At 72.3% G+C, this 55,237-nt stretch carries 57 protein-coding genes and 1 pseudogene (1 of these 58 cut by a window edge); 28 read left to right on the forward strand and 30 right to left on the reverse strand.

From position 1 onward, the window contains the following. Positions 1-75: 75 nt before the first annotated feature. Positions 76-555, reverse strand: a complete 480-nt coding sequence (locus AB0B35_RS36475; RefSeq protein WP_361054792.1) for a nucleoside deaminase — start codon at positions 553-555, stop codon at positions 76-78. A gap of 117 nt (positions 556-672) precedes the next feature. On the opposite strand from AB0B35_RS36475, the gene AB0B35_RS36480 reads away from it, so the two are divergent. Further along, positions 673-1,317: a nitroreductase family protein gene (locus tag AB0B35_RS36480; protein ID WP_361054796.1), complete on the forward strand. Its 645-nt coding sequence runs from the start codon at positions 673-675 to the stop codon at positions 1,315-1,317. Between the two features lie 6 nt (positions 1,318-1,323). On the opposite strand, the gene AB0B35_RS36485 is transcribed toward AB0B35_RS36480, so the two are convergent. Continuing rightward, positions 1,324-2,673 (reverse strand): methyltransferase, encoded by a 1,350-nt coding sequence (locus AB0B35_RS36485; protein WP_361054799.1) that lies wholly within the window; start codon positions 2,671-2,673, stop codon positions 1,324-1,326. A gap of 135 nt (positions 2,674-2,808) precedes the next feature. On the opposite strand from AB0B35_RS36485, the gene AB0B35_RS36490 reads away from it, so the two are divergent. Then, positions 2,809-4,068: a sensor domain-containing protein gene (locus AB0B35_RS36490; protein ID WP_361054801.1), complete on the forward strand. Its 1,260-nt coding sequence runs from the start codon at positions 2,809-2,811 to the stop codon at positions 4,066-4,068. Positions 4,069-4,073: 5 nt separating this feature from the next. Next, positions 4,074-4,715: a response regulator transcription factor gene (locus AB0B35_RS36495; protein WP_360535445.1), complete on the forward strand. Its 642-nt coding sequence runs from the start codon at positions 4,074-4,076 to the stop codon at positions 4,713-4,715. A gap of 27 nt (positions 4,716-4,742) precedes the next feature. Here the strand turns inward: AB0B35_RS36495 and AB0B35_RS36500 are convergent, their stop codons facing one another. Together AB0B35_RS36500 and AB0B35_RS36505 are read right to left on the reverse strand one after the other, a co-directional pair. Then, on the reverse strand, positions 4,743-5,045 hold the full coding sequence (locus AB0B35_RS36500) for an antibiotic biosynthesis monooxygenase (RefSeq protein ID WP_360535447.1): 303 nt from the start codon (positions 5,043-5,045) through the stop codon (positions 4,743-4,745). A gap of 25 nt (positions 5,046-5,070) precedes the next feature. Next, complete coding sequence (locus tag AB0B35_RS36505; protein ID WP_361054804.1) at positions 5,071-5,331, reverse strand: hexameric tyrosine-coordinated heme protein; 261 nt, start codon at positions 5,329-5,331, stop codon at positions 5,071-5,073. Between the two features lie 148 nt (positions 5,332-5,479). On the opposite strand from AB0B35_RS36505, the gene AB0B35_RS36510 reads away from it, so the two are divergent. Then, positions 5,480-6,958 carry an SDR family oxidoreductase gene (locus tag AB0B35_RS36510; RefSeq protein WP_361054807.1) on the forward strand — a complete coding sequence of 493 codons (1,479 nt, stop codon included), beginning with the start codon at positions 5,480-5,482 and terminating at the stop codon, positions 6,956-6,958. 1 nt (position 6,959) lies between these two features. Here AB0B35_RS36510 and AB0B35_RS36515 read toward each other — a convergent pair whose 3' ends face one another. Both AB0B35_RS36515 and AB0B35_RS36520 read right to left on the reverse strand, forming a co-directional pair. Then, entirely contained in the window at positions 6,960-7,853 is an 894-nt protein-coding gene (locus AB0B35_RS36515) for an arginase family protein (protein WP_361054810.1), read from the reverse strand. Positions 7,854-7,938: 85 nt separating this feature from the next. Then, the gene (locus AB0B35_RS36520) at positions 7,939-8,628 is read right to left on the reverse strand and encodes a YoaK family protein (RefSeq protein WP_361054813.1); all 690 of its coding nucleotides are present in this window, start codon (positions 8,626-8,628) and stop codon (positions 7,939-7,941) included. Positions 8,629-8,754: 126 nt separating this feature from the next. Between AB0B35_RS36520 and AB0B35_RS36525 the strand changes: the two genes are divergently transcribed. Together AB0B35_RS36525 and AB0B35_RS36530 are read left to right on the forward strand one after the other, a co-directional pair. After that, positions 8,755-9,147: a hypothetical protein gene (locus AB0B35_RS36525; RefSeq protein ID WP_361054816.1), complete on the forward strand. Its 393-nt coding sequence runs from the start codon at positions 8,755-8,757 to the stop codon at positions 9,145-9,147. After that, positions 9,147-11,543, forward strand: a complete 2,397-nt coding sequence (locus tag AB0B35_RS36530) for a DUF4132 domain-containing protein (RefSeq protein ID WP_361054818.1) — start codon at positions 9,147-9,149, stop codon at positions 11,541-11,543. The genes AB0B35_RS36525 and AB0B35_RS36530 overlap by 1 nt, the downstream gene beginning before the upstream one ends. Here AB0B35_RS36530 and AB0B35_RS36535 read toward each other — a convergent pair. Beyond that, positions 11,489-12,025 (reverse strand): GNAT family N-acetyltransferase, encoded by a 537-nt coding sequence (locus tag AB0B35_RS36535; protein ID WP_361054821.1) that lies wholly within the window; start codon positions 12,023-12,025, stop codon positions 11,489-11,491. The genes AB0B35_RS36530 and AB0B35_RS36535 overlap by 55 nt on opposite strands. A gap of 351 nt (positions 12,026-12,376) precedes the next feature. On the opposite strand from AB0B35_RS36535, the gene AB0B35_RS36540 reads away from it, so the two are divergent. Continuing rightward, entirely contained in the window at positions 12,377-12,604 is a 228-nt protein-coding gene (locus AB0B35_RS36540; RefSeq protein ID WP_361054824.1) for a hypothetical protein, read from the forward strand. Between the two features lie 4 nt (positions 12,605-12,608). On the opposite strand, the gene AB0B35_RS36545 is transcribed toward AB0B35_RS36540, so the two are convergent. Next, a complete protein-coding gene (locus AB0B35_RS36545; protein WP_361054827.1) occupies positions 12,609-13,082 on the reverse strand; it encodes a hypothetical protein in 474 nt (157 codons plus the stop codon). Between the two features lie 82 nt (positions 13,083-13,164). Here AB0B35_RS36545 and AB0B35_RS36550 point away from each other — a divergent pair, with 82 nt between their 5' ends. Next, complete coding sequence (locus AB0B35_RS36550; protein WP_361054829.1) at positions 13,165-13,815, forward strand: TMEM175 family protein; 651 nt, start codon at positions 13,165-13,167, stop codon at positions 13,813-13,815. 1 nt (position 13,816) lies between these two features. Here AB0B35_RS36550 and AB0B35_RS36555 read toward each other — a convergent pair whose 3' ends face one another. Beyond that, complete coding sequence (locus tag AB0B35_RS36555; protein ID WP_361054832.1) at positions 13,817-14,155, reverse strand: DUF3817 domain-containing protein; 339 nt, start codon at positions 14,153-14,155, stop codon at positions 13,817-13,819. 270 nt (positions 14,156-14,425) lie between these two features. Here AB0B35_RS36555 and AB0B35_RS36560 point away from each other — a divergent pair, with 270 nt between their 5' ends. The 7 genes from AB0B35_RS36560 to AB0B35_RS36590 all read left to right on the forward strand — a co-directional run bounded on the left by AB0B35_RS36560 (position 14,426) and on the right by AB0B35_RS36590 (position 21,307). After that, entirely contained in the window at positions 14,426-16,012 is a 1,587-nt protein-coding gene (locus AB0B35_RS36560; protein WP_361054835.1) for an NAD(P)/FAD-dependent oxidoreductase, read from the forward strand. Further along, positions 16,009-16,812 carry a fatty acid desaturase gene (locus tag AB0B35_RS36565; RefSeq protein WP_361054838.1) on the forward strand — a complete coding sequence of 268 codons (804 nt, stop codon included), beginning with the start codon at positions 16,009-16,011 and terminating at the stop codon, positions 16,810-16,812. Before AB0B35_RS36560 ends, AB0B35_RS36565 begins: the two co-directional genes overlap by 4 nt. After that, positions 16,812-17,426 (forward strand): helix-turn-helix domain-containing protein, encoded by a 615-nt coding sequence (locus tag AB0B35_RS36570; protein WP_361054841.1) that lies wholly within the window; start codon positions 16,812-16,814, stop codon positions 17,424-17,426. Before AB0B35_RS36565 ends, AB0B35_RS36570 begins: the two co-directional genes overlap by 1 nt. A gap of 92 nt (positions 17,427-17,518) precedes the next feature. Beyond that, entirely contained in the window at positions 17,519-18,091 is a 573-nt protein-coding gene (locus AB0B35_RS36575; protein WP_361054844.1) for a sigma-70 family RNA polymerase sigma factor, read from the forward strand. Then, entirely contained in the window at positions 18,088-18,735 is a 648-nt protein-coding gene (locus tag AB0B35_RS36580) for a hypothetical protein (protein ID WP_361054847.1), read from the forward strand. The genes AB0B35_RS36575 and AB0B35_RS36580 overlap by 4 nt, the downstream gene beginning before the upstream one ends. A gap of 126 nt (positions 18,736-18,861) precedes the next feature. Next, complete coding sequence (locus AB0B35_RS36585) at positions 18,862-20,055, forward strand: MFS transporter (protein WP_361054850.1); 1,194 nt, start codon at positions 18,862-18,864, stop codon at positions 20,053-20,055. Between the two features lie 244 nt (positions 20,056-20,299). Next, a complete protein-coding gene (locus tag AB0B35_RS36590) occupies positions 20,300-21,307 on the forward strand; it encodes a hypothetical protein (protein WP_361054853.1) in 1,008 nt (335 codons plus the stop codon). Between the two features lie 53 nt (positions 21,308-21,360). Here AB0B35_RS36590 and AB0B35_RS36595 read toward each other — a convergent pair whose 3' ends face one another. Next, positions 21,361-22,275, reverse strand: coding sequence for a GntR family transcriptional regulator (locus tag AB0B35_RS36595; protein WP_361054856.1), 915 nt, complete (start codon positions 22,273-22,275; stop codon positions 21,361-21,363). Positions 22,276-22,444: 169 nt separating this feature from the next. Between AB0B35_RS36595 and AB0B35_RS36600 the strand changes: the two genes are divergently transcribed. Next, on the forward strand, positions 22,445-23,635 hold the full coding sequence (locus AB0B35_RS36600) for an FAD-dependent monooxygenase (RefSeq protein WP_361054858.1): 1,191 nt from the start codon (positions 22,445-22,447) through the stop codon (positions 23,633-23,635). A 73-nt stretch (positions 23,636-23,708) separates the two neighbouring features. On the opposite strand, the gene AB0B35_RS36605 is transcribed toward AB0B35_RS36600, so the two are convergent. The 6 genes from AB0B35_RS36605 to AB0B35_RS36630 form a co-directional block, all read right to left on the reverse strand. After that, positions 23,709-23,933: a hypothetical protein gene (locus AB0B35_RS36605; RefSeq protein WP_361054861.1), complete on the reverse strand. Its 225-nt coding sequence runs from the start codon at positions 23,931-23,933 to the stop codon at positions 23,709-23,711. A 94-nt stretch (positions 23,934-24,027) separates the two neighbouring features. Beyond that, positions 24,028-24,249, reverse strand: coding sequence for a hypothetical protein (locus tag AB0B35_RS36610; protein WP_361054864.1), 222 nt, complete (start codon positions 24,247-24,249; stop codon positions 24,028-24,030). Between the two features lie 38 nt (positions 24,250-24,287). Next, complete coding sequence (locus tag AB0B35_RS36615; RefSeq protein WP_361054867.1) at positions 24,288-24,869, reverse strand: antibiotic biosynthesis monooxygenase; 582 nt, start codon at positions 24,867-24,869, stop codon at positions 24,288-24,290. A gap of 13 nt (positions 24,870-24,882) precedes the next feature. Then, on the reverse strand, positions 24,883-27,114 hold the full coding sequence (locus tag AB0B35_RS36620; RefSeq protein ID WP_361054870.1) for a xanthine dehydrogenase family protein molybdopterin-binding subunit: 2,232 nt from the start codon (positions 27,112-27,114) through the stop codon (positions 24,883-24,885). Continuing rightward, positions 27,111-28,106, reverse strand: coding sequence for a xanthine dehydrogenase family protein subunit M (locus AB0B35_RS36625; protein ID WP_361054873.1), 996 nt, complete (start codon positions 28,104-28,106; stop codon positions 27,111-27,113). Before AB0B35_RS36625 ends, AB0B35_RS36620 begins: the two co-directional genes overlap by 4 nt. Further along, entirely contained in the window at positions 28,093-28,620 is a 528-nt protein-coding gene (locus AB0B35_RS36630) for a (2Fe-2S)-binding protein (RefSeq protein WP_361054876.1), read from the reverse strand. Before AB0B35_RS36630 ends, AB0B35_RS36625 begins: the two co-directional genes overlap by 14 nt. 192 nt (positions 28,621-28,812) lie before the next feature. Between AB0B35_RS36630 and AB0B35_RS36635 the strand changes: the two genes are divergently transcribed. Both AB0B35_RS36635 and AB0B35_RS36640 read left to right on the forward strand, forming a co-directional pair. After that, the gene (locus tag AB0B35_RS36635; RefSeq protein ID WP_361054879.1) at positions 28,813-31,212 is read left to right on the forward strand and encodes a phosphoketolase family protein; all 2,400 of its coding nucleotides are present in this window, start codon (positions 28,813-28,815) and stop codon (positions 31,210-31,212) included. A gap of 4 nt (positions 31,213-31,216) precedes the next feature. Beyond that, positions 31,217-32,140 carry a universal stress protein gene (locus tag AB0B35_RS36640; RefSeq protein ID WP_361054882.1) on the forward strand — a complete coding sequence of 308 codons (924 nt, stop codon included), beginning with the start codon at positions 31,217-31,219 and terminating at the stop codon, positions 32,138-32,140. A gap of 144 nt (positions 32,141-32,284) precedes the next feature. On the opposite strand, the gene AB0B35_RS36645 is transcribed toward AB0B35_RS36640, so the two are convergent. Together AB0B35_RS36645 and AB0B35_RS36650 are read right to left on the reverse strand one after the other, a co-directional pair. Then, positions 32,285-32,539, reverse strand: a complete 255-nt coding sequence (locus AB0B35_RS36645; RefSeq protein ID WP_361054885.1) for a hypothetical protein — start codon at positions 32,537-32,539, stop codon at positions 32,285-32,287. A 450-nt stretch (positions 32,540-32,989) separates the two neighbouring features. Continuing rightward, the gene (locus AB0B35_RS36650; RefSeq protein ID WP_361054888.1) at positions 32,990-33,634 is read right to left on the reverse strand and encodes a hypothetical protein; all 645 of its coding nucleotides are present in this window, start codon (positions 33,632-33,634) and stop codon (positions 32,990-32,992) included. A gap of 101 nt (positions 33,635-33,735) precedes the next feature. Here AB0B35_RS36650 and sulP point away from each other — a divergent pair, with 101 nt between their 5' ends. From sulP to AB0B35_RS36685, 7 genes are all read left to right on the forward strand, one after another. Then, complete coding sequence (gene sulP / locus AB0B35_RS36655; RefSeq protein ID WP_361054891.1) at positions 33,736-35,427, forward strand: sulfate permease; 1,692 nt, start codon at positions 33,736-33,738, stop codon at positions 35,425-35,427. Positions 35,428-35,489: 62 nt separating this feature from the next. Beyond that, positions 35,490-36,146 (forward strand): phosphoribosyltransferase family protein, encoded by a 657-nt coding sequence (locus AB0B35_RS36660; protein ID WP_361054894.1) that lies wholly within the window; start codon positions 35,490-35,492, stop codon positions 36,144-36,146. Further along, a complete protein-coding gene (locus AB0B35_RS36665) occupies positions 36,143-36,415 on the forward strand; it encodes a DUF1876 domain-containing protein (protein ID WP_361054897.1) in 273 nt (90 codons plus the stop codon). The genes AB0B35_RS36660 and AB0B35_RS36665 overlap by 4 nt, the downstream gene beginning before the upstream one ends. Positions 36,416-36,463: 48 nt before the next feature. After that, positions 36,464-36,928, forward strand: coding sequence for a universal stress protein (locus tag AB0B35_RS36670; RefSeq protein ID WP_361054900.1), 465 nt, complete (start codon positions 36,464-36,466; stop codon positions 36,926-36,928). Positions 36,929-37,071: 143 nt separating this feature from the next. Further along, the gene (locus AB0B35_RS36675; protein ID WP_361054902.1) at positions 37,072-37,701 is read left to right on the forward strand and encodes a DUF899 family protein; all 630 of its coding nucleotides are present in this window, start codon (positions 37,072-37,074) and stop codon (positions 37,699-37,701) included. 232 nt (positions 37,702-37,933) lie between these two features. Continuing rightward, positions 37,934-39,046, forward strand: a complete 1,113-nt coding sequence (locus tag AB0B35_RS36680) for an acyltransferase (RefSeq protein ID WP_361054905.1) — start codon at positions 37,934-37,936, stop codon at positions 39,044-39,046. Positions 39,047-39,140: 94 nt separating this feature from the next. Continuing rightward, complete coding sequence (locus AB0B35_RS36685) at positions 39,141-40,361, forward strand: cation:proton antiporter (protein ID WP_361054908.1); 1,221 nt, start codon at positions 39,141-39,143, stop codon at positions 40,359-40,361. Positions 40,362-40,452: 91 nt separating this feature from the next. Here AB0B35_RS36685 and AB0B35_RS36690 read toward each other — a convergent pair whose 3' ends face one another. From AB0B35_RS36690 to AB0B35_RS36735, 10 genes and pseudogenes are all read right to left on the reverse strand, one after another. Continuing rightward, entirely contained in the window at positions 40,453-40,809 is a 357-nt protein-coding gene (locus tag AB0B35_RS36690; RefSeq protein WP_361054911.1) for an SHOCT domain-containing protein, read from the reverse strand. A 22-nt stretch (positions 40,810-40,831) separates the two neighbouring features. Continuing rightward, the gene (locus AB0B35_RS36695; RefSeq protein ID WP_361054914.1) at positions 40,832-41,281 is read right to left on the reverse strand and encodes a DUF6325 family protein; all 450 of its coding nucleotides are present in this window, start codon (positions 41,279-41,281) and stop codon (positions 40,832-40,834) included. Between the two features lie 195 nt (positions 41,282-41,476). Further along, positions 41,477-43,495 (reverse strand): annotated as a pseudogene (locus AB0B35_RS36700) (glycogen debranching N-terminal domain-containing protein); the annotation flags it as partial. Beyond that, positions 43,488-43,850 carry an SCP2 sterol-binding domain-containing protein gene (locus AB0B35_RS36705; protein ID WP_360539992.1) on the reverse strand — a complete coding sequence of 121 codons (363 nt, stop codon included), beginning with the start codon at positions 43,848-43,850 and terminating at the stop codon, positions 43,488-43,490. The pseudogene AB0B35_RS36700 and the gene AB0B35_RS36705, both read right to left, overlap by 8 nt. Positions 43,851-43,989: 139 nt before the next feature. Then, the gene (locus tag AB0B35_RS36710; RefSeq protein WP_361054917.1) at positions 43,990-45,222 is read right to left on the reverse strand and encodes a NarK/NasA family nitrate transporter; all 1,233 of its coding nucleotides are present in this window, start codon (positions 45,220-45,222) and stop codon (positions 43,990-43,992) included. After that, a complete protein-coding gene (locus AB0B35_RS36715; protein WP_361054920.1) occupies positions 45,219-45,521 on the reverse strand; it encodes a DUF6755 family protein in 303 nt (100 codons plus the stop codon). Before AB0B35_RS36715 ends, AB0B35_RS36710 begins: the two co-directional genes overlap by 4 nt. Beyond that, on the reverse strand, positions 45,518-46,027 hold the full coding sequence (locus tag AB0B35_RS36720; RefSeq protein ID WP_360539998.1) for a Rieske (2Fe-2S) protein: 510 nt from the start codon (positions 46,025-46,027) through the stop codon (positions 45,518-45,520). Before AB0B35_RS36720 ends, AB0B35_RS36715 begins: the two co-directional genes overlap by 4 nt. Further along, positions 46,024-46,677 (reverse strand): 4Fe-4S dicluster domain-containing protein, encoded by a 654-nt coding sequence (locus AB0B35_RS36725; RefSeq protein ID WP_360540000.1) that lies wholly within the window; start codon positions 46,675-46,677, stop codon positions 46,024-46,026. The genes AB0B35_RS36720 and AB0B35_RS36725 overlap by 4 nt, the downstream gene beginning before the upstream one ends. Beyond that, positions 46,674-48,959, reverse strand: a complete 2,286-nt coding sequence (locus tag AB0B35_RS36730; RefSeq protein ID WP_361054923.1) for a molybdopterin oxidoreductase family protein — start codon at positions 48,957-48,959, stop codon at positions 46,674-46,676. Before AB0B35_RS36730 ends, AB0B35_RS36725 begins: the two co-directional genes overlap by 4 nt. Position 48,960: 1 nt before the next feature. Further along, a complete protein-coding gene (locus AB0B35_RS36735; protein ID WP_361054926.1) occupies positions 48,961-49,962 on the reverse strand; it encodes a hypothetical protein in 1,002 nt (333 codons plus the stop codon). Positions 49,963-50,225: 263 nt separating this feature from the next. Here AB0B35_RS36735 and AB0B35_RS36740 point away from each other — a divergent pair, with 263 nt between their 5' ends. Next, positions 50,226-51,182: an endonuclease/exonuclease/phosphatase family protein gene (locus tag AB0B35_RS36740; RefSeq protein ID WP_361054929.1), complete on the forward strand. Its 957-nt coding sequence runs from the start codon at positions 50,226-50,228 to the stop codon at positions 51,180-51,182. Positions 51,183-51,231: 49 nt separating this feature from the next. Here AB0B35_RS36740 and AB0B35_RS36745 read toward each other — a convergent pair whose 3' ends face one another. After that, positions 51,232-53,532 carry an isoamylase gene (locus AB0B35_RS36745; protein ID WP_361054932.1) on the reverse strand — a complete coding sequence of 767 codons (2,301 nt, stop codon included), beginning with the start codon at positions 53,530-53,532 and terminating at the stop codon, positions 51,232-51,234. Between the two features lie 157 nt (positions 53,533-53,689). On the opposite strand from AB0B35_RS36745, the gene AB0B35_RS36750 reads away from it, so the two are divergent. Next, positions 53,690-54,349 (forward strand): dienelactone hydrolase family protein, encoded by a 660-nt coding sequence (locus AB0B35_RS36750; RefSeq protein ID WP_360540010.1) that lies wholly within the window; start codon positions 53,690-53,692, stop codon positions 54,347-54,349. 4 nt (positions 54,350-54,353) lie between these two features. Here the strand turns inward: AB0B35_RS36750 and AB0B35_RS36755 are convergent, their stop codons facing one another. Further along, positions 54,354-54,911: a hypothetical protein gene (locus AB0B35_RS36755; protein ID WP_361054935.1), complete on the reverse strand. Its 558-nt coding sequence runs from the start codon at positions 54,909-54,911 to the stop codon at positions 54,354-54,356. Positions 54,912-55,046: 135 nt separating this feature from the next. On the opposite strand from AB0B35_RS36755, the gene AB0B35_RS36760 reads away from it, so the two are divergent. After that, positions 55,047-55,237, forward strand: partial view of an NRDE family protein gene (locus tag AB0B35_RS36760; protein WP_361054938.1) — the start only. Its footprint extends 523 nt past the window's final position; only the first 191 of its 714 coding nucleotides appear in the window; its start codon is at positions 55,047-55,049; its stop codon lies beyond the right edge, outside the window.

The following is a 55,237-nucleotide window of genomic DNA, read 5'->3' on the forward strand; positions in this document are numbered from 1 at the left end:
CCCCTTGTCACATTCCTAACAAACCACGCCAATATAGCACACCGATGGCTTCGCCCTTGGGCCCCTTCCCAACGCTCAGGCGGCTCCGTGCTGCCGTCGGTGCAGCTCGCGGACCGTGTCGGCGAGTTCGGGGGCCGGGCCGTCGACCGGCACGCCCGGCGCGACGTGCTGGATCGGCAGCGGCAGCACCGGGCCCGGGGCCAGGCCCAGCTCCTGCCGCCACGCGGTCAGCTGCGCGGACGAGGCGGCGTACACGATGCGCCCCAACCCGACCCAGGCATGCGCCGCCGCGCACATCGGGCAGTGCTCCCCGGAGGTGTACACGGTCGCGGCAGCCCGCTGCCCGGGGGTCAGGTGCTCGGCGGCCCACCGGGCGATCTCGAACTCCGGGTGCCGGGTCTCGTCGCCGGAGGCGACGTGGTTGTGATCCTCGAACAGCACCTCGCCGTCGGCGTCGACCAGCACCGACCCGAACGGCTCGTCGCCGACTGTCAGCGCCAGCTCCGCCAGCTCGACACAGCGCCGCAGGAACATCAGATCCGTCTCGTCGACCACGACCACTCCCGACTGCTCGACGTCATCGCGCAGCAGCCTACCGACCCGCCGGCCCCGCAACCGTCCCGGTGATCATGGTACGGACGACGCCGCAGGTCGCGTGGCACAATCCGGCCCATGGAATTCAAAGACGTGATCCGTCGCCGGAGGATGGTCCGCCACTACACGGACCGGCCCATCGCCCCCGAGACCGTCGAGCGCATCCTCGCCAGCGCGCTGCGCGCGCCCTCGGCCGGGTTCTCGCAGGGCTGGGCGTTCCTGGCGCTGACCGACGCGGCCGACCGGGCGCGTTTCTGGCCGTTCGTGCCGACCCGGATGGCGCAGACCCCGACCATGCGGCTCGCCCCGCTCGTGGTGATCCCGTTGGCCCACAAGGCCGCCTACCTCGCCCGCTACGCCCAGCCCGACAAGGGCTGGGAGGACCAGGCCGAAGCCCGCTGGCCGGTGCCTTACTGGCACATCGACACCGGGATGGCCTCGCTGATGATGCTGCTGTCCGCCGTGGACGAAGGGCTCAGCGCCTGCTTCTTCGGCATCATGCCGCAGCAGGGCCCCGACTTCGACGCGGTCACCGAGGTCCCGAAGCACACCGACGCGCTGCGCGCCGAGTTCGGCATCCCCGCCGAGTACGTGCCGATCGGCGGCATCTGCATCGGCTACCGCGCCCCGGACACCCCGGCCCAGGGCGCGAACGTCGCCGACCGCCGCCGCGGCACCGCCGACGTCATCCACCGCGGACAGTGGGGCGTGCACGCCGCGTAGCGGCGGTCACCCGCCGGTGCGGGCCGCGGTGTACACGACCGTCAGGCGCGGGTCGTCGACCTGCCCGCCCAGGTCGTCGATGATCGCGGCGAGCCGGGACAGGAAGCTCTCGCGGTCGTCCGGGGCGAGTTCGGCGATGTTCGGGAACGTCGACCACAGGTCGCGTGCCGTGGCCGGGGTCAGCGTCTGCTGCCACGAGACGACCTCGACCTCGACGTCGCCGAACCAGCCTCCGGCGCTCAGCTGCCGCCGCCAGCGGTCGGTGTCGAGCACGTGCGACCGGCCCTGCAGGTAGCCCGGCTCGGCGGGCAGCAGGTCGCGGTACACCTCGTCGAGCCGGTCGCGGAACTCGGTCGGCCGGTCGCGGTCGCCGAACTCGGTCCACCAGGCGGCCAGCCACCCGCCCGGCCGGACCAGCCCGCCGATCTTCTCGGTCGAGGTGGCCGGGTCCAGCCAGTGCAGTGCCATGGCCGCCACCGCCAGGTCGTACCCGCCGGGCAGTTCGGCGGTCTCGAAGTCGGCGACGGCGACCTCCAGCCGGTCGCCGCCGTGGACGGCGGTCAGGACCCGGGCGAGGTTCCCGCCCGGCTCGACCGCCGTGACGTGCGCCCCGGCTGCCAGCAGCGGCCCGGTGGCCAGCCCGGTGCCCGCGCCGATCTCCAGGACCCGCGCACCCGGCCGCAGCCCGCAGCGTCCGGTCAGCAGCTCGAACACCGCATCCGGGTACGGCGGCCGGCCCCGCTGATAGCCGCTCGCATCCCCGTCGAACGACATCCTGCGCTTCGGCCGCACCGCCTCCCGGTCGAGGCCGTCGCCGCTGCTCAGAGCCGACCAGCCGGTCGCGGCGACCACGTCGGCGGCGATGTCGACCACCGACCGGCCGTCGGTGCCGATCCGCACCACGTCGGCCGGGGCGTCCCGGTCCAGCCGCGCGGCGGCGCGGGCGCTGCGGGCGACGTGCACGTCCAGCCCGCTGCCCAGCTCACGTGTGGCCAGCCGTTCGTTGGCGACGGCGTCCGAGGCGGTGAGCAGCACCCGGGCGATCTTCACCGGCGCGTCCAGCGCCTCGGCCAGGCCGTCGGCGTACAGCACGCTCACGGTGTTGGTGTAGACCAGCCGCCGGTAGCCGAGCGCCGCGAAGTTGCGCCACAGCGCGGCCAGGTTGTCCAGCACTATCCGGGACCGGTCGGGGTCGCCGGGCGGCGGCGGGAAGACCTGCCCAAGGAAGTCGCCCTCCAGCTGCACGTGGGCGATCCCGGCCGCCTCCAGCTGTGCGCACACCTCCGCGGCGACGGTCGACTTGCCCACGCCCGAGCGACCGCCGATGAACAGCACCTCGACCTGATCCACACCCATCGCCCCATGATGTCCGCAACGCGGTCCGATGTCGTGCGGGTTTCGGCCGGGTGCGGACGGTGGGGTTGTCCCTACCGCCACCTCGGCGGGCAGCGGGATGGGAACGGGCCGGCCGGGCGCATAACGTCATGCGGCATGACGATCCTTCGCCGCCTCGGGCACGACGCCGCGTACAACCTGCTCGGCCTGCCGCTCGCGGTCGCCTCGTTCGCGCTGTGCATCAGCCTGTTCGCCGCGGGTGTCGGCACGCTGGTGACCTTCTTCATCGGGGTCGCCGTGCTCGGCGCCGCGCTGCTGGTCGCGCGCGGGTTCGCCGACATCGAGCGGCTGCGCCTGCAGAAGCTGTACGGCCGCCCGGTGTCCCGCCCCCGCTACCAGCCCGCGCCCGAGGGCGCCGGCTGGATCCGCCGCCTGACCAACCCGCTGCGCCAGGGCCAGAGCTGGCTCGACCTGCTCCACGGCATCCTGAACCTCCCCGTGGCGATCATCGCGTTCGTGTTCACGGTGACGTGGTGGGCGATGGCGCTCGGCGGCCTGACGTACTGGATCTGGGGCCGGTTCGTGCCGGAGGAGGACGGCCAGAACATCGTCATCGAGAAGCTGCTCGGCTCGGACACCGAAGCCACCCGCACCCTGTTCAACACCCTCGTCGGCGTGTTCGCCCTGCTCACCGTGTACGCGGTGCAGCGCGGGGTGGCGGCGCTGCACGCCGGGTTCGCCTCGATGCTGCTGACCCGGCTCGCCCAGCTGCAGGGCCGCATCGACGACCTGACCGAGGGCCGCGCGGCGGCGGTGTCGGCGGAGGCGGTGGCGCTGCGCAAGCTGGAGCGCGACATCCACGACGGCCCGCAGCAGCGGCTGATCCGGCTGGCCATGGAGCTGTCCCGGGCCCGCCGCCAGCTCGCCGACGACCCGGACGCCGCCGGCCACACCATCGAGGACGCGCTCGGGCAGGCCAAGGAGACCCTCGACGAGCTGCGGGCGCTGTCGCGGGGCATCGCGCCGCCGATCCTGGCCGACCGCGGCCTGGCCGCCGCGCTGACCTCGCTCGCCGAGCGCTCGACGGTGCCGGTGACGCTGGACCTGGCCGTCGAGGACCGGCTGCCCGCGGCGACGGAGAACGCCCTGTACTTCGCCGCCGCCGAGGCGCTGTCCAACATCGCCAAGCACAGCGGGGCCGCCGCCGCCCGCATGGAGGTCACCGAGCAGGATGGTCGCGTGTACCTGATGGTGACCGACGACGGCGTGGGCGGCGCGCACCTGGCCAAGGGCCACGGCCTGGCCGGGCTGGCCGACCGGCTGCGCGCGGTGGACGGCGAGTTCGCCGTGGACTCCCCGGCGGGCGGCCCGACGATCCTGGTCGCGCAGGCCCCGTCGACCGTCCCGGTGGCGTGAGACGGATGCGCGTCGTCGTCGCCGAGGACAGCGTGCTGCTGCGCGAGGGCATCGTCCGGCTGCTGATCGAGGCAGGTCACGAGGTCGCCGCCGCGGTGGGGGACGGGCCGGCCCTGGTCGAGGCCGTCGCCGCGCACGCGCCCGACGTCGCGGTGGTCGACGTGCGCATGCCGCCCAGCCACACCGACGAGGGCCTGCGCGCCGCGGTGCAGGCCCGGCGGTCGGCGCCGGGCACCCGGGTGCTGGTGCTGTCGCAGTACGTCGAGCTGGCGTACGCCGACGAGCTGCTCGCCGACGGGCGGGGCGGCGTCGGCTACCTGCTCAAGGATGCCGTCGTCGACGTCGACGGCTTCCTGGACGCGCTGGACCGGGTCGGCTCGGGCGCGACGGTGCTCGACCCGCAGGTCATCGCCCAGCTGATGCTGCGCGGCAGGAGGGACCCGGTGCAGACCCTGACTCCCCGCGAGCGCGAGGTCCTCGAACTGATGGCGCAGGGCTACTCCAACACCGCCATCGGCCGGGCCCTGGTCATCGGGGACGGCGCGGTCGAGAAGCACATCGGCAACATCTTCGCCAAACTCGACCTGGCCCCCGACGCCGACCAGCACCGCCGCGTCCTCGCCGTCCTGGCCTACCTACGGTCCTGATCCCTGACCTGGCGCCGCCGACGGGCCTCAGGCGGGGAGTTTTGCGGCGAGGAGTTGGACCTTGCGGATCTCCGGTGGCTTGCTGAGGAGTTCACCGGCGCGGCCCATCAGGGCGCCGGCGAGGTCGCCGTCGAGGTGGGCCTGCAGCGCGGTCTCGTCGGTGAACGCGTCGAGCAGGCCGAACGTCGAGGCGTCGATCCGGTAGGCGAACCACGCCACGGTGCCCTTCTCGGCCTGGACCAGGGGCAGCCCGTCGGTGAGGAACGAGGCGACCTCGTCCTCCATGCCGGGGGCGGCGTGCAGTGTCGCGATGAGGCCGATCGTGGCCATGTGGGCTCCTGTCGCGGGGGAGTGGTCAGTTGCCGGGCCGCCAGTGGCCGTTGGCCGCGGCGATCGTCGCGAACTCGATCGCGACGACGTGCGCGGCGGCGATGATGCTCTCCGGCGTCGTGGCATAGTTGGGCCGGCCGCCCTTGAGCACGTCCAGGTCGGGCTGGATGTTGTGGACGGTGTGCCGGGCGATCATGAGGGCGAGGGCACGGCCCTCCTCGGGCGTCGCCGTGATCAGGCTCCCGCCCGGCACGAGCACGAGACCTTCGTCCGGCACACGGTTCATCCGCCCCACACCTCTCTCGGCCACGTCGTCCACGCGAGAGTATCGAGATCGGCGGTCCGATATAGCCGATTACCCCGTATCGCGCACGATCGTGCCCGGCCGAGCCGAACCGCCCTGCGCACCGCCGTGATCGCCCTACGCTGGGCGTATGGTCGGGCGGGCCGGGAGCGGCCGGCGGGTGCTGGTCACCGGGGCGACCGGGTACATCGGCGGACGGCTCGCCCCGCGGCTCATCGAGGCGGGGCACCGGGTGCGCTGCCTGACCCGGTCGGCGGTGCGGCTGCGTGACGTGCCGTGGGCCGCGCAGGCCGAGATCGTCGAGGCCGACGTCCTGGACCACGCCGCGACCCGGCGGGCGCTGCGCGGCATCGAGGTGGCGTACTACCTGGTCCACTCGCTCGGCTCGCCCGGGTTCGAGGACACCGACCGGCGGGCCGCGCAGACCTTCGCCGACGCGGCCCGGCAGGAGGGCGTACGCCGCATCGTCTACCTGGGCGGTCCCGCCCCGGACCGGGCCGACGGGGCGTCGGCGCACCTGCGCTCACGGGACGAGGTCGCCCGGATCCTCACCACCTCGGGCGTGCCCACGGTGACGCTGCGGGCCGCCGTGATCATCGGCTCCGGCTCGGCGTCGTTCGAGATGCTGCGGCACCTGACCGAGCGGCTGCCGGTGATGGTGACGCCGCGCTGGGTCGGCAACCGCATCCAGCCCATCGCGGTCCGCGACGTGCTGCACTACCTGGTCGGCTGGGCGAGCGTGCCCGGCGACGTGAACCGCTCCTTCGACATCGGCGGCCCGGACGTGCTCACCTACCGGGAGATGATGAGCCGCTACGCCCGCGTGGCCGGGCTCAACCGCCGGGTCGTCGTGCCGGTGCGCACCCTGTCGCCGTGGCTGTCGTCGCTGTGGGTGGGCCTGGTGACACCGGTGCCCGGCGCGATCGCGACCCCGCTGGTGGAGAGCCTGGTGCACGAGGCGGTCTGCCACGAGCACGACATCGTCAAGTACGTCACCGACCCGACGGGCGGGCTGAAGCCGTTCGACGAGGCGGTCCGGCTGGCGCTGCTGCGCATCCGCGACGCGGAGGTGGAGACGCACTGGTCGACGGCGTCGTGGACGCGGGCCCCGGCCGAGCCGCTGCCCACCGACCCGGACTGGTCCGGCGGCGACCTCTACGTCGACGAGCACACCGAGCGGGTCAAGGCCCCGCCGTCGGCGCTGTGGGAGGTCGTCTCCGGTATCGGCGGCGACAACGGCTGGTACTCCTCCGACCTGGCCTGGACCGCCCGTGGGCTGCTCGACCAGGCGTTCGGTGGGATCGGCCTGCGGCGCGGCCGCCGCGACCCCGCCGCGCTGCGGGCCGGCGAGACGGTGGACTTCTGGCGGGTCGAGGAGGTCGAGCCGGGACGGCTGCTGCGGCTGCGGGCCGAGATGCGGCTGCCGGGCCGCGCCTGGCTGGAGATGCGGGTCTGCGACGACCCGCGGGGCAGCCGGTACGAGCAGCGCAGCGTGTTCGTGCCCCGCGGCCTGGCCGGGCACCTCTACTGGCGGACCACCGCGCCGCTGCACTCGCTGGTCTTCGCCGACATGGCCCGCAACATCGCCCGCGCCGCCGAACGCGTCTGATTCACCTGTGTGCGAGGAGGTCGGCGAACAGGTCGACCAGGGCGGTCGCGCACGATCCGTCGGGGTCCTTCGCGCCGTTGTAGCAGCCGACCGATACTCCAACCAGGGAGTCGGACGCGGTCAGCGGCCGCATCAGCTCCCGCAGTTCGGCCAGCCGCAGCCCGCCCGGCATCAGGTAGTCCGTGGCGGGAAAAGCCTGCTCGTCGAGCACGTCGACGTCCAGGTGCACCCAGTACCGCCCGCCCCGGACCAGCGCGTCGCGGGCCGCCGCACCGGCCTCGGCCATGCCCTGTCCCTGCAGGTCGGCGGGGGTGGATTCGGGCGGGTAACCGAGCTGTTCGGGCAGCACCGAGCCGTACTCGACCGCCTCGGCGCGATCGCGCGGCCCGAGCAGGCGCAGCCGGTCGGGCGCGACCAGCGGGCCGCCGACCAGGTCCACCCAGTCCACCGGGCCGTGCCCGGTGACCACGGAGATCGGCATGTCGGCCGGCTCGCCGGTGGGGGAGGTGCGCCCGTCGTAGAGGTCCAGGTGCCCGTCGAGGTAGGCCAGGCCGGTGCCGCCCAGCGCGTCGCGCGCCCCGGCCAGCGCGGCGGGCAGCAGCGTGCAGCAGCCGCCGACCACCAGCGGCAGGTGACCGGCCGTGACCAGCTGGTGCACGTGGCGGCGTACCACGTCGGTCATGGCGCGCACCGAGGGCCAGGCGAGCACGCCGGTGCGGTCGTCGCGGACCCGGCCGACCAGGCGCACCGGCAGGTCCCCGCCGTCGCGGCCGCCCACCGCCGCGACGAGGCCCGCCTCGCGCATCGCCCCGGGCGCCAGCTCGGTCCCGAACGGCGGGTCGCCCGCCTCGGGCACGCCGACGCAGTCGATCGGCACGCCCACCACCGTGATCACGGGTCGAGTCTCACCGCCGCCGACGGCACCCGCAAGGCGGCACGCCGCCGGTGGGGGCCGGGCACCCGGCGAACGGCAGCCGTCCTCACGACCGGCCGCGGCGGCGGTCGTCGGCGAGGAACAGGGCCAGGCCGGCGACCAGCAGCACGACCGCCACCCATACCGCGCGATCCCCGATCCTTGCCGTGACCAGGCCGCCGAGCAACGCGCCCGCCGCGAACGAGCCGATGGCGGGCCACAGGCTGCGGGCCTGCGCGGCCGCGTCGCGGTCGTGGCGCACCACCGCGCCGTACACGGCCTGGGCGGCGTTGCGCAGATTGGTGGTGGTGACCGTGGTGTTGAACGTCCACCGGCCGATCAGCCCGAACGACGTGATCTGCACGGACGCCACAAAGGCGATCATGACGGCCACCAGTTCGTCGGAGCCGCCCGACGGCATCAGTCCGACCAGGACCAGCACCAGGATCTCCAGCCCGAGCGCGGCGCGCACCGGCCAGCGCAGCACCGCCGCGACCCGGGGCAGCCGGATCGTCTCCGCCGTCCACACCCCGATCACGAACGCGACGATCGGCGGCAGGTGCCGCAGCGCGTCGGCCCACTGTGCCTGCGCCGCCTGCACCCCCAGCAGCACGACGTTGCCGGTCTGCGCGGTCGCGAACACCCCGCCGCGGCCGAGGAAGGTGTACGCGTCGAGGAACCCGGCGGCCATCGTGAGCAGCACGATCAGGCGCAGCGACCGTGACGTCCGGTACGGGACGTCGCCCGGTTCCGTCATATTCACCCCTCCCGACGCACCCTGCCCACGATGTTTCCGGGTCACCGCCCCGCACGTGCCGGGAATGGGCAGCCTCGTCGCCGTCGCGCCCGGCGATGTCGGCGCGACGCCCTAGACTGCGCGGCCATGGCGATGGTGACCTTTGTCGACGAGACGACCGCGGGCGACCGCGGCGCGGCCTGGCAGCTGGAGATGTCCGAGGAGCAGCTGACGCTGCGGGAGATCATCCGGCGGCGGGTGTTCCGGGAGGTCGCGGAGCACAACGCGGCCGGCGGCGACCACTTCCGCGGCCTGGTGCAGCCCGGCGGCACCGAGCTCACACGCGACGGGTTCCGGATGGGCAAGCACCGGCAGGTCGACGCCGAGGAGCAGTTCAGCCGGGCGGTGGAGGCGTTCTCCCGCAACGGGTTCGTGGTCCTCGTCGACGACCGGCAGGTCGAGGACCTCGACGCGGCGGTGCCGGTGCACCGCGCGGTCGAGGTCGTGTTCCTGAAGCTCGTGCCGCTGGTGGGTGGCTGATGACCGAGCTGGCCGCATACCCGGCCCGGGTCGCCGCGCTGCGGGCGGCCGTCGAGGGCGGCGGCGTGGACGAGGTCGTGGCCCAGCTCGTCGAGCTGGCCGAGGTGAACAACTGGGGCTTCGCCAACCCTTCGGCGGAGGAGGTGCTGCAGCCGATGGGCGTGCGGGCCCACAAGGACCTGCTGCTCGCCCTGATCGAACGCATGCGCGCCGAGTCCCGGCCGGCCGTGACCGAGAACCTGTACGAACTCGTCACCCGCCTGATGCGGCTGCTGTGGCGGCCCGAGCTGGACGACCGGATCGAGCTGTCCCTGCACATCGCGGGCACCCGCTGGACCAGCCACGACGCGGGACACGTGACCTGGGCCCGTCGCCTGGTCGCGCTGGGCCGGCCCGTGCCGGTCCCGTACGTGGCGACCCTGCGCCGCACCAGCCAGATGAGCTACCACAGCTTGCGCGAACTCGACGACGCGCTGGCCGAGATCGACGCGCCGCTGCTCAACCCCGGGGAGGCGTGGACGGACCGGGTCCTGGCCGACCTGCCCGGCCTGGGCGCGCCCTGGCCGGCCCTGGTCACCCACGCGGGAACCGCCACCAGCTCGAAGCCGTCCGCGAAGTTCGAACGGACCGGTCGGCAGTTGCTGGCCGCGGTCGGCGACGAGGCCGCCCGTCCGGTCCTGACGGGGTGGTTGTCGCTGGTCGGAAAGCCGCGCACGCAGCGGCTCATCCGCCGCGGGTACGAGCCCGACGTCAACGAGGCCTTCGACTCCTACAACAGCACGACGCTGCGCGGCCTGATCTGGCTGGTCGGCCTGCTGCCCGCGCACGACGACACCGCCCGCCTGCTCGGCGCGCTGGTGGAGACGTCGCTGCGCAAGGCGGCCGGGCTCGGCCCGCGCAACCCGAAGACCGCCAACACGGCGGTGCAGATGCTCGCGCGAAACGCCTCCGAGGCCGCGCTGGCGCAGCTCGCCCGGCTGGCCACCCGGGTCACCTACAAGGGCACGCTCAAGGAGCTGACCGCCGCCCTCGACACGCGGGCGGCGGCGCTGGGCCTGACCCGCGACGAGGTGGAGGAGCTGGCCGTGCCCGCGTACGGGCTGACCGAGGTCGGTCGCCGCGTCGACGACTTCGGCGACGTGCGCGCCGAGACGACCGTCGACGCCGACGGCGTGCGCACCGCCTGGCGCAACGCCGCGGGGCGGCCCGTGAAGTCGCCGCCCGCCGCGGTGCGCCGCGATCACGCCGAGGCCTTCAACGAGCTGAAAGCGGCGGTCAAGGACCTGGAGAAGATGCTGTCCGCGCAGGCCGACCGCCTGGACCGGCAGTTCCTCACGCAGCGGGTCTGGAAGTTCGGCGCGTGGCGGGAGCGCTATCTCGACCACCCGCTGCTGGGCACGATCGCGCGCCGCGTGATCTGGACCGTCGGCGAGCAGCCCTGCGCCTGGTCAGGTCAGGAACTGACCACCTTGCAGGGCGCGCCGGTGGACGCGGCCACGGACGCGGCGGTGCGGCTGTGGCATCCGATCGGCCGCCCGGTCGAGGAGGTGCTGGCGTGGCGCGAGCGCCTGGAACACGACCTGGTGGTGCAGCCGTTCAAGCAGGCCCACCGCGAGGTGTATGTGCTCACCGCCGCGGAGGAGCGCACCGCCACCTATTCGAACCGGTACGCCGCGCACATCCTGCGCCAGCATCAGTTCCACGCCCTCGCGGCGGCCCGGGGCTGGCGGGACAGGCTGCGGCTGATGGTCGACGACGACTACCCGCCGACGACCCGGGACCTGCCCGAGTGGGGCCTGCGTGCCGAGTACTGGGTGGAGGGCGTCGGCGACGGCGACAGCTATCTCGACGACGTCACCGACAGTGGGGCTTACCTGCGGCTGGCCACCGATCAGGTGCGCTTCTACGCGGTCGGCGCGCCCGAGCACACGGCGCACGCCTCCGGCGGCGGCTACAGCTACGGCGTGGACCGGCCCGCCGACGGGCTGCCGCTGAGCGAGATCCCGCCGCTGGTGTTCAGTGAGATCATGCGCGACGTGGACCTGTTCGTCGGCGTGGCCAGCGTCGGCAACGACCCGACCTGGCAGGACGGCGGCCCGCAGGGGCGGTTCCAGGAGTACTGGAACTCGTACAGCTTCGGCGACCTGTCCGGCACCGCCCAGACCCGCCGCGACATGCTGACCAGGATCGTGCCCCGGCTGGCCATCGCCGACCGGGCCACGGTCGAGGACCGCTGCCCGCTCTCGGCCGGCAGTTCCGCCATGGCCTGCCGGTGCGGTGTACCTGACGCGGGACTATCGCACGGTGCTCCGACAAACGGGTCACCGCTTCGGCGCGCGGGTCAGCGTTCGGTGAGCGCGCTGAGGGTCTCCGGCGGCAGTGGCCGATCGCTGTAGAGCAGCCGGATCGCGGTGGTGTCGGGATTGCCCGCGTCCGGGCCGCGCCACACGTGGCGCAGGCCGGTCCGCTCGACGGCACGGGACGACCGGTCGTTGCCTTCGAGCAGGTACGCGGTGACGGCGAGGTCGGGGCGAAGCTCGCCTGCGGCGTGGATCGCGGCCGCGCTGACCTCCTGGGCGAACCCGCGTCCCCAGTACGGCGGGCGCAGCCGGAAGCCGAGGTTCCAGGCGACGCCGTACCGGACGAAGCAGCCGCCGATCCCCACGAACTCGTCACCGGCCCACGCGGTCCACATGCCGAGGCCGTCGCGGTCCCAGGCCGCCCGCCAGCTCCCGATCATGCGCTCGGTCTGCGCCGGGTCGTCATGCCGGGACAGCGGGTCCGGACCCCAGACCAGCGGGTCCGCGTAGAGGCTGAACACCCGCTCCAGGTCGGCCTGTTCGGGTGCCCGCAATGTCAGACGCGCGGTCGAACTCACCCGAGGCTCATATGGATCGCTCACGAAGACGATGATGGGCGACTGCCGCGGCCCGCGGCACGCGGTTTTCGCGGCCGGCCAACCGTCCCGTCGCGCCCCTCGGGCAAGATCGCCTGACTTGCCTGGCACATGGGCGAAAGTGGGCTCAAGATACGCACACGTGCCAGGCAAGTCCGATGCTCTTGGTGCGGTCCGCGCCCCGCATGGCGGCCTGACCCGGCGGCGAGCGCTCGCAGGGCGGTCGCGGCGAATCAGTCAGGAATCGAGAAGCGTCGGCGGGGTGGCCGCGAATAGCGTGCCCCTACCGCACGTCGCGAGGGGCCAGAGTCCCGTCCTGCTCAGGAGGTCACCATGAACTGGAACAAGGGGATCCGCCAGGTCCACCGTTGGCTGTCCATCATCTTCACGGTGAGCGTCATCGCCACGTTCGTCGCCCTGGCCCAGCAGGAGCCGATCGTCTGGGTCTCCTACGTCCCGCTGCTCCCGCTCGCCTTGCTCCTGCTCAGCGGCCTCTACCTGTTCGCGCTGCCGTACCTGGCCAGGTGGCGCGGGGGACGTCGGCCCGCTCCGGAGGCGTGACCGCCTAGGTCAACGCTTCGCCGCCGAAATACCGGTCCCGGTGGTCCTGGCAGAGCTTGCGGACGAGCTGCTCCTGCACGTCGGTGGGGGAGTCGTAGCGGACGTTGAACTGGTATTCGAACTCCGCCAGCTCGTCGAACGGCCAGACGCCGCGCACCTCGTGGGTGAAATTGCGCATGTCGGATACCTTCCAGCAGAGTTCGCCCTCGCTCAGCGTGCCGTCGAGCACACCGGTGTACAGGTGGTCGAGGTACGCGCGGGCACCCGACTCCTTGGTCGGCGGTGCCAGACCGGTCTCTGCCAGCGCCGCCGGCAGCAGTTCGGCGGCTTCCCGGTAGTCGTTCGCGCTCAGACCGGCCAGTTCGCGCAGCGCGGGACCGTCGTGGCCCGCGGTCAGCCAGTCGGCGGCGATCCACGGCAGTCGCTCGGAGGGCAGCTGGCCGTTGGCGTGGAGCGCGGCGGCGACGAAGGGAGACACGCGCGACAGGCTAGCCCTCGATGATCGTGGGCGCATGCCGGTTTCGGCCGCCCACGGCACGTTCGCGACCTAGAGTGATCATGTGGTACGAGGCTCCGCGCGGGTCTGGGCGCGCGACTCGGTGGAGTTCGGCCGGGTGACCGCGTTCAGCGACGGCCTGTTCGGGATCGCGATGACCCTGCTCATCGTCGAGGTCGGCGTGCCCCGCCTGAGCGACGTCGGCAGCGTTCGTGAATTGTTGGTCAAACTCGCCGACCTGCTGCCGGAGTTCGCCGGCTTCTTCCTGTCGTTCGCGCTGATCGGCCGGTACTGGCTGGCCCACCACAAGATGTTCAGCGTGATGCGCGGCGTCGACTACGGCCTCATCGCCCGCAACATGCTCTACCTGGCGTTCATCGCGTTCATGCCGTTCCCGACCGCGCTGCTGGGCGACTACTTCGGCAACCCGCTGGCGGTCAGCGCGTACGCGGTGACCGGTGCGATCGTCAGCGGTCTGGAGGTGGTGCTGCTGCGGTACGCCTGGAAGGCCGGCCTGCTGCGGGTGAAGGTGACCCCGGCGATCATGCGCTGGGGTTCGATCATGGCGCTGTCGCCGGTCGTGGCGTTCCTGCTGTCGATCCCGGTGGCGTTCTTCGTCGGCACGGCCCTGGCCGCGGCGATGTGGCTACTGTCGATCCCGTTCGGGATCTTCATGAGCCACCACGCCCCGGCGGGCTCGGACGTGCTGGAGTAGCTCAGCGGGCCGGGGTGAGCGCGGGCTCGGTCTCGGCGGGCGCGGCGGCCGGGGTGCGCTTGGCGACCCAGCGCTCGAACAGCAGGCCGAGGAACGGCGGGATCGACGCCGCGCCGCCCACGACGAGGCGGCCGAAGCTCCAGCGGTGCACGCGGGCCGCCCACACCAGGGTCACCAGGTAGAAGACGAACATCGCGCCGTGCACCCGGCCGAAGACGAACACGCCGATGTCGTTCTTGACCACGATGTACTTGAAGAACATGCCGATGAGCAGGCCGACCCAGGAGAAGGTCTCGGCGATGGCGGCGTAGCGGAACCAGCGGCCTGCGGTGCTCGACATGAACTCTCCAGGAAGTCGGCGGTGACGGAGCCGATCATAGAGCCGTGCCGACGCCCGGGGTCGGGCTCGCCACGCTGCTGTGATCGGCGTGACCCTAACCGTTGATCCACGAAGCAACCTGGCAGAGGTGTGAAAACCGGCTGAAGATCCGGGTTCGCGTCGGGGATCCGCCGGTCGGCAGGGCGTTCGAAACATGGCATTGACTCGATGGACGGCGAGTTCTAATTTGAACATGTGTTCAGAACAGATGTTCAGAATCATGTGGCGCCCGTGGGGTTCTCCCGGACGCCGACCCTCACCCGGTCCCGCGACCTGCCCCGGCACTGCGACGTCGCGGTGCTCGGCGGCGGGCTCGCGGGGCTCGCCACCGCGCTGCGGCTGCAGGCGGCCGGCCTGTCCACGATCGTCTTCGAGGCGCACGGCCACGCCGGCGGCTGCGCAGGCTACTTCCGCCACCGCGGCTTCTCCTTCGACGTGGGCGCCACCACCCTGGTCGACTTCGCGCCCGGCGGCGTCGGCGACGAGCTGCTCGCCACCACCGGCGCACCCGCGCTCGACGCCGAGCAGCTGCCCGGATACGTGGCCTGGCTGCCCGACCGGGTCGTCACGCTGCACCGGGAGCAGTCCCGCTGGCACGCCGAAAGGCTGCGCACCCTCGGCGACACCCGGGCGCACCGGCGCTTCTGGGCCGAGCTGGACCGGCTCGCCGAGGTGTTCTGGGCGGCCAGCCGGTCCGGCATCCGGCTGCCGATCCGCACGCCCGCCGACGCGCTGCACGATCTGCGCGCGGTCGGCCTGCGGCACCTGCCGCTGGTCCGCCACCTCGGCCGGACCATGGGCGGCGCGCTGCGGGCACACGGGCTGCGCGGCCAGGACTCGCTGGTGGCGCTGCTCGGCATGCTGGTCGAGGACACCGTGCACAGCACCGTCGACCGCGCCCCGCTGATCAACGCGGCGCTCGGGGTGACCATCCGCGGGGCCGGGCTGACCCGCCACCGCGGTGGCATGCACGGGTTCTGGCGGGTGCTCGTCGGGCACTACCGCGCGCTCGGCGGCGACCTGCGTACCGGTTGCCGCGTTCAGCGCGTGACCACCCGCGCCGGACAGCAGCGGGGCAGCCTCCTAGGACAACGTAGAGGTGGTGACGCCGGCGGCTACACGGTGCACACCGCGCGCGGCGACGTCGAGGCGTCCGTCGTGGTGAGCGCGCTGCCCGCGCCGGTCACGGCGCAGGTGGCGGCCGGCACGCCGGTCGCGGCGGGGCTGCGGCCGTACCTGGAGCGCGACGAGCCCGACCTGGGCGGGGCGGTGGTGGTGTTCCTGGGCGTGCCCGAACCCGAGGTCGCCGGGCAGGAGTTCACCCACCACCAGCTGATGCAGGACTACGCGCGGCCGCTCGGGGAGGGCAACAACATGTTCGTGTCCGTGTCCTCGCCCGGCGACGAGGTCAGCGCGCCGCCCGGCCACCGCGCCGTCATGATCTCCACCCACACCGAGCTGGCCGACTGGCAAGGGCTGTCCGAACCGGAGTACGCGGCGCGCAAGCACGAGATCGGGCAGCGCCTGATCGAGCATGCCCGGCGGGTCTACCCGCACCTGGGGGAGCGGGCCGTGGTCCGGCAGGTCGGCACACCGCGCAGCTACGAGCGGTTCACCTGGCGGCCCCGAGGATCGGTCGGCGGAGTGCGGCAGACACTGCGCAACTCCAACCAGTTCGCCGTGCCGCACCGCACCGCGCTGCCCGGGTTCTGGCAGGTCGGTGACACGACGTGGCCAGGACTGGGCACGGTGGCGTGCGTGCTCGGCAGCCGCCTGGTCGCCGAGGACGTGCTGCGCTCGACGGGGGTGCGGGCATGAGCGCGAAGCTGCCGAGCCTGAGCGAGGTCGGCACGGACCTGCTGGCCGTGTCGCGGTGGCGCACCCGGGTCGCGCTCGTGCGGCCGTACGCGATGATCGGGGTCTTCGCGCTGGTCGCGTGGGCCGGCTGGTGGTGGCTGACGCCGCTGGTGGTGTTCGGGGTGTTCGTGTCCGTGGTGACCGTGACGCACGACGTGGTGCACCGCGCCCTGGGCCTGTCCGCGCGGCAGACCGAGTGGGCGCTGTTCTTCACCGGGCTGGTGCTGCTGGAGAGCGGGCACGCGTACCGGTCCACCCACCTGCAGCACCACCGGCTGTTCCCGAGCGACGAGGACCCCGAGGGCTACCCGGCGAACCTGTCGCTGCTCGGGGCCGTCCTGTACGGACCGGTGTTCCTGGCCCGGCTGTGGTGGTGGTCGTGGCGGCGCGCCCGCGGCGACCGAGGGCTGCGGACGTGGCTGCTGGCCGAGGCGGCGATGCCGTTCGCCGCGCTGGCCGGGGGAGTGCTGCTGTGGCCGGTGACCCCGGCACTGCTGGCGTACGCCGTGATGGCGATCGCCGGGAGCTGGGTCTACCCGCTGCTCACCGTCTACCTGCCGCACCACGACTACGGCGACGAGCCGCTCACGCAGACGCGTACGCTGCGCGGGAGGGTCATCCCCGCGATCTTCCTTGAGCTGACCTACCACCTGGAGCATCACCTGTACCCGCAGATCCCCAGCCACCGGCTGCCCGAGCTGGCCCGCCGCCTCGACCCGCACCTGTCCGCGGCGGGCGTGCGACCGGTCCGGGTCATCTGATGCCGCCTCGCGCCGACACCCGGGCGCGGGTGCTGCACGCGGCCGCCCGCACCCTCGCCGACGAGGGGTACGGCCGCTGCACCGCCCGCGCCGTCGCCAAGACCGGCGGGTTCGCGCCCGGCGTCATCTACTACCACTTCACCGACATGGACGACCTGTTCGTCGCCACGTCGCAGTTCACCAGCGAGGCCCGGCTGGCCCGCTACCGGGCCGAACTCGACGGGGTCACCACGGCCACGGACACCCTGGCCCGGCTGCGCCGCCTGTACGACGAGGACGGCGCGGCGGGGCACATCGCCGCGGTGCAGGAGCTGGTCGCCGCGGCCAACGCCAACGCCCGGCTGGCCGAGCAGGTGAAGGTGCAGACCGCGGTGTGGCAGGACTTCGCGGCCGGGGTCATCGAGCGCCTGCTCGCGGGCACGCCGCTGGCCGAGCTGATTCCGGTGCGCGAGGTCGCCACCGCCGCGGTCGCGCTCTACCTCGGCATGGAGATGCTGTCGCACCTGGACGCGCACCGGCTCGGCCCGGACGCCCTGTTCGACGCCGCGCAACGGTTCGCCCCGCTGGTCGACGCCTGGCGGCTCAGCCTGGCCGAATCGGGCGGACCGGCCTGACGGCGACCGCCCGCGCAGCATCGGTCGGCGGCGTTCGCGAGATGATCTGCGCCGACCGGTAACCCGAGCGCGGCAGGTGGACATTCCCGGGTATGGAACCAGACAACGCGGCCGCCAGAGGGCGCTTCGAGGAGCTGTTCGACGCCCATTACGCGGAGCTGACGCGTTTCGCCACTCGTCGGGTGGGCCCCGACGCGGCCGGGGACGTCGTCTCCGGCACGTTCCTCGTCGCCTGGCGGCGCTTCGCCGAAGTGCCCGCCGAACACCCCCGGGCCTGGCTGTACGCCACCGCGCGGCACGTGATCGCCAACGAGCTGCGGGCCCGCGCCCGCCGGGAGCGGCTGTCCGCCAAGGCGGCCGTCGACGCCGACGCCACCGTGGACGACCACGCCGGGCAGGTCGGCGAGCACCTGCGGGTGCGCGCCGTGCTGGCCGGGCTCTCCGAGGCCGATCAGGAGGTCCTGCGCCTGACCGAGTGGGAGGGCCTGGAGGTGGCCGAGGTCGCCCTCGTGCTGGGCTGCAGCCGGACCGCGGTGAAGGTGCGCCTGCACCGTGCCCGCAAGCGCTTCGCGGCCCGGCTGCTGGCCACGGAGGAACCCGCCGCCCAGGCGACATCCCGCCCGCCCATGCCGTCGATCGTCGCCGAAGGGAGCACCAGCTCATGAACGACCGCAGCAGCACCGCCCTGGCCCGGCTGAGGGCCGCCGACCCGGCCCCGCCCGCGCCGCACCCGCACGACCCGTACGCCCGCGCCATGCTCGACCGGGTGCTGACCGCCGAGGACAACCCGCCCGTCCGGCCGCGCCCGGCACGCCGCCGCCTCGCGACGGCGCTGGCCGGGATCGCCGTGTTCGCGGCGGCCGGGGTGCTGGCGGTGGCCGAGCCGTGGGCCGCGCCCGCGTACTCGGTCGGGGTGAACGCCGATGGCTCGGTGGTGGTGAGCTTCCGGGCCGATGAGCTGACGGACCCGGCACAACTGAACGCCGAGCTGGCGCGAGCCGGAGCGCGGACCGTCGTGATGGGCATGGTGCCCGCCGACCAATGCGCCGAGCAGCCGCCGGTGGATACGACGTACGAGTTTCCGCTGCCGGGGACGCCGGAGCACGCCACGTCCCCGATCGACTACCAGCTGCGCGACGAGGGCGTGTACGTCGTCATCCGTCCGCAGCACATCCCGGCCGCGGACCAGCTGGTCATCGGCTACGCCATCGATGAGCAGGCACACCGCACGATGGTGCGCCCGTGGGTCGTCGTGACGGTGCCGCAGTGCCTGGCCCGTCCGACGCCGCCGGGCGGCCCTGCGAACTGACCGTCGCCGGCCGTTGTGACCCCGCGCTCCGGACCGGCCGCGGGGTCACGACGCGAGTCCGCGCGGATTGCGTCCGATCGGGAGTCCCGCCAGGCTTGGGGGCATGGCGACTCACGGGGGACGGCGATGACGCCGCCGGTGCGCAGGCTCGGCCGGATCTACGCGGCGCTGCGCGCCTGTGACGAGGGTGTGCTGTTCTTCCCCGTGTACACGCTGCTGATGGCCGATGCGGGCCTGTCCACCGCGGAGCTGACCTCGCTGCTGGTGATCTGGAGCGCGGTCGCGTTCTCGTTGGAGGTGCCGTCGGGGGCATGGGCGGACACGTACTCCCGCCGCAGGCTGCTGGCCTTCGGGGCGCTGCTGCGCGGGGCAGGGTTCGCGATCTGGTTCCTGTGGCCGACGTACGCCGGGTTCGCGGTCGGGTTCGTGCTGTGGGGAGTGCGCAGCGCGATCAGCTCCGGGACCAAGGAGGCGCTGCTCTACGACGAGCTGGCGGCCGAGGGCGCGACGGACCGCTACACCGCGCTCGCGGGGCGTGCGGCGACGGTGGCGATGGTGTCGATGCTGGCCGCCAGCGCGCTGGCCGCCCCGGCGTACGCCCTCGGCGGTTTCGGGCTGATCGCCGCGGGCAGCGTGCTGGCCTGCCTGGGCAGTGCCGCGGCGGCGCTGGCCCTGCCCGAGCAGCCCCGGGCTCGCCGTGAGTCGGCCGGCGGGCGGGCCTACCTGCGTAATCTCCGGGACGGTTTGGCGGAGGTGCGCAGGAACCGGCGGGTGTGGCACGCGGTGCTGATCACCGCTGCCGTGCCGAGCCTGAGCGCGCTCGACGAGTACGGGCCGCTGCTCGTACGTGACCTGGGCGTGGCGACTGCCGGGGTGCCCCTGGTCATCGCGGCGCTGATCGCGGCGATGGCACTGGGCAGCCTGCTGGCCGAGCGCTGGCGGGCGACGCCGCTGGCGACCGGGGTGACGATCGCGGTGGCCGGGACGGCGCTGGCGGTCGGGGCGCTGACCGGGGGAGTGGCCGGGCTGGTGCCGCTCGCGGTCTGCTTCGGACTGTTACAACTGACCCGGGTGCTGACCGAGGCGCGGCTGCAGCACACGATGAGCGGGCACACCCGGGCCACCGTGCTGTCGGTGTCGGGGTTCGGCGCGGAACTGGGCGCGCTGGCCGTGTACGGGGCGTTCGGGTTCGGCTCGCTGTGGCTGGGCATCGCGCCGCTGGCGGCGCTGTTCGCCGTGCCGATCGTGCTGGTAGGGCTCGCCGCGGTGCGCTGGCTGCCCGGTGACCCGGCGCCGGAGGTCGCCGCCGAGCCCGCCTGAACGGCAGTCCCTGGCGCTGGCCTGTCCCCGGCCGCGCCGGGAGTGGTGTCTCGGCGTGTGGGCACATCTATTTTGATGTGCCCACATCAAAATAGATGTGAACGCCGCCGCCGGGACCTGTCCGCGCACGGGCGAGATCTTCGATCACCGTCCACCGGCGATTCGCCGCGCGGCCATATGCGACGGCCGCCGTTGGACATAGCATCTGCATCCATCTATCGACACGGATGCAGGGAGAGCACTCATGCTCGACAGGTTCAGGACCACCGGGCGATCCCTGGTGGTGGCTGCGCTGACGGCCGCGCTCACGACCGCTGGGCTGGCCGTTCCGGCGCCGGCCGGCGCGGCGGTGACCCGGGCGCAACTGGCGCTGCGCTGGGCGCCGATCCACTACCAGGACGTCGACGCCACCGGCAGCCACGCGCTGAGCGGCAAGTCGGACTACATCACGAAGGTCGACTTCGACGGCGACCTCAACGGCCGCAACAACTGGGACCGCACCGGCCAGGCCGGGGTCTCACTGGCCGCGCACGCCTACTACTCCGTCGTGGAGACGAGCACCCACTGGTACCTGACCTACCTGTTCTTCCACCCGCGTGACTGGACCGACCACCCGTTCTTCGAGACCGAGCACGAGAACGACGGTGAGGGCGTGCTGCTGGTCGTCGAGCGCGACGGCTCCGACTACGGGGTGCTGCGCGCGGCGGTCACGGTCGCGCACACCGACTTCTTCTCGTACACCCCGTCCGGCAGCACCTGGTCAAGCGGCCGGGAGAGCGTCGACGGCACCCTGCAGCTGCAGTCCTCGCCGCACGACGGCTTCGCGCACCCGGTCACCGCGCAGGAGGCCAAGGGCCATGGCCTGAAGGCGTACCCGCAGTACAGCATCAACGGCGACGGCATCGTGTACTACCCGTCCACCGTCGCCGAGACGCCGAGCAGCGGCGACGACCGCGACGTGCGATACCAGCTGATCGACATCTTCGCGGCGGGCGGGCTGTGGGCGCAGCGCGCCAACACCAGCCTGTTCGCGAGCGCGGGCACGTTCGCCGGGGACGACTCCGGCGACTGCGGCGCGGGCACCTACGACTGCACCACCAACTCGGCCAACGCGCCGTGGGGCTGGGACGACGGCAACGACCTGCCCGGGCGCGGCCAGCTCGCGACCGACCCGGCCAAGCTCGCCGTGGAGTACTTCACCATCCCCGGCACCCTCTCCCGCACCTACACGGCCAACCCCTACCAGTCCTGAACGAAGGAAGGGCACCTTCACATCGCCATGCGTTGTGCAAGGTGCCCTTCCCATCACTTCGGCAGGATGCCCTGCAGGAAGCGGGGCAGGCCGTAGTCGAAGACGGCGTCGAGGGCGAGTTCGAAGTCGGGGATCTCGGCGACCCGGCCGACCATCGGGAAGCGCCCGGAGTCGACCAGGTCGTCGAAGGCCTGGCCCTGGCGGTCCATCCACTCGTCGCTGGTCATGCCGGTGTGCTGGGCGGCTTGCGCCTCGGTGGCGAAGCCCATGGCCAGGCCGCGGACGAACGCGAACACGGCCAGGTGGATGTGCATCATCTCGGTGACCGACAGGCCGAGCGGGGCCAGCGCGGCGAGCGCGAACTCGGTGTACTTGATGCCGTGCGGCGCCAGCTCCGGCCTGGTGATCGACATCGCCGGGGCGAGCCAGTGGTGCCGGCGGAAGATGCCCCACAGCTGACGGTTGACCAGGGTGAGCTGCGCGTGCACACCTTTGGGCGGTACGGCGGGCAGCGGCGCTTCGGCGAACGCGGCGTCGATCATCAACCGGACGAGGTCGTCCTTGCCGCGGACGAAGCGGTAGAGGCTCATCGTGGCCAGCCCGAATTCGGTGGCCAGCCGGCGCATGGACACCGCGTCCAGGCCTTCGGCGTCGGCCAGCGCCATCGCGTGGCGTACCACCTGCTCGCGGGTCGGTTCGGCGGCGGCCGGGCGCGGCCGCCGTTCGCGCCGGGCGGGTTCGGTGGGCCTGTCGCGCTCGGCGACCACGGTGCCGACCCCGCGCACCGCCTCGACCAGCCCTTCGGCGCGCAGCGTGGCCAGCACCTTGGTGGCGGTGGCGATCGCCACGCCCCACTCGGCGGTGATCTGGCGGGCCGAGGGCACCCGGTCGCCGGGGCGCAGCTGCCCGCCGTCGATCTGGGCCCGGATCTGCCCGACGATCCGCCGAAACGGTGCTTCGGTGCTCACGCGTACTAGTACACCAGATCCGTCCTGGTGGGCGCTCACCGCGCCCACCTCGTCCGGTGTACTAGGTCGTGTACTAGTACACTGATGGCCTTGTTGCAGCTCAAGGGTCCGCCTCTCTACGGTGTTCTCAACGGCGCGTACAGCGTACACAGAGACTGGGGAGAGACCGATGAGGAAGAACACCGTACTGATCTCGGGTGCGAGCATCGCCGGGCCGGCACTGGCGTACTGGCTGCACCGGCACGGCTTCGCGGTGACCGTGGTGGAACGCGCCCCCGGCATCCGGCCCGGCGGGCACGCCGTCGACATCCGCGGCGTCGCCAAGGACGTCTGCGCGCGGATGGGCATCATGCCCGCGATCACCCGCGCCCGGGTGCACGAGGAAGGCTTCGCCTGGGTCGACGGCACCGGCCGGCGCACCTCGGAGATGCCCGCGACACTGGCGGGCGGCGAGGGCATCGTCGCCGAGTACGAGATCCTGCGCGGCGACCTCGCCGACATCCTCCACGACCTGACCAAGAGCGACGTCGAGTACCGCTTCGGGGACCGGATCACCGCGCTGGCCGACGGCGCGGACGGCGTCAAGGTCGAGTTCCGCAGCGGCCGCGCCGAGGTCTACGACCTGGTCGTCGGGGCCGACGGGGTGCACTCCGGGGTCCGCGGGCTGGCCTTCGGACCGGAGCAGCAGTTCATCAAGCAGCTCGGCGCGTACACCGCGTACTTCACCATGCCCGCGCAGACCGACCTCGACCCGCACTGGTTCCTCATGCACGGCATCCCCGGCGGCCGCTGCGCGGGCATCCGGCCGGAGAACGAGCACACCGCCAAGGCGATGCTGACGTTCCGCTCGGCCGGGCACGTCGTCGACCCTCGCGACGTGCAGGCGCAGAAGCGGCTGCTGGCCCAGGTGTACGCGGGCGACGGCTGGCGCGTGCCGGCCATGCTCGACGCGATGTGGGACGCCCCCGACTTCTACTTCGACGTCGTCGGCCAGGTGCACATGCCGCACTGGACCTCCGGCCGGGTCGCGCTGCTGGGCGACGCGGGCTACTGCGCCTCGCCGATCAGCGGCCTGGGCACGAGCCTGTCCCTGGTCGGCGCGTACGTGCTCGCCGGGGAGCTGGCCGCGGCCGGCGGTGACCACGTGCCCGCGTTCACCGCGTACGAGGAGCGGATGCGCGGTTATGTCGAGCAGTGCCAGAAGCTGCCGCCCGGCGGGGTCGGCGGCATGCTGCCGATGTCGGCGGCCGCGATCCGGCTGCGCGACGTCAGCACCCGGGTGATGACCCGCCGCCCGTTCTCCCGTCTGCTGCGGATCCAGGCCGGCAAGGCCGACGCGATCACGCTCAAGGCCTACTGAAACCGGTCGTCCCGGGAGCCCGTACGGCTCCCGGGACGACCGGCGTTCGGTGAGGACACGGCCAAGGTTCGGGTCAGCGCGGCTCTCCGCCGGAGGCGCTGCTGCCCCGCGATCCGCCGACCGCCCCGTGGCGGGATCTGATCGCCTTCTGCAGGTCGGCCAGCTGCCGGGACAGCCGGACGAGCTCCGCGATGAGGTGTCTGCCCCGCTGGCGCAGGACGGCGATGTCGCCGTCGAAGTCGGCCGTGCCGGCCCGCCGTAGCGTCTCGTTCCCGTTCGGCTTGTCGGCCCAGCTCATCTCGTGCTCCTCTCCATCGGGTCGCACCTACCCCGTCCCGGCCGTCCGAAACAGCCTGTTTCCGTGCGATCGGGGAAACCCTCGGTGACGCCGGTCAGGAGGCGGGCGGTCCGAGCACGAGCGGGGCGCTCAGCGGGGCGGCGAGGCTCGCGTCGGCGATGGCGGTCCCGTCGGGGCGCAACGTGAGCACGCCGTCGTCGAACTTGGCCAGCAGCGTGTCGGCCGTGGCCCAGACCGCCGGATACGGGAACGGCTTGGCCTCGCCGGTGCCGGTGTCGACCAGCACCTGGTCGCCTTCCTTGAGGATGTAGGCCAACGTCGATCGAAATGGGGGGTGGCCGCGAGCGCGCTGGGTCAGCGGCGGTCGTACAGGAAGCCGCGCAGGGTCTGGCTCAGCCAGGGCATGACCAGGTAGGTCAGGATCGGCGCCAGCAGCATCGGCAGGATCGCGGCGCGCACCACCAGCGGCAGCGGCAGCTCGCTCAGGTGCTCCGCGCCGAGCAGCTGGAAGACCAGCACGCACGGGTACACCCCGAGGAACGACACGATCGCCATCTTCCACCGGGGCGGGGGCAGCACCGGGCGGCCGGGCAGGCTGAACCAGGTCTCCATGCCGGTGGTGGTCTCCCGGGGCTCGGCCTCTTCGGCGATGCCGGCCAGATGCCGTACCACCACCTCGCGCTCCGGTGAGGTCAGCCACCGGCTCAGGTCGCGGCCGTTGCGGAAGCGCAGCACGCAGTGGTAGACCGCCTTGTCGCCAGGTGCGGTGTGCCGCGGGCGCAGCCAGGTCACGCCCTGGTGGCCGGGGAAACGCGAGGACGCCGCGTTCACCTCTTCCAGCCATCGTTCGAAGTCGGGCTCCCGGCCGGGCACGACCGCCCAGGTGAACAGCACCGAGACGGGTTCGTCGTCGGGCACGGGAGCGGGTTCGGTCACCGGCGGCCCTCGGCTACAGCAGGTCTTCGACGGTGATGGGCAGCCGGTGGTGCCGGCGGCCGGTGGCGTGCCAGATCGCGTTCGCGATCGCGGCGGCCGTGCCGACCATGCCGACCTCGCCGACACCTTTGACGCCCAGCGGGTTCACCACCGTGTCCGTGGTCTCGATCGTCTCGATGAGCACGTCGGGGGCGTCGGCGTTGACCGGGACCAGGTACTCGCCGAGGCTGGTGTTGGCCCAGCGGCCGTCCGGGCCCATGATCGTGCCCTCCAGCAGGGCGTGGCTCATGCCCCACAGCATGCCGCCCATCAGCTGGCTGTGCGCGGTCTTGCGGTTGAGCACCCGCCCGGGGTCGAACACCCCGATGAGCTGCCGCACCCGGCACAGGCCCAGCTCGGCATCGACGGCCACCTGCGCGAACTGCGCGCCGAACGTCATCGTGCCGTACGGGGTGTCCATGCCGGGCGGGTTCCACGTGCCCAGCGCCTCCGCGTCGGCCATGAACGAGCGCTGCAGCAGCTCGGCGTAGGTCTCCCCGGTGCCGGGCCGGTCCCGCAGCGCCATCCGGCCGTCGCCTACGACCACCTGCCTCGGGTCCGCGCCGTGCAGTGGCGAGCGCTCGTCGGCGACGGCCTGGGCGATCAGCTGGTCGCGCAGCGCGGTCGCGGCGATGTGCACGGCGGCGCTGACCATGCCGGCCCCGGCCGAGCCGACGGCGGCGGCGGTGTTGGGCAGGTCGCTGTCGCCGTACTGGACGCGCACGCGCTCCAGCGGCAGGCCCAGGCCGTCGGCGGCGACCTGGGTCATCGCGGTCGCCGAGCCGGTGCCGAAGTCGGCGAAGCTGGACTGCACCACGGCGCTGCCGTCGGCGAAGATGCGGGCGCGGGCGCGCTGCGGGCCGCCGGGCGGCGTCACCGGGTACGCGGAGCTGGCCATGCCCCAGCCGAGCAGCCAGTTCCCGTCGCGTACGGCGCCCGGCCGCGGGTCGCGTTCGGACCAGCGGGCGAGCTCCGCGCCGCGCCGGTAGCAGTCGCGCAGGCCCTTGCTGGACCACGGGTGCCCGGTCGTCGGCTCGGTCTCGGCGTAGTTGCGCAGCCGCAGTTCGAGGGGGTCGAGGTCGAGCTTTTCGGCCAGCTCGTCCATCGCGGTCTCCATGACGAACATGCCCGACGCCTCGCCGGGGCAGCGGGTGAACGTCGGCGTCATGGTGTTCGCCTTGATCAGGCTGTAGACGCCCTCGTAGTTCGGGCAGGCGTACATCTGCGACGCCACGCTCAGCGACGGCTCGGCCCAGTCGTCGAAGTGCGAGGTGGGGGAGAGCTTGTGGTGGCGGATCGCGGTCAGCCGCCCGTCGCGGTCGGCGCCCAGCGTCAGCCGCTGCTCCTGCTCCTCGCGGTGCCCGACGGAGCTGAACATCTGCTCGCGCGACAGGGCCAGCCGCACCGGCCGGTGCACGGCCCGCGCGGCGAGCGCGGCCAGCGCCGGATGGTCCCAGATCATCGCCTTGCAGCCGAAGCTGCCGCCGACGTAGTCGGTGACCACCCGGATGTGCGACGGCATCACGTTGAGCAGCTCGGCGACGGTGTGCAGGGTGGCGTTGGGGCCCTGGGTTCCGTCGTACAGGGTGAGCCGGTCGCCCTCCCACACGGCCGTGGTCGCCGAGCACTCGATCGGGTTGTGGTGGTTGGCCGCGCAGTGGTACGTGTTCTCCACGGTCACCTGCGCACGGTCGAGGGCCGCCGCCACGTCCCCGCGGGTCGTCCGGCCGGGCATGAAGCCGGCGAAGATCCTTTCCGGCTCGTACGCCCGGTCGCGTCCCTGCTCGACGGTGGTGACCGACGCCGTCTCCTGGTAGGTCACCCGCACCAGCCGGGCCGCGTGCTCGGCCTGGTCGAGGGTCTCGGCGACGACCAGCGCCAGGTGCTGCCCGGCGTAGTGGATCACCTCGTCCTGCATCGGGAAGAACGTCTGCCCGGACGCGGCCGCCCCGAACAGCGACGGCAGCAGTGGCGGGACCGAGCCGCCCTTGGGCAGGTTCAGGTGGTGCAGCACGGCGAGCACGCCCTCGGCCCGCTCCGCGTCGTACGTGTCGAGCAGCTCCACCCGGCCGCTGGGCACCCGGGAGGTGACCAGCACGGCGTGCGCCAGGCCGGGCAGCGCGACCTCCGCCGAGTAGCGGCCCGCGCCGGTGACCTTCGCGTGCCCGTCGACCCGGTCCAGCGGACGCCCGATCGCGGTGCTCATGCGGCTCCTCCTCGCGCGGTGAGGGTTTCCAGCGCCCGGACCATCGTGCGCTTGGCCAGCTCGATCTTGAAGGCGTTCATGGCCTGCGGCACCGCGTCGGCCAGCTCCGCCTCCGCGGCGCGGGTGAACGTCTCCCGGGTCGCGGGCGCGCCGCGCAGCACGTGCTCGGCCTTGCGGGCCCGCCACGGCTTGGTGGCCACCCCGCCCAGCGCCAGCCGCACCTCGGCGACCGTGCCGTCGGTGACCGTGAGCGCGCAGGCCGCCGAGGCGAGCGCGAACTCGTACGACTCCCGGTCGCGCACCTTCAGGTAGAGCGAGTTGCGGGCGGTCGGCAGCGCCGGGACCTCGATCGCGGTGATCAGGTCGCCGTGGTTGAGCGGGTGCTCGCGCTCGGGGGTGTCGCCGGGCAGCAGGAAGAAGTCGTCGATCGCGACGGCGTGGTGGCCGCCGGAGTTCTGGAAGTGGATCATCGCATCGAGCGCGACCAGTGCCACCGCCGCGTCCGACGGGTGCGTGGCGATGCAGTGCGGGCTGGTGCCCAGCACGGCGTGCCCGCGGTTGACCCCGGCGATCGCGCTGCACCCGGTGCCCGGCGCGCGCTTGTTGCAGCAGGCTTCGGCGTCGCGGAAGTACGAGCAGCGCACCCGCTGGAGCATGTTGCCGCCCATGGAGGCCATGTTGCGCAGCTGCGCAGACGCGCCCAGCAGCAGCGCCTCGGACAGCATGGGGAAGCGGTCCACCACGACCGGGGACAGCGCGACGTCGTTCATCCGGGCCAGGCCCCCCAGGCGCACCGCGCCGTCGGGCTGCACCTCGATGTGGTCGATCGGCAGGTCGTTGATGTCGACCAGGCGCTGCGACGGCTCGGCGTAGATGCGCAGCATGTCGATCTTCGTGGTGCCGCCGGCCAGGTACGCGCTGGTCGGGTCGGCGGCGACGGTGGCGATGGCGGTCGCCACGTCCGCCACCCGCGAGTAGCTAACCGGCCGCACGACCCACACCTCCCACGCCGTCTCGCACGTCGCGGATCGCCGTGCGGATGTTCGGGTACGCCGCGCAGCGGCAGATGTTGCCGCTCATCCACTCGCCGATCTCGGCGTCGGAGCCGGCGTGCCCCTCGGCCAGCAGCGCAACCGCCGACATGATCTGCCCCGGGGTGCAGTAGCCGCACTGGAGGGCGTCCTCGGACAGGAATGCCTTCTGCATCGGATGCAGGCTGCCGTTCTCGGCCATGCCCTCGATCGTCGTGACCTCCCGGCCCTCGCAGGCGATGGCCAGGGTCAGACAGGCCACCACGCGCCGCTTGTCGACCCACACCGTGCACGCGCCGCACGCGCCCTGATTGCAGCCCTTCTTGGCGCCGGTCAGGTTCATGTGGTCGCGCAGGCAGTCCAGCAGGCTGACCCGCGGCTCGATGCGCACCACGTGCGTGGCGCCGTTGACGTTGAGCACCACGTCGACCCGGCCCGGTCCCTGCACGGCGTCCGGCAGATGGGAAGCCACCATCGCTCCTCCTCTTCCCGCACTTCAGGCCACGCTATAGCAGCCAGACGGTGATACCAGGGCGAATACGTATAGTTCGGCCACGCGGTGGCGGCCCCGGTCACCGCGCCGAGCTGAACGGCCGAGCTGCGAAGACGCGCCGGGAAAGCGGACAATATGCCTGCACGGCGGCTTGCGGCGCGCGAGGATCGGCACATGACGGTGACAGAGCGACCGGGCGCCGGGCACACCGCCGGTGTGACGCATCTGCGTGATGACGATCTGAGCAGGCTCGACGCCTGGTGGCGGGCGGCCAACTACCTGACCGTGGGCCAGATCTACCTGATGGCCAACCCGCTGCTGCGCGAGCCGCTGCGCCCCGAGCACATCAAACCGCGGCTGCTGGGCCACTGGGGGACGAGCCCGGGTCTGAACATGCTGTGGGCGCACCTCAACCGGACCATCACCAACCGGGACCTCAACGCGATCTTCATCTGCGGCCCGGGCCACGGCGGCCCGGCGATCGTGGCGAACACCTGGCTCGAGGGCACCTACAGCGAGCTGTACCCGAGCGTGGACCGCAGCGAGTTCGGCATGGGCCGGCTGTTCCGCCAGTTCTCGTTCCCGGGCGGCATCCCGAGCCACGTCGCGGCCGAGGTCCCCGGGTCGATCCACGAGGGCGGGGAGCTGGGCTACTCGCTGATGCACGCGTACGGCGCGGCGCTGGACAACCCCGGGCTGCTGGTCGCCTGCGTGATCGGCGACGGGGAGGCCGAGACCGGGCCGCTGGCGTGCAGCTGGCTGGCCAACACGTTCCTCAACCCGGTCAGCGACGGCGCGGTGCTGCCGATCCTGCACCTCAACGGGTACAAGATCGCCAATCCGACGGTGCTGGCCCGCATCCCCGAGGCCGACCTGATGTCGATGCTGCAGGGATTCGGCTACCACCCGATCCTGGTGTCCGGCAGCGACCCGGTCCGGGTGCACCACGAGCTGGCGTACGCCCTCGACCTGGCGCTGGACGAGATCGCCGCCATCCAGTCGCACGCCCGCCAGGGCGCCGACGGCGAGCGCCCGCGCTGGCCGATGATCGTGCTGCGTACCCCCAAGGGCTGGACCGGCCCGAAGGTCGTCGACGGCGTGCCCGTCGAGGGGACCTTCCGGGCGCACCAGGTGCCGCTGGCCGGCGTGCGCGACAACCCCGCGCACCTGGCCGAGCTGGAGCAGTGGATGCGCTCGTACCGGCCGGAGGAGCTGTTCGACGCCACCGGCGCGCCGATGGGCTTCCTCGCGCCGCTGGCCCCGCGCGGCTCACGGCGGATGAGCGCCAACCCGCACACCAACGGCGGCCTGCTGCTGCGCGACCTTGTCCTGCCCGACATCCGCGGGTACGCCGTCGACGTGCCCCAGCCCGGCGTCCCGCAGGCCGAGGCGACCCGGGTGCTGGGCGTCTGGCTGCGCGACGTGATCCGGTCCAATCCCGACCGGTTCCGGCTGTTCGGGCCCGACGAGGTCAACTCCAACCGGCTCGGCGCGGTGTTCGAGGTGACCGACCGCGAGTTCGACGCGCGCATCTTCGACGGCGACGACCACCTCGCCCCGACCGGCCGGGTCATCGAGGTGCTGTCGGAACACCTGTGCCAGGGCCTGCTGGAGGGCTACCTGCTCACCGGCCGGCACGGCCTGCTGACCAGCTACGAGGCGTTCATCCACGTCGTCGACTCGATGGTGAACCAGCACGCCAAGTGGCTGAAGGTGACCCGCGGCATCGAGTGGCGGCGGCCCGTCGCGTCGCTGACCTACCTGCTGTCCAGCCACGTCTGGCGGCAGGATCACAACGGCTTCTCGCACCAGGACCCGGGCTTCATCGACCACATGGTCAACAAGAAGGCCGAGATCACCCGGATCTACCTGCCGCCGGACGCGAACACCCTGCTGTCCACGATGGACCACTGCCTGCGCAGCCGCGACTACGTCAACGTCGTGGTGGCCGGCAAGCAGCCGCAGCCGTCCTGGCTGAACATGACCGACGCGGCCCTGCACTGCCGACGCGGCCTGGGCATCTGGGCCTGGGCGGGCAACGACGCCGGGGGCGTGCCGGACGTGGTGATGGCCTGCGCGGGCGACGTGCCGACGCTGGAGACCATGGCCGCGGTCGACCTGCTCCAGCGCTACCTGCCGACGCTGCGGGTACGCGTGGTCAACGTGGTCGACCTGATGCGGCTGCAGCCCGAGACCGAACACCCGCACGGCCTGCCCGACCCGCAGTTCGACGCCATCTTCACCACCGACCGGCCCGTCGTCTTCGCCTACCACGGCTACCCGAGCCTGATCCACCGCCTCACCTACAAGCGCCGCAACCACCACAACATGCACGTGCGCGGATACAAGGAGGAGGGCACCACGACCACGCCGTTCGACATGGTGATGCTCAACGACCTGGACCGGTTCCGGCTCGTCATCGACGTCATCGACCGGGTGCCGGGGCTCGGCGTCACCGCGGCCGGGCTGCGCCAGTACATGACCGACGCGCGCCAGCGGGCCCGCGACCACACCCGCGCCTACGGCCAGGACGCCCCCGACATCACCGACTGGACCTGGCCGGGGCGGGCCTGAGCCGATGAACAGCCTCGACGCAGGCGCCGGTCCCGCGATGAACACCGAGGACGGCGGCGCCCGCCCCGTCGTGGTCGGCGTCGACGGCTCGGCGTCGTCGCTGACCGCGGTGCGCCTCGCCACCCGCGAAGCCGCCTGGCGCCACCTGCCACTGCGTATCGTGCACGCGTTCATCTGGCCGCTCATGCACGTCAAGATGGGCCCGTCCGAAGCGGGCCCGCACGAGGGCGGACTGCGCCACGACGCCGAACGCCTGCTCGCCGAAGCCGCCGCCGCGGCGGCCCAGACCGACCCGTCGGTGTCCGTGCTCACCGACCTGGTCACCGGCGCACCGTCGCCGGTGCTGCTGCGCGCCGCCCACGACGCGGAACTGCTCGTCATCGGCGACCGCGGCCTCGGCGGCTTCACGGGCCTGCTGGTCGGCTCGGTGGCGGTGCAGTGCACCGCGCACGGGCGCACCCCGGTGCTCGTCGTACGCGGCGAGGAACGCGGCAGCGGGCCCGTCGTCGTCGGCGCGGACGGCTCACCCGACTCGGCCCCGACCGTCGAGGCCGCGTTCGCCCAGGCCGAGATGCGCAAGGCCGAGCTGACCGCGGTGCACACCTGGACCCGCGCCGGCGGGCACGCGCACGGCGAGCACCACGACCACAGGCACGACAGCGCGACCGTCGCCGAGGAGGAGGGCCACCAGCTGGAGGAGGCCCTGGCCGAGCAGCGCAAGAACCACCCCGACGTGACGGTGCGCGAGCACCTGCTGCGCGGCAAGCCGGCCAAGGTGCTGGTGGACCTCAGCAAGCAGGCCCAGCTCGTGGTCGTCGGCGCGCACGGCCGCGGCGGCTTCACCGGCCTGCTCCTCGGCTCGGTCAGCCACCAGGTCCTGCACCACTCCCACTGCCCGGTCCTGGTCGTGCCCCGCGCGCCCGGCTGACCCCGCGACGGGCCGTCCTCGATCATCCGACTTGCCAGGCACCTGTGCGTATCTTGACCCGTCGTTCGCCCAGGTGCCTGGCAAGTCGGTGGACCTTGGTGCGCGATCCGCCCGCACCGTGCCGGCCGGGGACGGTCGAGGTGGTTACGCCTCCTCCACGTCCTCGTCGTCGTCCGGTTCCTCCGGGCGGAGCCGGAGTCCTTCCGGCGTGCGCAGGAAGGCCGTCTCGAACGGGCGTCCGCCGATATGTGCTGCCAGCAGCACCGGTTCGGGGTGGGCCGCCTGCACGCCCGGCCCGACGATCACGTTCCAGGTGTGCAGGCAGATCAATGGTCGGCCAGGGTCTGCCGCGTAGACCAGAGTGGTCGGCCACGGCGAGCCCGCGCGGCCGTACGGCAACGACGACTCGCCGAACGCCGGACAGGGTCCGGTCGGCCGTACACCAGTCGGGCAGCCGCGCCAGCAGGTCGGCGTGCTCCGCCGCCGTCAGCCGGCGCTCCACGTCCAGCCAGCCGACGCGGTGGGCGAACTCGGCGTACATCGACGCCATGACCTGGTCGGGCTCCGGGTCGTCCGGCATCACTCGCTTGGCCGTGCCGAGCACGCCGGTCGGCAGGAACAACCCGCGTTCGCGCAGGTCCCCAGTCTCGCGGTGCCACTGCGCCTCGATGCCGTCGGCGTATGCCAGCGCTTCGAGGAGCATACGCAGGGTGCTCTCGCCGCCCCACATGCCCGGCCGGCGCAGCGCTTAGTTGACCTTCAGGCGAAGGTGCGCGCGGATCTCCTCGGCAGATCTGGTCATCCGCCGACACGATCACAAGCGTTGCCCGGCCCGCGCAGCGGGGTGAGTCAGGTACCGGCCCGCACGGCGATCGCCGGGTCCAGCACGCCCGAGGAGTCCCAGCCGGGATCGTCGCCGTCCGGGTCGACGACCGCCCCGAGGAATGCGACCTCCACCGTTCGCAGCCCTTCGACCAGCGCTGCGAACGGGTATGCGGCGCTGAATCGCGCCTGCGTGCCGCCCACCAGCAGCACCGACAGCACCGAGCCGTCGTCGAACGGCAGGCCGGGGTGGACGTCGCCGCCCCAGTACAGAACCGGGACCTCGGCGTCGCCGTCGGCGAACCGTCCCGCCCCGGCGAGCATGAGCAGGTCGGTCTGGGCGGCGTAGTGGTCGGCGTGGTAGTCGTACAGGTAGATCTCCAGCGCGCCCTCGTGGTGGCGGGCGAGCGTGTACCCGCCGGCGGCCCGCGCCGCGAGCAGGTCCAGCGGGGTCCGGGTCCGGTTCGCGCGGTAGGTCGCGGCGGCGGCCGGCGAGCCGGCGATCTCGGTCAGGTCCCAGTCGGGCGTGGCGTCGGCCGCCGCCCAGTTGCGCCACATCTCGTCCGGGTTCGCGATCACGCCGAGGTCCGGCGGCGGCGTGGACAGCCACGTGTCGAAGCCGTCGCGCGACATCGGCATCCGGGTCGCGAGCATGTAGGACCGTCCACCCACCGGGAACCTCCGTCGTCGTAGGACCCGCCCGACCGTAGCCGATCATGTCCGGGTCCCGGCGGCGGGGTTTCGCGCAGAGGTGCCATGCGGTAAAAGTGACCATGGCCGACAGACCACGATGGATTCCGCAGGCGCCCGGTGTGGTGACGCTGCGGGCGTACGACCGCGGCTGGCTGCGCGGGGACGTGCTCGCCGGGGCGACCGTCGCGGCGTACCTCATCCCGCAGGTGATGGCGTACTCCGGACTGGCCGGCCTGCCGCCCGTGGCGGGACTGTGGGCCGCCCTGCCCGCGCTGGCGCTGTACGCCCTGCTCGGCTCGTCGCGGCAGCTGTCGGTCGGCCCGGAGTCCACCACGGCGCTCATGACGGCCACCGTCATCGCCCCGCTCGCGGCGGGCGACCCCGGCCGGTACGCGGCCCTCGCGGCGGGCCTGGCAGTCATCGTCGGCCTGCTGTGCCTGGTCTGTTGGGCGATCCGGCTCGGTTTCGTGGCCGACCTGCTGTCCAAGCCGATCCTCGTCGGCTACATGGCGGGCGTCGCCATCATCATGATCATCGGTCAGCTGGAGCGGCTGACCGGCATCCCGGTCGACGGTGGCACGCTGCTCGGCGAGGTGTGGTCGTTCATCAAGGGCATGGGGCAGCTCCACCTGGCCACGGTGGTGCTCGGCGCACTCGTGCTGGCCTTCCTCTACCTGGTCCAGCGGCAGTTCCCGAAGCTGCCCGGCCCGCTGCTGGCGGTGCTGCTGGCCACCGGGGCGACCGCGCTGTTCGGCCTGCAGGACTACGGCATCGCGACGATCGGCAAGATCCCATCGGGGTTGCCGTCGCCGGCGTGGCCGGACCTGACCGACTTCGCCGACCTGCTGCTGCCCGCCGTGGGCGTGATGCTGGTCGGCTACACCGACAACATGCTCACCGCCCGCGCGTTCGCCGCCCGGCACCGCCAGGAGGTCGACGCCGACCAGGAACTGCTCGCCCTCGGCGTGGCCAACCTCGGGTCGGGCGTGCTGCGCGGCTTCCCGGTCAGCAGCAGCGGCAGCCGCACCGCGCTGGCCGACGCCGCGGGCGCGCGCAGCCAGGTGTACTCGCTGACGGCGCTGGTGCTGGTGATCTGCACACTGCTGTTCGCCAGCCCGGTGCTGTCGGCGTTCCCGACCGCCGCGCTCGGCGCGATCATCGTGTACGCCGCGCTGCGCCTGATCGACCTGCCCGGCTTCCGCAAACTCGCCGCGTTCCGGCGCAGCGAGCTGCTGCTGGCGCTGGCCGCGTTCGCCGGGGTGCTGCTGTTCGACATCCTCTACGGCGTGCTGGCCGCGGTGGCGCTGTCGGTCGCCGAGATGCTGGCCCGGGTCGCCCGGCCGCACGACGCGGTGCTGGGCATCGTGCCCGGGGTGGCCGGCATGCACGACGTCGAGGACTATCCGCAGGCGCGCACCGTGCCCGGTCTGATGATCTACCGGTACGACTCGCCGCTGTTCTTCGCCAACGCTCAGGACCTGCGCCGCCGGGCCCTGGCGGCGGTCGGCCAGGCCCCCGGCGTCAAGTGGTTCGTGCTCAACGCCGAGGCGATCGTCGAGGTCGACATCACCGCCATGGAGGCGGTCGAGGAGCTGCGCAACGAGCTGACCCAGCGCGGCATCGTGTTCGGCATGGCGCACGTCAAACAGGAGCTGATGGACGAAATGGTGTCATTCGGCCTGGCCGAGGCGGTCGGCCGTGACCGGATCTTCCACACCCTGCCCACCGCCGTCGCCGCATTCCGCGCCGAACATCCGCAGACCTCCGTCTGAGTCACGAAAGTCCTGGTCACGAAGGCTTCCGGGGGACGACCATGGTGGGGGAGGGTGCCGCCATGTTCCAGAACCGCACGGACGCCGGGCACCGCCTGGCGCAGCGCCTGACCTGGCTCCACGACGCCGACGTCGTCGTGCTCGGGCTGCCCCGCGGCGGCGTCGTCGTCGCGGTGGAGGTCGCCCGCGCCCTGAACGCGCCGCTCGACGTGCTCGTGGTGCGCAAGCTCGGCGTGCCGTCCCAGCCCGAGGTGGCCATGGGCGCGATCGGCGAGGACGGCGTACGGGTGCTCAACCCCGGCGTGCTGGACGCGATCGGGATCACCCCGGCCGCCCTCGACCGGGTCGAGCAGGCCGAACGGGCCGAGCTGGAGCGCCGGGTGCAGCGCTTCCGGCACGGCCGCGATGCCGAGTCGCTCGCCGAGCGCACGGTCGTGATCGTCGACGACGGCGTCGCCACCGGTGCCACCGCCCGCGCCGCTTGCGAGATCGCCCGCGCCCGGGGCGCGTCCCGGGTGGTGCTGGCGGTGCCGGTGGCCGCCGCGGACACCGCCGCCGAGCTGCGTACGGTCGCCGACGAGGTGGTCTGCGTGGAGACCCCGGACCTGTTCATGGCGGTCGGTGAACGCTACGCCGACTTCCGGCAGACCTCGGACGAGGAGGTCGTGGCCCTGCTGGAGGGCTCGGCGCACATCCTGGAAGGGGGGCACCCGCAATGACCGTGCTGAAGCGCTGGAACATCGAGGTGTTCGTCGGCGAGGACGAAGGACGCACCTATGCCGAGGCCAGAATGCTCGACGACGAGGTCGGCGGCCGGCTGATCGGCGTCGGGCGGGCCAAACTCAACCCGGACGACCGGGACGTCCCCGAGATCGGCGACGAGCTCGCCGTCGCGCGGGCGCTGTCCGACCTCGGCCACCGCCTGCTGGTCGTCGCCGCCGGTGACATCCAGCGGGCGACCCGGGAGAAGGTGCGGCTCACACACTGACACGCCATGGCGCGTTAGCGCCGACCGGTCGAGGGTAGGGGGCGCGGCATGACGAACTTCCGGATCGTGGTCGGGGTCGACGGTTCCGAGGGCGGCCGGCGCGCGCTGCGCTGGGCGGTGCACGAGGCGGCCGGCCGCGGCGGCACCGTGCAGGCCGTGGCGGCCTGGCGGTGGGACGATACCGACGACGACGTCATCGCCACCCGAGCCCGCGACCTCGCCGGCGACATGCTCGACCGGGAACTCGGCGCGCTGCCCTCGTTCCAGCGCGAGGGCGTCGCGATCGCGGGGGAGGTGGTCGAGGGCCGGCCCGCCGACGTGCTCGCCGCCGCGGCCGCCGACGCCGACCTGCTCGTGCTCGGCAGCCACGGCACCAGCCGGCTGATGCACACGGTGCTCGGCTCGGTCAGCGAGGAGTGCATCGGCAAGGCCAACTGCCCGGTCGTGGTCGTGCCCGTCGGCCACGAACTGCCCCACGCCGCGGACCTCGCCGTCCCCGACCCGGCGGCCTGACCCGGCCGCCGCCGGAGATCATCGGACTTGCCAGGCACCTGGCCTTATCTTGAGCGGCAGTTCGACCAGGTGCCTGGCAAGTCGAGTGATCATGTGGGCGGACCGGGACAAACGTGTCGGACGGGCCGGGCAGTATGACGGGTATGGACAAACCGACGATCGTGAGCGCCGAGGAGTGGCAGCAGGCGCGTGACGACCTGCTCAAGGCGGAGAAGGAGCTGACCCGCGCCCAGGACGCGCTGGCCGCCCGGCGTCGCCGGCTGCCGATGGTGAAGTTCGACCGGCCGTACGTCTTCGACACGCCCGAGGGCGGCCGGAGCCTGTCCGACCTGTTCGACGGCCGCGGCGAGCTGGTGGTGTACCAGTTCATGGACCGCGGGCCCAAGCACTACTGCCCCGGCTGCACCTGGTTCACCGACAACGTGCCGGTCCACGCGCTGCCCCTGCTGGCCGCCCGCGGCATCACCTGGAAGACCGTGTCCAACATGCCGCTGGCCCAGATCGAGGCGTACAAGGCCGAGCGCGGCTGGACGCTGCCGTTCGTGTCGTCGCACGGCACGTCCTTCTCCGACGACTGCGGCGCGGGCGGCGGGTTCATGCTCAGCGTGTTCCTGCGCGACGGCGACGACGTCTACCGCACCTACAGCACGACCGCCCGCGGCGTGGACCGGCTGAACTTCGCCGCCAGCATCATGGACCTGGCGCCGTACGGGCGCATGCAGGACTGGGAGGACTCCCCGGACGGCTGGCCGCAGCACCCGACGTACGGCTGAGCCTGGTCGACCCGAAGTGGCGGCCGTCCCTGGCGGACGGCTGCCGCTCGCCTGCAGTGACGGGTTCCCGTCGCCCCGGTCCGCGCGCCGCGCCCCGGACAGCGGTGCGCGGCAAGGAGATCCGCCCTGGTGAAGCCGCGCAGGACGGCGGGCACGGACCGGGTCGGACGGTGTCGCCGTCGGTGAACGGCCGATGGCGTGCGCCCGACGCCGCACGTTAGAGTCTGCGTCCGTGACGCCACTGTCCGCCGCGATCGACCCGCGCAAGAACTCCCTCAACGCCCTGCGGCTGCTGCTCGCCGCCGCGGTGATCGTGTCCCACGCGCCTCAGGTGGCCGGGTGGCGCGACCCCTACAAGTGGGGCGACCTGGAGATCGGCGGCTGGGCGGTGGCCGGGTTCTTCGCGATCTCCGGTTGGCTGATCACCGGTAGCCGGCTGCGGCTGGACATGCGACAGTTCCTGTGGAACCGGGTGGTGCGCATCTACCCCGGCTACTGGGCGGCGCTGGCGGTCACCGCGTTCGTGCTCGCGCCGATGTCGCTGGCCTTCGACGCGGGAGCGTCCTGGGACCCCGTGTCGGCGCTGCGTTATGTGTTCGCGAACGCGACCCTGGTCGAGGTCCAGCAGAAGATCCAGCACACGCTGCTGGGCGCGCCGTACGACGCGACCTGGAACCTGTCGCTGTGGACGCTGATGTACGAGTTCGCCTGCTACGTGGGCGTCGGCGTGCTGCTGTCGTTCGGGTACGCGCGCCGCGAGCGCTGGGTGACCCTCGCCGTGTTCGCCGTGCTCGCAGCAGGGACCGCCGTCTTCGAGTTCACCGACGCGGACGTGCCCGGCATCGTGAACATGAGTTTCCGGCTTGGCGGCTTCTTCCTGGCCGGCGCCGTGCTCAAGCGGTACGCCGACGTGATCCCGTCGGTGTGGTGGCTGGCCGTCGCGGCGACCGCCGTGCTCGGCGTGCTGTGGGCGACCGAGACCGTGAAGGCGTTCGCCGCGCTGCCGCTGGGCTACCTGACCATGTACCTGGGCGCGCGGCTGCCGCTGGACAAGGTCGGGCGGCGCAACGACATCTCCTACGGCGTGTACATCTACGCGTTCCCGCTGCAGCAACTGCTCGCGATGGCCGGGGCCACGGCGTGGGGCGTGGTCGGCTACATCGCCGCGACCCTGGTGGCGGTCGTGCCGTTCGCGGCGGCGAGCTGGTTCCTGGTGGAGAAGCCCGCGCTGCGGTTCAAGGACCTCGGCCGCCGTGGCACGGCCGGCCGGCCCGCCGTGCCACCACAGGCGGGGGCCCCGTCCCCGGCCGACGTGACCATGGAGATCCCGGTCGCCCGGCCCTGAGTCCGCCCGGTCTCCGGCAGCGGCCCTGCCGGACGCCCGACCGGTGACACAATGATTCGGTGACATTCCCGGGCAAATCACCCAGTCATGTCGTGTGGTGCGCGTGTACGGGCTGATCGCCCTGGCCGTGGTGCTGATCGCCTGGGCGGCGGTGTCGGCCCGCGCGGCGCGGTACAGCGTCACCCTCCCGATCGCGTTGCTGCTGGCGGGCCTGCTGCTGGCCGGTGGCGACGACCCGCTGGTCGCCGTGGACATGTCCTCCTCGGCGGTGCAGCACGTGCTCCAGCTGACGCTTGCCCTGATCCTGTTCGGCGACGCCACCGAGATCAGCCTGCGCCGCCTGTGGTCGGCCGGCCACCTGCCGCTGCGGCTGCTGCTCGTGGCGTTCCCGCTGACGGTGCTCGCCGGCCTCGCCACCGGCCTGGCGCTGTTCCCGCAGGCGAACATCTGGGTCATCGCCATGGTCGCGGCGGCGCTGACCGCCACGGACGCGAGCCTGGCGACCATGCTCGTGCGCGACGAGCGCATCCCGCACGACCTGCGCACCGCGGTGACCGTCGAGAGCGGCCTCAACGACGGCCTGGCCGCCCCGCTGGTGGTGTTCTTCGCCGCGGCGGCCGCGGCGGCGGGAACCGAGCGCACCCCCGGTTCGGTGCTCGGCCATACCGTCGTCGAGCTGCTGATCGCACTGGTCGCGGGCATCGCCGCGGGCGCGGGCGCGGGCCTGCTGCTGCGCTGGGCCCGCCACCGGGGGTGGAGCGCGGCGAGGGCCGAGCGCCTGGCCTACCTCGCCGTCGGGGTGCTGGTCTTCGAGGCCACCCACGCGCTGCACGGCAACGGCATCGTCGCGGCGTTCGTCGCGGGCCTGGCGGTCCGCGCGGTCGACCGGCACCTGCCCGAGCGGCACCTGCAGACCACGCACGACGTGGTCACGCTGCTGGGGGCGGGTGTCTGGTTCGCCTTCGGCTCGCTGATCCCGTACACCCTGGCCGACCTGCTGAGCCGGCGCGTCCTGCTGTACGCGGTGCTGAGCCTGACCGTGGTGCGGATGCTGCCGGTCGCGCTGAGCCTGGTCGGGCTGCGCCGCTACCCGCGGGAGGTGTGGCTGCTGTCCTGGCTCGGCCCGCGCGGGCTGCCCAGCGTGATCTTCGCCCTGATCGGCGTGCAGCAGCTCACCGGCGTCTCGGCGCAGCTGGCGATCAGCCTCATCATGGCCACGGTGCTGCTGAGCGTGCTCGCCCACGGGTTGTCGGCGATCCCCATCGCCGAGCGCTGGAGCATCGCACCGGCGTCCGCGCCGCCCCCACGCACGTGATCGCCCGACCTGCCCGGCAGGTGTGCGTATCTTGCGAACGGATACGCCCAGGTGCCTGGCAAGTCGGACGATCATGGACGCGGGCGGCGGGTCAGCCGGCCAGGATGGCCGCCTTCTGCTGCTCGAACTCGGCGTCGGTCAGCACGCCCGACGCCTTGAGGTCGGCGAGCGTCTTCAGCTGCGTGAGCTTCGCGTCCATCGGCTGCCCGGCCGGCGCCGCCTGCTGCTGCGCCACCTGCTGCTGGTAGGCCTGCTGCTGCGCCATCTGCTGCTGCGCCGCCAGCTGCTGCTGGTACGCGGCCTGATCGGCGTACGCCTGCTGCTGCGCCGCCTGCTCGTCCTCCTGCGCCGCCCACCGGCCGGCCTGCCGGCGCGACACGCGGTTGGACACCGCGGTCGCCGTCCCGGCCACCACGGCCGTGCGCGCCACTCCTCGAAGCAGTCCCATGATCACATCCCCCGTTTCTGCGCTACGCGCCGGACTCGGCGGCAGCCAGCAGCGCCTGCACCGGGATGCGGCCGCTGGCGACCATCTGCGCCCCGCCGCGGCGCCAGGCGCGGGCCAGCGGCGCCGCCCAGGTGTTCTCGTAGACGATGACGCCCGCCGAGTTGCCCGGCTCGATCGCGCCGGCGGCCTCGCTCAGGTCCTCCCGGTCCAGCAGCCCGGAGGCCGCGCCCTGGAACACGGCGAACTCTCGGGCGCCCATGGCGTCCATGTCCTCGACGGCCACGGCGGTGACGGTGCCGTCGGTGTCCTTGCGGATGAAGGCCAGGTCGAGGATGCGGATGACGCCGCGGTCGACGAGATCCAGCAGCAGCGGGATGCCCTCTCCGGTCATCCGGTTGCCGGGGAACTCGATCACCACGTAGTCGATCGGCCCCATCTCCTCGAACTCGCTCACGTCGTCGGTCTTGCTCATGCGGTATGCCTCCCAAGCAGCGATGTGACCGCCCGCCCCGCGCCCGTGCCTGCATCGTAGGCACGGGCCGGTGCGCGGCGAGCGTGATTCGTCAAGGCGGCCGGACTCGTCCGGTCACACCACCGCGGCGGACCTCTTCCGCTTGGTGGCGGCGGTGCCGAGTTCGGGCCGCATCCGGCCCTGCCGGTCGGTGCGCAGCAGCCCGCGGCCGAACGCGTCGACCCGGCCCCAACGGCCGGGGATGCCCAGCAGTTCGATCTGCCCGATGCCCGCGGGCAGCGCCGCGTCGACGACCAGGCTGTCCTCCAGCGGCTGCAGTCCCAGCATGGTCCGCAGCAGCAGCAGGGGAGCACCCGTCGACCAGGCCTGCGGGCTGCACGCCGTCGGGTACTGCACCGGGTATTTGGTCTCCTCGCGCGGGTAGCCGCCGAACGCCTCCGGCAGCCGCCCGTCGAAGTACTCGGCCGCGTCGAGGATGCCGGCCGCGATCTGCGCCGCCTCCTTCTTGAAGCCGTACCGGCGCAGGCCCCACGCGATGAACGAGCAGTCGAACGGCCACACCGTGCCGACGTGGTAGCCGATCGGGTTGTACCGCTTCTCGCCCAGCGCCAGGGTGCGCACGCCCCAGCCGGAGAACAGCCGCGGCCCCATCAGGTGCCGGGCCAGCGCGCGGGCGCGCGACTGCGGCACGATGCCGCTCCACAGCAGGTGGCCGATGTTCGAGGTCAGCACGTCGACCTGCCTGCCCTCGGCGTCGAGGGCGAGCGCGTAGTACTCCCCGTCGGCGACCCAGTAGTCGCGGTTGAACCGGCGCTTGAGGTCGGCGGCCTGCTTCTCCAGCTTGTTGGCGTAATCGGGGTCCTTCCACACCAGCCGGGCCAGGCGCGCCCCGCGCATCCGGGCGTCGTAGGCGTAGCCCTGCAGCTCGCAGGTGGCGCGCGGGAAGCCGGGCAGGCTGCCGTCGCGGTAGGAGATGGAGTCCCACGAGTCCTTCCAGCACTGGTTCTCCAGACCCGACTTCTCGTTGCGCCGCTGGTACCAGACGTAGCCGTTGCCGAGCAGGTCGGCGTACTCGTCGACCCAGCGCAGCGCGGCGCGGGCCTCCAGTTCCAGGTCGCGGACCAGCGCCTTGTCACCGGTCCAGCGCTCGTACTCGTCGAGCAGCACCACGAACAGCGCGGTCGCGTCGGCGTTGCCGTAGTACGGGCTGTGCGGCTGGTCCTGGAAGGCTGCCGACTCGCCGTAGCGCATCTCGTGCAGGATGCGCCCCGGGTCCTCGTCGCGGAAGTCGTCGAACCGGCTGCCCTGGCGGGCTGCCAGCTCGCGCAGCGTGGTGGCGGCGAGTTCCGGCACGAACGGCAGGGACTGCAGGCTGGTGAAGATGCTGTCCCGGCCGAACATGGTCATGAACCAGGGCAGTCCCGCCGCGGGCAGGCTGCGCCCGGCCGAGGTCAGCGGGGAGAAACGCAGCGCCGCCAGGTCGATCAGGCTGCGCCGGTAGGTCTGCCGCAGCGGCCCCCACTCGCATTCCAGCTTGGGCGCGCCCTCCAGCCAGCGGTCCAGGTCGTCGCCCATGTCCTCGGCCGCCTTGGGGCCGCCGAGCCGGGTCCGCTTGCCGTTGCGGCCGATCAGGATCGGCGTCACGTGCAGCTCGCAGGTCCAGTGCGACTGCGGCTCGACCCGGATCTTGTAGATGAGCCCGTGCTCGTCCATGATCGCGCGCGGCTCCGAAGTGATCTCGGTGGCGCGGTGGAAGGTGTCCCGCCGGTAGCCGAACACCAGCCGATCGCGTTCCACGCTGGAGTACAGCTCGCCCTTCTTGGCCTCGTCGTTCTTGACGTCGAACAGGTCGGAGAAGTCGCTGCCCGCCTCCATGCGCACGGTCAGCTCGACGGCCTCCTCGCCGTGGTTGAGCACCGCCAGCCGTTCCCGGAAGCCCTCGGTGACGGTGCGCTGGCGCATCACGGACAGCTTCGCGTCGATGTAGACGGTGCCGCCGCCGGGCGCGAGGAAGAACCTGGTCTCGAAGTACTGCAGGTCGTCGACGGACAGGGTGCCCAGCCGCTCGCCGTCGACGGTGAGCACCCACGTCGACAGGAAGCGGGTGTCCCAGGCGAACAGCCCGGTCGGGTCGGTGCGGGACGCTTCGATGTCGCCGCGCTCGTCGCTGACGACGAAGGTGTTGCCGTTGAGGATGCGCACCTGGTCAGCCACGGCCGACCGCCGCCGGGTGGGTGCTGCGCACCGGGCCGCTGAACACGCGCTGGAACAGCAGCAGCAACTCCGGGTCGCCCTCGGCTTCGAGCGCACCGCGCAGCAGTGCCGCGAACGCGTTGTCCTCGCCGGTGACGATGTTTTCGAACACGTCGGCGTCGGTCAGGACCGCGCAGTCGGCCTTCTGGTTGCGCCGGGACACGGCGAACCTGCCGTGATCGACCGTGACGAACCAGCGTTCGACGTGCCCTTTCGCGCCGATGTCGAATCGGATGCTGCCTGAGCTGCGCCGCAGTAACGGTTCCTCGCCGCGTTGGGCGAGGTCGGCGAAGAACTGGTCGGTCGCCGTGGGCATGTGCACCATCTCCTTGGAGGGGCGGGTCCCGGTCGCGGCGGAGAGCGAAGGCCGCCACGGTCCCATCAGGTCGCGATGGACAGCACGGACCCGTCGGTATGTGTTCTGAGCGTATCCGTGATGCCCTTTTCGGGAGCTTTTATCGCGTATTAAGGTTCGGTCGGCTCGGCGGCCGGGCCGCCGCTTCCACCGGCGGCCGGCGGTTGCGCTGGGTCCAGGTGTAGGCGAGTGCCGCCAGCGCCACCAGGGCCAGCAGCAGCAGCCCGATGGTGTAGTGGCCGGTGGCCCCGTAGACCGCGCCCATGACCAGGGGCGGCACGAACCCGCCGAGCCCGCCCACCGCGCCGACGATGCCGGTCACCGCGCCCACCTTCGGGCCCGGCACGACCTGAGCGAGCAGGGAGAACACCGCGCCCGCACCGGCGCCCAGCATCGCCGCCATGACCAGGAACGCGATCGTCGCCCACGGGTACAGCGCCGGGGCCGAAGACTGCCAGGCCGCCATCACCGCGAGCACGGCCAGGCAGACGCTCAGCACCTTGGCGGCCCCGACCCGGTCCGACAGCCAGCCGCCGGGCGGCCGGAACAGCACCGCGACCAGCGTGAACCCGGCCGCCTTCAGCGAGGCGTCGCCCTGCTCCAGGCGGTACTGGCTCTGCAGGTAGGTGACCAGGTAGACGGCGAACGACACGTACCCGCCGAAGGTGACCGCGTACAGGGCCGACAGCGGCCAGGTCATCGGCTGGCGGGCGGCGTCGGTGAACCGGTGCGCGAACGGCTCGGCGGGCACCGTGCGGCCCGGCGGATCGCGCAGCACCAGCCACGCCACGACCCCGTAGATCGCGAGCACCACCGCGCACAGGTAGAACTGCGCGTTCGGCCCGATCTCGCGCATCGGCTTGGTCAGCAGCGCGGCGATCGCGGTGCCGCCCATGCCCATGCCGATGACGCCCAGCGCCATGCCGCGTTTCGTCGGCGGGAACCAGCCGTTGCCGTGCGGGATCGCCGCCGCGAACGGCGTGCCGCCGACGCCCAGCAGGAACCCGACGGCCAGCATCGCCGGGTACGAGTCGCCGGCCACGGTCAGCAGCAGCACCGGAATGATGGTCAGGAACGCGAGCGCGGGCAGCATGACCCGGGCGCCGAGCAGGTCGGTCAGCGCGCCGACCGGGATCCGGCCAAGCGCGCCGACCAGCACCGGCACCGCGACCAGGACCGACTGCTGCACCGAGGACAGCCCGAGGTGCTGCTTGTAGAACGCGGACAGGGGCGAGATCAGGCCCCACGCCCACGCGGTGAGCAGGAAGCCCAGCGCGGCGAGGATCAGGTTGACGTAGGCGCCCCGGGGCACCCGTCGGGCCGGGGCGGTCACCGGTCGCGCCGTTCGCCCAGCCGCCACGCCCACAGGGCGAGGAGGAACGAGGCCACCCCGAACGCGGCCGCCCACCAGGCGACCGCGGTGTTTCCCATCATCCAGGCGTTGAGCCCGACCCCGATCGCCCACAGCTGGCCGACGAGGATGGACAGCACCAGCGCCAGCCGCCCGGACAGCATCGACGAGCGTTCCGGGTCGGTCTCGCCGCCCGCGCCGGGCCCCGGGCCGGTGCTGCGGATGCGCGGGTCGCCGTACCCGCTGGTGGGTTTGATCTGCGGATATCGCGCGTCGGTCATGGCTGCTCCTCGCCGGAATCCAGGGTGCCCACGGCCCAGATGCCGCCGTCGCGCTCCTCCAGCAGCACCCGCGGCAGCGGGCGCGGCGGGGGACCGGCGGTGACCGCGCCGGTCCTCGGGTCGAACACGCCCTCGTGGCAGGGGCAGTACAGTTCGCCCTGCTCGCCGCGGTCGGCCCGCCACAGCACCCCGCAGGCCAGGTGCGTGCAGATCGACGAGTACGCGCACAGCGTGCCGTCGGCCATGCGCAGCGCGACGGCTCGGTCCTCCGCGCCCGGGTAGCTGAACGCCACCGACTCACCCGGCGGCAGTTGCTCCGCGACCAGCTTCGGCGGAGCGGAACCCTCGCCGTGCCGGTGGAAGATCCCCGCCGCCACCGCCACGCCACCGGCCGCGAGGCCGCCGGACATCGTGACCGCCAGCCGCAGGTAGTCGCGCCGGCTGGTCAGCGAGTCGGCCGCGATCCGCTCCCGCAACGCCGCGACCTCCTGCTCCTCCACCGTCACAGCGGATCTCCCAGCACGTTGTCCGCCGACGGCTCCAGGTGCCCGGCCGGTTGCGGGCTGCCGGTGACCCGGGCGTGCTCGCCGGCCCCGCCGGGCAGCGGCTCGCCGACCGGCCGTCCCTTGGGGACCACCATCGCCACGCCGGTGGAGATGATCGAGCCGTCGAAGTCGAACGTGCTGGCGACCTCGACGCCGGGCCGCTCGGTGCGCAGCTCCTCCAGGGTGCCGTAGAAGATCGACCCGGTGGGGCAGACCGTCGCGCACATCGGGGCCAGCCCGTACGACGTCCGGTCGTAGCACAGGTTGCACTTGAACTGGAGCTTCGCCGCCAGGTCGATCTTCGGCACACCCATCGGGCACGCGTTGACGCAGTTGCCGCAGCCGATGCAGCGGCTCTTGTCCGCGTCGTGCACCACCCCGTCCGGGGTGACCAGGATGGCCTCGGCCGGGCACACCTGCGCGCACGGCGCGACCGGGTCCTCGCAGTGCATGCACACCGTCGGGCTGGACGCGACGCTGCCGCCCTGGTCCAGGTAGTCCAGGTGGATCATCGACTTGCCGCGGTGCGAGTCGCACTCCCGGCACGCCGACACGCAGGCCTGGCAGCCGATGCACCGGCCTGGGTCGATCACGATGGTGCGTCCCATCATGGTTGCGACGTCCCCCTTCCCTGCGACGACGTGGGCGGCAGCTGCTCGGCGCGGGCCCGCTGCGCGTCGGCGTACGGCTCGCGCCCCGGCGGCATCGGCGGCGCGGGCACCGGCGTGACCGCCTCGGCGGGCTCGATCCGGCACGCGCACACCTTGTACTCGGGGATCTTCGAGCGCGGGTCCAGCGCGTCGATGGTCAGCTCGTTGGCCGCCACCGGGTACGGCCAGTGGTACGGCACGAACACCGTGTCGGGCCGGATCGCCTCGGTGACCAGCGCCGGGAACGTCGCCGAGCCGCGCCGGGTGACCACGGCGACCGCGTCGCCGTTGCTGAAACCGTGCGACGGATGCACCTCCACCCACGGCCGTGGCGTCTGCTCGACCAGCCCGCCCAGGCGCCGAGTCTGGTTGCCCGACAGGAAGTGCGCCACCGTCCGGCCCGTGGTCAGCGTCATCGGGTACGTGTCGTCGTACGGGTCGGCGGGCGGGTGCCAGCGCACCGCCTGCAGGTGGACCTTGCCGTCGGCGTGGTACGTGCGACCGCCCTCGAACAGCCGCGGCGTGCCCGGATGGTCCAGGTCGGGGCAGGGCCAGGCGATGCCGCCGGTCTCGTCGAGCCGCGCGTACGTGATGCCGTAGTAGTCGTTGACCGTGCCCCGCGACGCGATCCGCAGCTCCTCGAACACCTGCTCGGAGCCCGCGAAGTCGAACTTGTCCCCGACCCCGAGCCGCCGCGCCAGCTCGCACAGCACCCAGGTGTCGGTGCGCACCCCGGGCAGCGGCTCCTGGGCCTTGCGGTGGCGCACCACCCGGGCCTCGGCGTTGGCCATCACCCCGTCGTCCTCGGCCCAGCTCGTCACCGGCAGCACCAGGTGCGCGTTGGCGGCGGTCTCGGACAGGAAGAAGTCGCACTGGGCGTGGAAGTCCAGCGCATCGTAGCCCGCCTTGACCACGGCGTAGTTGGGCAGCGACACGAACGGGTTGTTGCACAGCCCGAACAGGCCGCGGATCTCGCCGCGGCTCATCTGGTGCACCATCTCCATCATCGAGGTGCCCGCCTGGGGCAGGTCGTCCACGTCGATGCCCCAGATGTTCGCGACCTGCATCCGGTGCACCGGGTCGCTGATGGACCGCCCGCCCGGCAGCATGTCCGACTTCTGGCCGTGCTCGCGCCCGCCCTGCCCGTTGCCCTGCCCGGTGATCGTGCCGTAGCCGGCCCCGGGTTTGCCGAGGTTGCCGGTGGCCACGCACAGGTTGATCACGGTGAGACAGTTCTCGACGCCCTGGGTGTGGTGCTCGATCCCGCGCGCGTGCCAGGCCATCGCCTTCGGCGCGGTGGCGAACATCCGCGCCACCTGCGTGACCTGCTCGGCGGGGATGCCGCAGATCTCGGCGGCCCGCTCGGGCGGGTATTCGGCGGCCGCCGCCCGTACCTCGTCCCACCCGGTGGTGTGCTCGGCGAGGAATGCCTCGTCGGTCAGGCCCTCGGCGACGACCACGTGCAGCACCGCGTTGAAGAACGCGGCGTCGGTCCCCGGCCGCAGCGCCACGTGGATGTCGGCGGTGCGCGCGATGCTGGTCTCGCGCGGGTCGACCACGATGAGCTTCGCGCCGCGGTCGCGCGCGCCCCACAGGTACTGCGTCATCACCGGGAAGCACTCGCCGACGTTGGAGCCGGCGATCAGCAGGCAGTCGGTGAGCAGGCAGTCCGCGAACGGGTTCGCGGCCCGGTCGATGCCGAACGACAGCTTGTTCGCCCCGGCCGCGCTGACCATGCACAGCCGGCCGTTGTAGTCCACGTGCCGGGTGCGCAGCGCCACCCGCGCGAACTTGCCCACCAGGTAAGTCTTCTCGGTGAACAGGCTGGCCCCGCCGAGCATGCCGAACGCGTCACGGCCGTGTTCGGCCTGGATGCGCTGGATCTGCTCGGCGGTCACGTCCAGCGCCTGCTCCCAGGACACCGGCCGCAGGTCGTCGGCGCGACTCTGGCGATACAGCGGCGCGGTCAGCCGATCCGGGTGGTTGACCTGCTGGTACGCGTTCAAGCCCTTCGGGCACAGCCGCATCCGGTTGATGTCGTGGTCGCGCGGCTCGACGCCGAACACCTTGCCGTCGTGGACCCGCAGGTACATGCCGCACTGCACGCCGCAGAAGCAGCAGTGCGTCGGCACGAGCCGCTCCTCGCCCCGGATCGCCCGCCAGCGGTCGGCGGGCAGCCCGCCCGCGTCGCGGAACCGCCCGGTGCCCGGCGGGGTGATGTTCGGGTCGAGCGGGATGGTCACGTCAGAACCCTGGCTTCACGCTCGTGCGGTAGGCCTGCCCGCGCCGCAGCCGCTTGCACCGCGGGCACACCTCGGCCAGTCCGTCGAAGTCCAGCTTCAGATCGCGCATGGTGGCGCGCAGGTTGTCCACGTACGCCGTGGTGTCGATCGGCTCGCCGCAGTTGCGGCAGTGCCGGATCTCCCCGTGCTCGGTGTACTTGAACAGCTGCATGCCGACCGCGGCCGGGCGCTGGGCGATGTGGAAGAACTTGCCGAACGGCAGGTACAGCAGGGTCAGCACGACCGCGGCCATGTGCAGCACGGCCAGGAACTCGTAGCCGCCGCCGTGCAGCGCGACGCTGGAGAACGTCAGCAGCAGCCCGGTCACCGAGATGACGATCAGCGCGAGCAGCGGCACCAGGTCGTAGCCGAACCGCTGGCCGGTGCTCGCCTCCCGGTCGCGCATCCGCCGGATCAGGAAGTAGGTCGCGCCCGCGATGACCAGCACCGCGGCGAGGTCGAGCCCGTGGAACAGCACCCACCCGAGCAGCGACAGGGCGTTGAAGTCGACCACCCCGGAGCCCCAGACGTTCATGGTGTACTCCGGGCCGGCCCCGGTGTTCGACGTGAAGGTGAACCAGCCCCAGGACAGCGGGAACGTGATCGCCGCCGCCAGCAGGCAGCCCCAGAAGATCAGCTGATGCGCCGCCCAGCGGGCCCGCGAGCGCGCGCCGAGGAACTTCTGGAAGCCGAGGTACGTGGCGATCATTCTGGGCAGCGCGGTCGGCGTGCGCCGCAGGTTCTGCCAGGACAGCGCCGCGCCCCAGCCCTTCCTGAACAGCCGCCGCGCGCCGGGGGACGAGATCCACACCGTGTAGCGGTAGGCGATGCCGAAGGCGAGGAACACGCTGGCGATGGCGTACGGGGCCAGGGCGGAGTCGAAGTGGTGCAGGCCCCGGCTGCCCAGGTAGATCGCCGCGCAGAGCACCAGGGCGGTGACGATGCCGACGAGCACGGGCCTCATGCAGCCGATGCTATGTAATCGGCATATCCACCGTATGAGGTTTATCGGACTTACTGTCACAGATGCCCGAACCTTGGTCACGTACGGTGACAGCGCAGCCTGGCGGGCCCGTGGTCGACGATCGATCGGCGAGGTGGCCCGTCCGCCTTCCTGCATACCGGGAGCTGTGTTAAGGCACCGTTAATCGCGGATGGATACTTGTCACACGGCAGAATCCGCGGCAGGCAAGGGAATCGGGGCGTCCCGCCGGTAGCGTACGCACAGTGACGACTCAGCTGGTGAAGGCGGCCCCCCGTACCCGCGAACCGGGCCACCCGTGGCTCGCGGCCATGGTCGTCATGGCCGCGCTCCTGCTGGCGGCCGTGCTCGCCGGGCACCGCCTGGTGCCCAATGTCTACAGCGTCGGCAGCCTGCTGGACTCCGTCACGCCCCTGTTCGGCCTCGCCGTGCCCGTGCTGGCGCTCGCCGCGCTGGCCGCCCGCGCACGGGCGGCGCTGCTCGCCGTCGCGCTGCCGGCGGCCGTCTGGGCGGCGCAGTTCGGCGGCGCGCTGCTGCCACCGCAGGGCGGGCCCGCCGAGCTGCGGGTCGTCTCGCAGAACCTCTACGCGGACAACCCCGACCCGGCCGCGACCGTCCAGGCGCTGGCCGCCGAGGGACCCGACCTCATCGCGCTGCAGGAGTCCGCCGACGGCGCCATCACGGCGGCCGCCGGGCGGCTGCGCGAGACCTACCCGCAGCACGCGGTCAAGGGCACCGTCGGCCTGCTCAGCAAGCACCCGATCACGCGGGTGAGCAGCCTCGACAGCGAGACGGGCTGGATCCGTGGGCTGCGGGCGGTGGTCGAGACGCCGCGGGGCGACGTCGCGGTCTACGTCGCGCACCTGCGCTCGGCCCGCCTCAACGAGACCGCGAGCCGCGACCGCAACATCCAGGCCCTCGCCGACGCGGTACGCGCCGACGACGCGAGCCGCGTGCTGGTCCTCGGCGACCTCAACACCTCGGCCGAGGACCGCGCCTTCGCCCCGCTGTCGGCGCTGCTGCGCGACGCCCAGGCCGACGCCGGCTGGGGCTTCGGCCTGACCTGGCCGTCGGCGGTGCCCGTGCTGCGCCCCGACCAGGTTCTCTACCGTGGCCTGACCGCCACCGACGCGGGCGTGCAACGCGCACCGGGGACGGATCACCGGGCGGTCACGGCGTCGTTCGCGTTCCCGGCCGGCTGACCTCGCGCGGCGGGGTCCCGTCCCTGCCGGGACAGGACCCCGCCCGGCGTCACTTCGCGATGAGCAGCAGCACCGCGCGGGCGCGCAGCGTGTACGCCGTCCCGGCCCCGCCGATGACCGCCTCCGCGCCCGGCGCGGCGACCTGGTCCGCGCCCTCGGCCCACGGGGCGGTGTCGGTGACCCGGTACCACTGCTTTCCGGCGGGCGGCGCGGGCAGCGTGAACACCACGTCGCCCGACCAGCCGTTGTAGGCGGTGTACAGCGCGCTCGCGCTGTCGCCGAACTCCGTGCCGTCGATGCGCCAGGCCAGCGCGTGGTTGTTCGCGTTGCCCCAGTACGCCCCGTCCGGCGCGACCCCGGCCGGGGTGAACCACTCCAGCTGCCCCAGGCCGTTGCCGTTGGTGTCCGACGCGGTGTAGAAGCTCACCGGCCGCAGCGCCGGGTGCGCCTTGCGGAACGCGGCCAGCCGCGACGTGTACGCCTTGAAGTTCGTCTCGTCGGTGGTCAGGGACCAGTCCAGCCAGTTCGCCGACGAGTCGACGTTGTACGGGTTGTTGTTGCAGTTGATCGACCGCAGTGTCTCGTCGCCGCCGGTCATCATCGGTGTGCCGCCCGACAGCATCAGGAACGCGAACGCGTTGCGGGCCGCCTTGCGCTGGTCGGCCGCTGCCCCGCCCTGATCCCAGGAGATGTTGTCGTCACTGCCGCCGTCCGACGGCCCGAACGGCCAGGCCTGCCCGTTGTTCTTGCCGTTGCACGAGTACAGGTCCTTCTGCGTGAACCCGTCGTGGGCCACCATGAAGTTGACCGAGTGCCACGGGCGGCGTCCGTCGTCGCCGTACAGGTCCGACGACCCGGCGAAGCGGGTCGCCAGCTCGCTCGGGGTCACCGCGTCGACGCCGAGCTTGTTCTGGTCGCGGCGCAGCGTGTCGCGGTAGATGCCGTTCCACTCCGACCATGCCGCCGGGAAGTTGCCCACCTGGTAGGTGCCCGTGCCGATGGCCCACGGCTCGGCGATCCAGTCCACGCCGGAACCCCCGCCCGCCGGGCGGGCGGGCATCTCGGTGGTCAGCCGGTTGAGCGCGGTGTTCGCGTCGGTGCGGCTGTAGCTGAAGCACCCGTGCTGGCACGTGTTGCCCAGCACCGACGCCAGGTCGAACCGGTAGCCGTCCACGCCGAGGGTGTTCTTCCAGTACGCGACCGAGTCGACGATCAGGTTCTGTGCGGCGGGGTTGCGGGTGTTGAAGTTGTGGCCCAGCCCGGTGTTGTCCATCGACCCCTGCATGTCCGAGGTCAGCGAGTAGTACGCCGGGTTGTCCAGCCCGCGCCAGGAGAAGATGTGGTACGTGTTCTTGTCCCCGATCGCGCCGCCCTCGGCGGTGTGGTTGTAGACGACGTCGACCAGCACCTTGATCCCGGCGTCGTGGAACGCCTTCACCATGGCCTTGAACTCCCGCGTCGGCCCGCCGGGCGTCTTGTCGTAGGAGTAGCGCCGGTCGGGGGCGAAGTAGTTCTCCGTCATGTACCCCCAGTAGTTGTCACCGGTCGTGCTGCTCGGGTTGACGTCGTTCGCGTCGTTCTGCGTCTCCTGCAGGGGCAGGAACTCCACCGCCGTGACCCCGAGCGAGGCCAGGTACGCCGCCTTCTGCCCGGCCGCCTTGTAGGTGCCCCGCTCGGCCGCCGCGATGGACGGGTCGGCCTTGGTCAGGCCGCGCAGGTGCACCTCGTACACGATGTCGTCCTTGAAGGCCCGGGTCGGCTTGGTGCCGAAGCTCGTGCTGTCGGCGGCCAGCACGATGCCCTTGGGCGCGATCGTGCCGGTGTCCACGGCCCGTTTGGCCGGGCCGGACGAGTAGTCGCTCGCGACCCCGTCGGGCAGCGCGGTGTCGTGGCTCATCTCCCGGGCGTACGGGTCCAGCAGCAGCTTGTTCGGGTTGAACCGGTTGCCGGCGGAGTCCACGTCGGCGACGAACCCGGCAGTCGAGCCCTTCGTCCAGCTCGCGCTGTACGGCCAGTTCGGACCCCAGGCCCGGTAGCCGTAGTAGACGGTGCCGGTGACCCCGGCCGCCTGCAGCGCAGCCACGCTGACCGTGGTCGCCCAGACGTCCCCGGTGCCCTTGGCGAGCAGGTAGGACGCCTTCTCCTGGGCGCCGGTGGCGGCGGAGTAGACGTAGACCGCGATGCGGGTGGCCCGGGACGAGTACACCCGGAAGTTCACGTTGGAGCCGGAGTAGCGGCCGCCCAGGGTCTGGGTGTCGATCCCGGCCTGGGCGGGCGCGGTGGGGGAGACGAGGGACAACCCGGCTGCCACCAGCGCGGCGGCGAGCACGGACCTCCATAGGCGACGCATGGTCTTCCTTCCCGGAGCGGGGGTGGTGGCCGGGGGAGCGGCGACTGAAACTTCTTGCAAAGTGTGACCAAGGTTACGTGCAAGTTTCAGGATCGTAAAGATGCGCCAACTGCCGCCAACACGAGCGGCGGGCCGCCGGGCGAGCAAGGATGGAGAGGTGGACGAAGTCACGTCCGGAGACAACGGAACAGCGGCCGAGGTCGTCATCCCCGTGAACGGAGCCGCGCTCTCGGCCCACCTGGCCATACCCCCGCAGGCCGCCGGGCTGGTCGTGTTCGTGCACGGCAGCGGCAGCAGCCGGCACAGCCCCCGCAACCAGTACGTCGCCCGTTTCCTGCGCGACGCGGGCCTCGGCACGCTCCTGTTCGACCTGCTCAACGAGTCAGAGGAGAACGACCGGGGCAACGTGTTCGACATCGGGCTGCTCGCCGGGCGGCTGGGCGAGGTGCTGGCCTGGCTGCGGACCCGGCCCACGGCGCAGGGCCTGCCGGTGGGCCTGTTCGGGGCCAGCACCGGCGCGGCCGCCGCCCTGTGGGCCGCCTCGAACGGCAACGCCGACGTCGCCGCGGTCGTGTCCCGCGGCGGCCGCCCTGACCTGGCCGGCGCTCACCTCGCCGAGGTGCGCGCGCCGACCCTGCTCATCGTCGGCGGTCTCGACCACACCGTGCTCGAACTCAACGAACGCGCCGCCGCCCAGCTCACCTGCGAGCACGCCGTCGAGATAGTCCCCGGCGCCACCCACCTGTTCCAGGAACCCGGCACCCTGCAACAGGCCGCGGTGCTGGCCCGCGACTGGCTTGTGCGCTACGTGCGCTGACGTCTCATACCCTCGTGGAGCGCTGCTCGGGCGGTAGCGGCCGCAGCCCGGCGGCGATACCGTCGAAATCGTCCTCGTGCAGCACGTCCTCGGGATCGGCGGCCCGCAGTTGCTGTCGAACCGCCCGGTAGAACTCCTGGAGGGCGTCGTTGAGCCGGGCGGCGGGCGGGGCGTCCGGATACTGGTCCGCGCGCGGATCGCGGTCGTCCACCCCGAGCATGGCCACCGCGTACGCATGGTGCACTACGACCCGCGCCGCGATCTGCACCCGTCGGTTGCCGACGAGCCGCAGCTGCTCCATGGCGATGCGCAGCCGCTCCTGCGCGTCGTTGACGCGGTCCCGGCGGGCGTCCTGGTCGGCGCTGGCGGCGTAGCGCTCCGCGTGGTGCCGCAGGCTCCGGGCAGCCTCGGCGAGCTGGGCGCTCTTCTCGAAGAGCACCGCCTCCCAACGCGCCAGGGTCTCACCGTCCATCTTGCGGCGGTTGACGGCCAGCGAGACGTACGCGGTCAGCGACACCGCCAGCACGCCGCCCAGGAAGCTGAGCGCGTTCCACACCCACATGCGACCAATGTAGAGCCCGCTGTCGCCGTGCCTGCCGACGGCAGCCTGGCGTCAGGGACGGAAGGCGGGCTGTGAGACACCGCCCGCTGACCTCGCCTACCGCCGCGCCGGACGGCCGAGCATATAGTGCTGATCATGTGTACGGTCGCCGTCAGCTTCGAGCCGTCGTCCCCGGCGTCGATACTGGTGCTGGCCGTACGGGACGAGCTGCTGATGCGCCCGTGGGAACCGCCGGCCGAGCACTGGCCGCGCCACCCCGGCTTGCTGGGCGGGATCGACCTGGTCGCCGGGGGCACCTGGCTGGCCGTTGATCCGGCCGCCCGCCG

Source organism: Catellatospora sp. NPDC049133, assembly GCF_040648455.1.
GTDB lineage: Bacteria > Actinomycetota > Actinomycetes > Mycobacteriales > Micromonosporaceae > Catellatospora > Catellatospora aurea.

Bases quoted from the DNA above. Each gene is read 5' to 3' on its own strand.
- AB0B35_RS36630 (WP_361054876.1), bottom strand. From the start codon at position 28,620: ATGGTGGCTTCCCATCTGCCGGACGCCGTGCAGGGACCGGGCCGGGTC.
- AB0B35_RS36635 (WP_361054879.1), top strand. From the start codon at position 28,813: ATGACGGTGACAGAGCGACCGGGCGCCGGGCACACCGCCGGTGTGACG.
- AB0B35_RS36490 (WP_361054801.1), top strand. From the start codon at position 2,809: ATGACGATCCTTCGCCGCCTCGGGCACGACGCCGCGTACAACCTGCTC.
- AB0B35_RS36540 (WP_361054824.1), top strand. From the start codon at position 12,377: ATGAACTGGAACAAGGGGATCCGCCAGGTCCACCGTTGGCTGTCCATC.
- AB0B35_RS36755 (WP_361054935.1), bottom strand. From the start codon at position 54,911: ATGTGGGTGTGGAACGCGCTCAGCTTCCTGGGCGGCGTGCTGGCGGTG.
- AB0B35_RS36480 (WP_361054796.1), top strand. From the start codon at position 673: ATGGAATTCAAAGACGTGATCCGTCGCCGGAGGATGGTCCGCCACTAC.
- AB0B35_RS36485 (WP_361054799.1), bottom strand. From the start codon at position 2,673: ATGGGTGTGGATCAGGTCGAGGTGCTGTTCATCGGCGGTCGCTCGGGC.
- AB0B35_RS36745 (WP_361054932.1), bottom strand. From the start codon at position 53,532: ATGCGTCGCCTATGGAGGTCCGTGCTCGCCGCCGCGCTGGTGGCAGCC.
- AB0B35_RS36575 (WP_361054844.1), top strand. From the start codon at position 17,519: ATGGAACCAGACAACGCGGCCGCCAGAGGGCGCTTCGAGGAGCTGTTC.
- AB0B35_RS36725 (WP_360540000.1), bottom strand. From the start codon at position 46,677: ATGATGGGACGCACCATCGTGATCGACCCAGGCCGGTGCATCGGCTGC.
- AB0B35_RS36500 (WP_360535447.1), bottom strand. From the start codon at position 5,045: ATGGCCACGATCGGCCTCATCGCGACACTGCACGCCGCCCCCGGCATG.
- AB0B35_RS36600 (WP_361054858.1), top strand. From the start codon at position 22,445: ATGAGGAAGAACACCGTACTGATCTCGGGTGCGAGCATCGCCGGGCCG.
- AB0B35_RS36705 (WP_360539992.1), bottom strand. From the start codon at position 43,850: ATGCCCACGGCGACCGACCAGTTCTTCGCCGACCTCGCCCAACGCGGC.
- AB0B35_RS36660 (WP_361054894.1), top strand. From the start codon at position 35,490: ATGTTCCAGAACCGCACGGACGCCGGGCACCGCCTGGCGCAGCGCCTG.
- AB0B35_RS36675 (WP_361054902.1), top strand. From the start codon at position 37,072: ATGGACAAACCGACGATCGTGAGCGCCGAGGAGTGGCAGCAGGCGCGT.
- AB0B35_RS36695 (WP_361054914.1), bottom strand. From the start codon at position 41,281: ATGAGCAAGACCGACGACGTGAGCGAGTTCGAGGAGATGGGGCCGATC.
- AB0B35_RS36605 (WP_361054861.1), bottom strand. From the start codon at position 23,933: ATGAGCTGGGCCGACAAGCCGAACGGGAACGAGACGCTACGGCGGGCC.
- AB0B35_RS36735 (WP_361054926.1), bottom strand. From the start codon at position 49,962: ATGAGGCCCGTGCTCGTCGGCATCGTCACCGCCCTGGTGCTCTGCGCG.
- AB0B35_RS36495 (WP_360535445.1), top strand. From the start codon at position 4,074: ATGCGCGTCGTCGTCGCCGAGGACAGCGTGCTGCTGCGCGAGGGCATC.
- AB0B35_RS36590 (WP_361054853.1), top strand. From the start codon at position 20,300: ATGCTCGACAGGTTCAGGACCACCGGGCGATCCCTGGTGGTGGCTGCG.
- AB0B35_RS36555 (WP_361054832.1), bottom strand. From the start codon at position 14,155: ATGTCGAGCACCGCAGGCCGCTGGTTCCGCTACGCCGCCATCGCCGAG.
- AB0B35_RS36505 (WP_361054804.1), bottom strand. From the start codon at position 5,331: ATGAACCGTGTGCCGGACGAAGGTCTCGTGCTCGTGCCGGGCGGGAGC.
- AB0B35_RS36620 (WP_361054870.1), bottom strand. From the start codon at position 27,114: ATGAGCACCGCGATCGGGCGTCCGCTGGACCGGGTCGACGGGCACGCG.
- AB0B35_RS36520 (WP_361054813.1), bottom strand. From the start codon at position 8,628: ATGACGGAACCGGGCGACGTCCCGTACCGGACGTCACGGTCGCTGCGC.
- AB0B35_RS36670 (WP_361054900.1), top strand. From the start codon at position 36,464: ATGACGAACTTCCGGATCGTGGTCGGGGTCGACGGTTCCGAGGGCGGC.
- AB0B35_RS36510 (WP_361054807.1), top strand. From the start codon at position 5,480: ATGGTCGGGCGGGCCGGGAGCGGCCGGCGGGTGCTGGTCACCGGGGCG.
- AB0B35_RS36715 (WP_361054920.1), bottom strand. From the start codon at position 45,521: ATGACCGACGCGCGATATCCGCAGATCAAACCCACCAGCGGGTACGGC.
- AB0B35_RS36665 (WP_361054897.1), top strand. From the start codon at position 36,143: ATGACCGTGCTGAAGCGCTGGAACATCGAGGTGTTCGTCGGCGAGGAC.
- AB0B35_RS36530 (WP_361054818.1), top strand. From the start codon at position 9,147: ATGACCGAGCTGGCCGCATACCCGGCCCGGGTCGCCGCGCTGCGGGCG.
- AB0B35_RS36570 (WP_361054841.1), top strand. From the start codon at position 16,812: ATGCCGCCTCGCGCCGACACCCGGGCGCGGGTGCTGCACGCGGCCGCC.
- AB0B35_RS36640 (WP_361054882.1), top strand. From the start codon at position 31,217: ATGAACAGCCTCGACGCAGGCGCCGGTCCCGCGATGAACACCGAGGAC.
- AB0B35_RS36565 (WP_361054838.1), top strand. From the start codon at position 16,009: ATGAGCGCGAAGCTGCCGAGCCTGAGCGAGGTCGGCACGGACCTGCTG.
- AB0B35_RS36525 (WP_361054816.1), top strand. From the start codon at position 8,755: ATGGCGATGGTGACCTTTGTCGACGAGACGACCGCGGGCGACCGCGGC.
- AB0B35_RS36690 (WP_361054911.1), bottom strand. From the start codon at position 40,809: ATGGGACTGCTTCGAGGAGTGGCGCGCACGGCCGTGGTGGCCGGGACG.
- sulP (WP_361054891.1), top strand. From the start codon at position 33,736: ATGGCCGACAGACCACGATGGATTCCGCAGGCGCCCGGTGTGGTGACG.
- AB0B35_RS36585 (WP_361054850.1), top strand. From the start codon at position 18,862: ATGACGCCGCCGGTGCGCAGGCTCGGCCGGATCTACGCGGCGCTGCGC.
- AB0B35_RS36580 (WP_361054847.1), top strand. From the start codon at position 18,088: ATGAACGACCGCAGCAGCACCGCCCTGGCCCGGCTGAGGGCCGCCGAC.